Below are 56,515 nucleotides of genomic sequence, written 5' to 3'. Positions count from 1 at the left end.
GCCAGGACGGCATGGTCCTCGCGGCACGCACCGACGACGGCGAGGAGCACCCGGCGCACGACGTCCTCGCGGCGATCGGCGCGGTGCCGCGGGTCGCGCTCGCGGAGGCGGCGGGCCTGGAGATCGCCGACCGGGCGGGCGGCGGCGGGGTCGTGGTGGACGAGCGGCTGCGGACGTCCGACCCCGACATCTACGCCGCGGGGGACGTCGCCGCCTTCCCGCTGGAGCTGTTCGGCACCCGGATCCGGGTCGAGCACTGGGCCAACGCGCTCAACGGGGGACCGGCCGCGGCGCGCTCGATGCTCGGGCAGGACGCCGTGTACGACCGGGTGCCGTACTTCTTCACCGACCAGTACGACCTGGGCATGGAGTACAGCGGGTGGGCGCCGCCGGGGTCGTACGACCAGGTGGTCATCCGGGGCGACATGGGCAGGCGGGAGTTCATCGCGTTCTGGGTGCGCGAGGGGAGGGTGCTCGCGGGGATGAACGTGAATGTGTGGAACGTCACGGAGCAGGTGCAGCGGCTGATCCGGTCCCGGGCGCGCGTGGAGACGGACGCCCTGGCCGACCCCCGCGTGCCCCTCGACCGCATCGTCCCCTGAGCGTCGGGAGCCCCGGGGCTGTCCTTGCGCCACCGTAGAATTCACTCGTGGCAGGACGGATCAACGACGAGGACGTGAAGGCGGTACGGGACGCGGTCCCGATCGACGCCGTGGTCTCCGAGTACCTCCAGCTGCGGAACGCGGGCGGCGGCAACCTCAAGGGGCTCTGCCCGTTCCATGACGAGAAGTCGCCGTCCTTCCAGGTCAGCCCCGGCAAGGGGCTCTTCCACTGCTTCGGGTGCCAGGAGGGCGGCGACACCATCACCTTCGTGATGAAGGTGGACCACCTCTCCTTCTCGGAGGCGGTGGAGCGGCTCGCCGCCCAGGCCGGGATCACGCTGCGGTACGAGGAGGGCGGGTACAACCCGGCCCACCAGCGCGGCGAGCGCATCCGGCTGGTCGAGGCGCACAAGATCGCCGCGCAGTGGTACGCCGAGCAGCTGGCGAGCGGCCCCGAGGCGGAGACCGGCCGGGTCTTCCTCGCCGAGCGCGGCTTCGACCAGGCCGCCGCGGTGCACTTCGGCGTCGGCTACAGCCCCCAGGGCTGGGACCACCTCACCCGCTACCTGCGCGGCAAGGGCTTCAGCGACAAGGAACTGATCCTCTCCGGTCTCTCCCAGGAGGGGCGGCGCGGGCCCATCGACCGCTTCCGGGGCCGCCTGATGTGGCCGATCCGGGACATCGGCGGCGAGGTCGTCGGCTTCGGCGCGCGCAAGCTGTACGAGTCGGACAACGGGCCGAAGTACCTCAACACCCCCGAGACCGCGATCTACAAGAAGTCGCAGGTCCTCTACGGCATCGACCTGGCGAAGAAGGAGATCGCGAAGTCCAGCCGGGCGGTCGTGGTCGAGGGCTACACCGACGTCATGGCCTGCCATCTCGCCGGGGTCAGGACGGCCATCGCGACATGCGGTACGGCCTTCGGCGGCGAGCACATCAAGATCCTGCGCCGACTGCTGATGGACAACGGCTCGGCCCGGGTGATCTTCACCTTCGACGGCGACGCCGCGGGGCAGAAGGCCGCGCTGCGGGCGTTCGAGGACGACCAGAAGTTCGCCGCCGAGACGTACATCGCGATCGCGCCGGACGGCATGGACCCGTGCGAGCTGCGCCTCGCCAAGGGGGACGAAGCGGTGGCCGACCTGGCCGAACCCCGCACCCCGCTCTTCGAGTTCGCGCTGCGGCAGATCGTGAGCCGGTACGACCTGGACACCGCGGGCGGACGCGCGGCGGCGTTGGACGAGGCGGCACCGGTGGTGGCCAAGATCAAGGACCGCAGTGTGCGTCGTGAGGTCGCGGTTCAGCTGGCGGGCCTGGTCGGAATTCTGGACCAGGAGTTCGTCGTGGATCGCGTCGGCTATCTGGTCCGCAGGAACGGGAACGGCGGACAGGTGAGCCAAGCGCGGTCGCGCGGCCGTACGCCGGAATACGCCACCGCCCCGCAGTCCACGCATTCCGGCCCGGCCCTCACCCTGCGCAACCCGGTGTACGCCGCCGAACGCGAACTCCTCAAACTCGCCCTCCAGCGGCCCGAGTTGGTCTCCCCGGCCTTCGACGCGTACGGAGTGGACGAGTTCACGGCCCCGCCGTACGCCGCCGTACGCCAGACCATCGCGGAGGCGGGCGGCGCCGAGCCGGGCGTGTCCGACCCGCAGGAGTACCTGGTCCGCGTCCGCGAGGCCGCGCCGGACGACACGGTGCGCGCCATGGTCACCGAGCTGGCCGTCGAACCGATCCTCCGCCGCACCGTCGACGAGACCTACGCCGGCACGGTCCTGGTCCAGATCCGCCGCCGCGCCGTCGAACGACGCATCCACGACATCGAGTTCCAGATGACCCGCCTCTCCGCCGGCGGTGACCCCGCCCAACTGGCCGCCGTCCAGAACGAGATGTGGATCCTCCAGCAGTACGACCAGTCCCTGCGGGAACGGGGCGCGGCGGCGCTCTAGGCGCCCGTCGGCGGGCTCCGTCAGCAGCGGGTCACGGACCGGACGCAAAAAGTCACCGCACACCCCTCGTGGCGGCGATGTGTCTTACCCCACACTGTTTGGGGTGCCGAGTCCGGCGTACATCCTGGAGGTCGCCCTCGTGCAGACCCAGACCCTCACCCCTGCCCCCGGTGGTACCGGTGCCGTCACGGACGAGCCGGACGCGGAGCCGGACCTTCTCGTGGCCGTGCCACCACAGGGGCGTCCTTCACCGCATCCGGAGAGCGGTGGGCCGGCCGCCGATCTGTTCCGGCAGTACCTGCGCGAGATCGGCCGCATCCCGCTGCTCACCGCCGCCGAGGAGGTCGAACTCGCCCGCCGGGTCGAGGCCGGACTGTTCGCGGAGGAGAAGCTGAGCAGCACCCCTGACCTGGACAGCCGGCTGGCCCACGACCTGGACCGGCTGGTGGTCATGGGACGGGTGGCCAAGCGGCGGCTCATCGAGGCCAACCTCCGGCTCGTGGTGTCGGTGGCCAAGCGGTACGTCGGGCGCGGACTGACCATGCTCGACCTCGTGCAGGAGGGCAACCTCGGGCTCATCCGGGCCGTGGAGAAGTTCGACTACGCGCGGGGCTACAAGTTCTCCACGTACGCCACCTGGTGGATCCGCCAGGCCATGTCACGCGCCCTCGCCGACCAGGCCCGCACCATCCGCGTCCCGGTGCACGTCGTGGAGCTGATCAACCGGGTGGTGCGGGTGCAGCGCCGCATGCTCCAGGAGCGCGGGTACGAGCCGACGCCCGAGGAGGTCGCCGCCCATCTCGACCTCCCGCCCGAGCGCGTCGGCGAGGTGCTGCGGCTCGCCCAGGAACCCGTCTCGCTGCACGCCCCCGTCGGCGAGGAGGACGACGTGGCGCTCGGCGACCTCATCGAGGACGGCGACGCCGCCAGCCCCGTGGAGTCCGCCGCGTTCCTGCTGCTCAAGCAGCACCTGGAGGCCGTGCTGTCCACGCTGGGCGAGCGCGAGCGCAAGGTCGTACAGCTGCGCTACGGCCTCCTCGACGGCCGCCCGCGCACCCTGGAGGAGATCGGCCGCCTCTTCGGCGTCACCCGCGAACGGATACGCCAGATCGAGTCCAAGACCCTCAACAAGCTCAGGGACCACGCGTACGCGGATCAGCTGAGGGGCTACCTGGACTGAGGGCGGACAAGGAAGAGGGGCCGCCAGGAAACCCGGAAGCGGCCCCCCTCTCCCCGCCTAGTCCACCTCGGCCACCGCCTGCGCGAACTGCGCCTTGTACAGGCGGGCGTACGCCCCGTTTGCCGCCAACAGCTCGGCGTGCGCGCCCTGTTCCACGATGGAACCGTTCTCCATGACGAGGATCGTGTCCGCGTCCCGGATCGTCGACAGCCGGTGCGCGATCACGAACGACGTGCGCCCGGCGGCGAGTTTGGCCATGCCCTTCTGGATCAGCACCTCGGTCCGCGTGTCCACGGAACTCGTCGCCTCGTCCAGGACCAGGATCACCGGGTCGGACAGGAACGCCCGCGCGATGGTGATGAGCTGCTTCTCACCGGCGCTCACCCCCGTGCCCTCGTCGTCGATCACGGTGTCGTACCCCTCGGGCAGCGTCCGGATGAACCGGTCGGCGTGCGCGGCCCGCGCGGCCTCCTCGATCTCGCCGCGGGTGACCTCGCCCTCCCGTCGCCCGCCACCACCCTGAAGGAGTGCGCTGCGCGCACCCCCGTTCACTCCAGCGCCGTACGCGATGTTCTCCGCGATGGTGCCCCCGAACAGCCAGGTGTCCTGGAGCACCATGCCGATCCCGGACCGCAGCTCGTCCCGGGTCATCCTGCGCACGTCCACCCCGTCCAGGGTGATCCGCCCGCCGGAGACGTCGTAGAACCGCATCAGCAGGTTGACCAGCGTGGTCTTGCCCGCGCCCGTGGGTCCGACGATGGCGACCGTGTGGCCGGGCTCCACCGTGAGCGAGAGGTCCTCGATCAGCGGCTTCTCCGGGTCGTACCGGAAGGAGACGTGCTCCAGCTCGACCCGCCCGCGCAGCTTTGCCGGCCGCTCGCCCGGCACCGGGTCCGCCTCCTGCTCCTCCGCGTCCAGGAGTTCGAAGACCCGCTCGGCCGAGGCCACGCCGGACTGCACCAGGTTCGCCATGGAGGCCACCTGCGTCAGCGGCATGGAGAACTGCCGCGAGTACTGGATGAAGGCCTGTACGTCACCGATGGACAGCGCGCCGGACGCGACCCGCAGCCCGCCGACGACCGCCACCAGCACATAGTTCAGGTTCGACACGAACATCATCAGCGGCTGCATCACACCGCTGTTGAACTGCGCCCTGAACCCGGCCTCGTACAGCGCCTCGTTCTGCTCGGCGAACTGCTTCGCCGACTCCTCCTGCCGCCCGAACACCTTCACCAGCGTGTGCCCGGTGTACATCTCCTCCACATGGGCGTTGAGCTTGCCCGTGGTGCGCCACTGCTGCACGAAGTGCGGCTGCGAGCGCTTGCCGACCCGCGTGGCGACCAGGAAGGACAGCGGCACGGTCACCAGCGCGACCAGCGCCAGGATCCAGGAGACCCAGAACATCATCGCCAGCACGCCGACGATGGTCAGCACCGAGTTGATCAGCTGGCCCATCGACTGCTGGAGCGTCTGCCCGATGTTGTCGATGTCGTTGGTCGCCCGCGAAAGCACCTCGCCGCGCTGGCGCTTGTCGAAGTACGACAGCGGCAGCCGGGACAGCTTCGCCTGCACGGACTCGCGCATCCGGTACATCGTGCGGTTCACCGACCGGTTGACCAGCCGCGTCGCCACGGCCATCAGCAGCCCGGCCACCGTGAAGATGACGAGCGCGAGCAGCAGTACGTCGCCGACCGCGCCGAAGTCGATGCCCTTGCCCGGGGTGAAGTCGGTGCTCTGGAGCATGTCCGCGACGGCGCCCTTGCCGTGCGCCCGCATCTGCGCCAGCACCTGCTCCTTGGTGGCCCCGGCGGGCATCTGCCGGCCGATGATGCCGGAGAAGACCAGGTCGGTGGCGCGCCCGAGGATCTTCGGGCCGATCACGCTGAGGGTCACACTGACGACCACGCACGCCAGCAGGCCGTAGACGGTGAGCCGTTCGGGCTTGAACTGGGCGAGCAGCCGCTTGCCCGACCCCTTGAAGTCCATCGACCGCTGGTCGGGGCCGCCTCCGGCCATCATGCGTCCCATGGGCCCGGACATCAGGCGGCCTCCGCTTCCGTCAGCTGGGAGAGCACGATCTCCCGGTAGGTGTCGTTGCCCGCCATCAGCTCCTGGTGCCGGCCGGAGCCGACCACCCGGCCCTCGTCGAGGACGATGATCCGGTCGGCGTCCCGGATGGTCGCCACCCGCTGGGCGACGATGACGACCGTCGCCTCGGCGGTCTCCTCGGCCAGCGCGGCGCGCAGGGCCGCGTCGGTGGCGTAGTCGAGCGCGGAGAAGGAGTCGTCGAAGAGGTAGATCTCCGGGCCCTGCACGAGCGTGCGCGCGATGGCGAGCCGCTGGCGCTGGCCGCCCGACACATTGGTGCCGCCCTGGGCGATCGGCGCGTTCAGCCCGCCCTCCAGGTCGGTCACGAACTCCTTGGCCTGCGCCACCTCCAGCGCGTGCCACAACTCCTCGTCGGTGGCGTCCGGATTGCCGTAGCGCAGGTTCGAGGCGACGGTGCCCGCGAAGAGGTACGGCTTCTGCGGCACGAGTCCGACCGTCCGTGCCAGCAGCGCCGGGTCGACCTCGCGGACGTTCACGCCGTTCACCAGGACCTCGCCCTCGGTCGCGTCGAACAGCCGCGGGACCAGGCCGAGCAGGGTCGACTTGCCGCTGCCGGTGGACCCGATCACGGCCGTGGTCTCGCCCGGCCGCGCCTCCAGCCGGACGGCGCGCAGCACCGGCTCCTCGGCACCCGGATAGCGGAAGCCTGCCTCGCGGATCTCCAGATGCCCGTGCCGGCGCAGCTCGGTGACCGGCGCGAGCGGCGGCAGCACGCTGGAGCCGGTGTCCAGGACCTCCTGTACGCGCTCGGCGCACACCTCCGCGCGCGGCACCATCATGAACATGAAGGTGGCCATCATCACGGACATCACGATCTGCATCAGATAGGCGAGGAACGCCGTCAGGTCGCCGATCTGCATCCCGCCGCTGTCGATGCGGTGCGCGCCGAACCACACCACCGCGATGGAGGACACGTTCACCACGGTCATCACTATCGGGAACATCAGCGACAGCAGCCGCCCGGTGGCCAGCTGCATCTCGGTCAGCTCGCCGTTGACCCGGCCGAAGCGGGTCTGCTCGTACTCGTCGCGGACGAAGGCGCGGATCACCCGGTTGCCGGTGATCTGCTCGCGCAGCACCCGGTTCACCTTGTCCAGGCGGGTCTGCATGGTGCGGAACAGCGGGCGCAGCCGGCGCACGATCAGCGTCACGCAGACGGCCAGCACCGGCACGACCGCGACCAGTACCCCGGACAGCGGCACGTCCAGGCCGAGCGCGAGCACGATGCCGCCGACGCACATGATGGGCGCCGACACCATCAGCGTGAACGTCATCAGGACCAGCATCTGGATCTGCTGGACGTCGTTCGTCGTACGTGTGATGAGCGAGGGCGCGCCGAAGTGGCCCACCTCACGGGCGGAGAAGGACTGCACCCGGTCGAACACGGCACCGCGCACGTCCCGGCCGAGCGCCGAGGCGGTGCGGGCACCCAGGTAGACGGCGCCGATGTTGCACACGACCTGCACCAGCGAGATGCCGATCATCAGGGCGCCGAAGGACAGGATGTAGCCCGTGTCCCCCTTCACGACACCGTTGTCGATGATGTGCGCGTTCAGGGTGGGCAGGTACAGGGTGGCGCAGGTCTGCAGGAACTGCAGCAGGACCTGAAGGGTTATGGGTTTCTTGTAGGGCCTGAGATAGGTCCGTAGAAGTCGTATGAGCACGCTACGTCTCTCGGAGTCGGCGACAGGGGCTGGTCGGTGTGCCCTTGGCCCCTATCGTCGGACACTCCACCCGCGTTACCTCAACCGATTAACCCAACAGCGGATTTTTGTACGGCCTTATGGGTGCCCGCTGTTGTGGGATGGTTTGAGGTGTTTTGTGCGGCTAAGTCGCGCGTGACTCAGTGGAACGCCCCCGGGTGGATCTGCTCCCGCACCGCCGAGAACTGCTGCCGTACCGCCTGCCCGACGGCCAGCTCCTCGCCCGGCTCCAGGACCTGCGCCGCGGCGCCCTGCCAGGCCGGCGGAGTGCGCGGGTCCAGCGTGCCCTGCGAGACACCGAGCGCCCAGGCCGCCTGCCGGGCCGCGCCGATCGCCGTGTAGTCCGCGGGCTGCGGCACGACGACCTGCGCGCCGAACAGCGACGGCGCCGCGGCCTGCACCGCGGGCAGCTCGGCGGCGGCGCCGAGGAGGAAGATCCGCCGCACCTCCACGCCCCGCGCGCGCAGCACGTCCAGCGCGTCGGCGAGCCCGCACAGCATGCCCTCGAACGCGGCCCGCGCCAGGTGCTCCGGCTTCATCGACTCGCGCCGCAGCCCGGTGAGGGTGCCCGCGGTGTGCGGCAGGTTCGGCGTGCGCTCGCCCTCCAGATAGGGGAGGAGTACGAGGCCGTGGGCGCCCGGCGTCGACTTCGTCGCCAGCTCGGAGAGGCTGTCCAGGTCGGGCAGCCCGAGGAGTTCGGCGGTGCCGCGCAGGGTGCGGACGGCGTTCAGGGTGGTGACGACCGGCAGGTGCATGCCGGTGGCGTCGGCGAGCGAGGTGATCATCCCGGACTGGTCGGCCAGTGCCTGGGGGTGGACGGCCATCACCGAGCCGGAGGCGCCGAGGGAGACCACCGCGTCCCCGAGTCCGATGCCGAGCCCGAACGCGGCCGCCATGGTCTCCCCGGTCCCGGCCGAGATCAGCAGCCCCTCCGGGGTCGTGCCGGCCGCCTCGGAGGGGCCGATCACCTCCGGCAGCATCGCCTGGTGGCCGAGGGCCAGCTCGACCAGGTCGGAGCGGTAGACGCCGGTGGCCGCGGACCAGTACCCGGTGCCGGAGGCCCCGCCGCGGTCGGTGGTGCGGCGCGCCGGGCGCCCGAGCAGCTGCCACACCAGCCAGTCGTGGGCCTGGAGCAGGGCGGCGGTGCGCTGGGCGTTCTCGGGCTCGTTCTTGGCGAGCCAGCGCAGCTTGGTCACCGGCTGCGCGGCCCCCGGCACACAGCCGACGGCCTGCGCCCAGGCCTCCCGGGAGCCGAGCGCGTCCATGAGATCGGCCGCGGCGACCTGCGCGCGTCGGTCGCCGCCGGTGAGGGCCGGGCGCACGGTGTTGCCCTGGGCGTCCAGGGGGATCAGCGCGTGCTGCTGGGCGGAGACGCCGATGGCCTGCACGCCCTCCAGCAGGCCCCCGCCGGCGGCCTCCCCGAGGGAGAGGAGCCAGGCCTGCGGGTCGATGTCGCCGGCCCGCGCGTTGCCTTCCAGGGGATCGACCGGATGGGGCGCGTACCCCTGCCTGAGTACGGCACCGGTGTCCGTGTCGCAGACCACGATGCGGGTGAAATCAGGTGAGCTGTCCAAACCGGCGACTATCCCCATGCGGAGAATCTTGCCGCATGTGCGACGTGCTACGTGTTGCTGGTGCCCCAGTCGTCGCCCGCCGAGCCGTTCGACGCGCGGTCCCGCAGCGAGCGCACCCGCTGGGCCACGGAGGAGGGCACATGGTCGCCCACCTTGTCCGTGACCGTGTGGATGGCCTTGCCGGCGTACGTGCGGCCCTGCTGCGCGGCGGTCTCGGCGGTGTTGCGGACGGCCGGGTTCTGGGCGAACCGGCGAGCGGACTTCTTCAGCTGCTCGTAGCGCTCGCGTCCGGCCCGTGTGCCGAGTACGTAACCGAGGGCCAGTCCGGCGATGAACGTGAGCCGGTAGCGCATGGCTGCCACCCTTCCCGTGTGTAGGTCTGTGGTGCGGCGCAGGTCCCGGAGGGAACCGATTGGCGGAGCACCCCCCTGCTTGCGCTAATGTATGTGTCGCAGCGAGCGACCGCCCCCCGGCGAATACCCAGGGAGGGGCGTTCGATGCAATCGAGGCGATCCTCCGTAGCTCAATTGGCAGAGCAGCCGGCTGTTAACCGGCAGGTTACTGGTTCGAGTCCAGTCGGGGGAGCTTCGGTCCTCCGTAGCTCAATTGGCAGAGCAGCCGGCTGTTAACCGGCAGGTTACTGGTTCGAGTCCAGTCGGGGGAGCACGCTGAACGAGGGCCCCTCCGGGGTCCTTTTTCATGTCCGCGGGAACCGCCGTGCCTGCGCCGATGTCCTCAAGGTCATGAGCAGCGCGGAAGCCGACCATCCGAAGCAGGAGATCGTATGAGCGGCTATGCTGCGGCAGACGGCGCGCACACGTGTACGCGACACGCCGCTATGGGGCGGTAGCTCAGCCGGTTAGAGCAGCGGACTCATAATCCGTCGGCCGTGGGTTCGAGTCCCACCCGCCCCACCACCGCACGGCGGCGCAGGAACGATCTCACCTGCGCCGACTGTGCACCCTCCCAACCAGGGATGCGCGCACCGACACGCTGAAGATCGATAGCTCGCCCGCTGCTCGCCCGAACGGATGACGATCAAGACATGGAGCGGCCCCGGTCGGCAAGGTGCCAGCCGGGGCTGCGGTCTGAGATCAGATGCAGGCCTCGACGATCAATGTGCCGACCTTTCGCCGACCGGGCGGGGCAGGCAGCACCCTCGCGCGCACCTTGCTGTACCCGTATTCGCAGAGCAGCTGCTCCCACGTCTCGGGCTCGTGGTCCCAGCGTTTCACGACGAGGGGGTCTTCGTCGGCGTCGCCCGGGATGTAGGAGGCCTGGCAGCCGTAGCAGCCCTCGGTCGGGGGGCGTTGGGAGAACACGAGTCGGCCGCCGGGGCGTAGCCGCGCACGGATGGCTGGGAGGATTCGGGCGGGGTCCGTGAACCAGACAGCGCCGTACACGGAGTACACCGCGGCGAAGCCCTCGCGATCCTGCTCAAGGAAGTTGACGGCTTCTTCCTGCAGCAGTTCCAGCCCCGGCGTCCGCCCCCACCGTTCCCGAGCGGCGGCCAGTTGCTTGGAGGCGATGTCCACTCCGACGGTCCGCAGCCCGAGGGTGGCGAGATGCGCGGCGTTCCCGCCCTTCCCGCAGCCGAGATCCAGCACACGGGCCCCGGCTTTCACTCCGAGGAGTTCCGGGCCGGGCCCGTGGTCCTCGTACTGGGTCCAGTTGAACCAGGTCGTCTCACCGCGGGCGTTCACCGGCCGGCGCTCGGGCCGCTGCCGTGAGTAGGCGTCCCAGGCGATCGCCATTTCTGTCACGTCTTGTTCCGTTCATAGGGCCAGCCGTCCAGCTGTGAAGCCGGACGGCTGGAGTGTTGCACGGTTGGCGCTGTTACTTCTTGCCGCTGTTGGGGCTGTCGGTGCATCCGGCATGGCACTGCGAGCATTCGCCCGTGGCGCCCCACAGCTCGTCGTCGATCGTGTACCCGGCCGCGGCGATGGCGGCCAGCGTGCGCTTCCGAGTGGCCTGCGCACCACCGGGCAGCGACTCGTCCTCACCGGTGGGAACGTGGTGGACGAAGCGACCGACGACGCGCTGACAGAAGACGGCGTAGTCGACGGTGTGCAGGATGAACGCGTGCCAGCCGTAGTCGACCAGCTTGCTCGGCGCGAGGGACTGGCCGGGCTGCTGACCGGACGCGGCGATGAACGCGGCGGCCTGGCCGACGATGCGGCGCGCGGTCATCCTGGTGATGTCTGGGTGGTCGGCCGTGATACGTCGGACGAGCCGGTCGGCCACCTCGGGGGCGACCAGGGTGAGCGCGTCGGTGGCGCTCACGGGACGTTCTAAGGTGACGGTCACGTTTGCCTCCTGTTGTGGATGGTTGCCCTCGTCGATGAGGACGTGGACCCGTCTGTCTCCCCGCAACTCGCACGAGACGGACGGGAGATCGTGGGGTCGGGCGCGCAGTCGGGGCAGGCGTAGTCCTCGACGTCGAGGACGTGGGCGCCCATGTGTCCGCATGCGGTGCCGAAACTGGTTCACCGCAACGGATGGTGCGCTGTGTGGTAGGTCCGCCGCCGGGGCGGGGTAGCGCCGACGGCAGACCTTGCGACTGGCTGGGCAGAGGCCGGGTCAGGTGTGGTCGCGGCCGAGGTTTTCGAGGTGGTCGCAGAGGGCGCCGACGGAGCGGGCGAGACGCTGGGCGTGCGCGACACCGGCGGGCAGGGTGCTGCCAGGCTCCAGGTTGAGGCGCATCCGGGACTCGCCGATGCAGGCCCGCGCGCACACCTTGGGAACGTCGTCGTCCGGCCAACGGCCAGCTGCCGTGTCCACCTCCGGAATCAGCACCATGAGATGGCCGCGCAGTTGCAGCGTGAGCGTCTCCAGTTCCTCGGCGCTGGGGAGTTCGGCGTCTTCGGCGAGCAGCCGGCGGACAGTGGCGCGCATCGTACGGACGTCCGCGGGGGCGCGGTTGTGCTCTGTCAGGGCGGCCGCTCGGACTGTACGGTTCGGCACGTCGACTCCTTCGCAGTCGGCCAGCCCCGGGAGGTGACCGCCTTGCCGGGGCCTTTGCGTACCCGCCGAAGCTAGAAGCGGCATGTGCAACAAGACCAGCGATGTGCAGTTCTTTGCATGGATGGCGAACCAGCCGCACAGTTGTCGCAATCGCGCCCTTGACCGACCACTCCGACGAAGCGACCGTGACGCAAAGAACTGCACATTGCGTGAATGGAGAAGGGCGTGACACTACGGTTCATCGGCATCGACCCCGATACGAAGACAGCAGACTCTCCCACCGTGTGGGTCGACGAGGAAAAACAGGAACTCGTCTTCCAGGGCTGGAAGCCGAGCCCCGAGCTGGAAGCAGAGTGCGCAAAGTTCGAAGTACCAGGGCATGCCATCGGCATCCCGGCCGACGCGGTGGCTGCCCCGCCGGCACGCCTCGGATATCGCACTGCCTGGGAACGACTTCTGGCTGTTCGACGACCGTGTGATCCGCTGGGGCTACTTCTCCGGCAACGGCGCCATGGTCGGACATGAGATCTCCGACGATGCCGTCGCCGCGAAGCTCTGCGCGGAGGCATTCGAAAACGTCTGGTCCCGAGCCATCCCCCACGCCCAGTACGAGATTCACTGACCAGGAAGCACCAGCAGCCAGCTCATGCCCGCATCGCCGTCCTCCTCAGCCCAGGCCGCCCGTGAATCCGTGGCTCACCGGCTGCGCGACCTCCGCAAGGAAGCCGGCCTGACGGTCGTGCAGCTGGCTGCTGCGTGCGGCTGGCACTACTCCAAGACCTCCCGCATTGAGAACGCCCTCACCGGGCCCTCGGCCAATGACATCCGCAACTGGTGTGCCGCCGCCCACGCCGACGACCAGGCTCAAGATCTAGTCATCCAGTCCATCAACGCCGAGTCGATGTACCGGCAGTGGCGCGACCAGGTCCGCGCCGGGCTTCGGCACATCCAGGAAAGCCGCGTGAAGGCGTTCCGCGAGACCGAGTGCCACCGGCTGTACTCAGCAGGCCTCGTCCCCGGTCTGCTCCAGACCGAGGGCTACGCGCTCGCCGTCCTCGGGATCGCCGCGGACGTTCACGGCCTTCCGGCTGGCGACAGCGCTGAAGCCGCCCGAGCCCGCATTGCGCGTTCCCGTATCATCCACGAGCAGGGGCACCGCTTCGTCGTGGTCATCGAAGAGCCAGTCCTGCACTACCGGATCGCGGACCCGGATGTGATGGCCGCGCAACTCGGCTACCTACTCACCGCTGGCGCGCTGCCCGCGGTATCCCTCGGTATCGTCCCGACGACGGCCCGGCGGACGCACTGGCCCGAGGAGACCTTCCACATTTACGACAACCGCCTTGTGTCGGTCGAGTTGGTGTCCGCCGAGGTGAACGTGACGCAGCCCGGCGAGATTGCTCAGTATCTGGACACGTTCGAGCGGCTCCGTGCGATGGCCGTGTACGGCGCGGACGCACGGCTGCTCATCCGCCGGGCGATCGAAGCTCTGGACTGACCCTGGGCATGACGAAGGGCCCCTTTCCGCCGTGTGGCGGAAGGGGGCCGTGGTGGTTTCAGTGCAGGACGAGGGCGGCGCCGGCGGCCACGAGGGCGCCGCCCGCGACGAGGGCGTTGAGCTGGGCGAGGGGCCAACGGCTCCCCTTCAGGGCCTCGATCTCGGCCCGCAGCCCGCCGAGGTCCTTCTCAGTGTCGGTCCGCAGTTGCTTCAGGTCCTCGTCGGTGCGGTCGGTCCGGGCGACCAGCACCGCCAGCTGGCCCTTGATCTGTTCCAGGCCCGTGCGGATCTCTCCCCTCAGCTCGGTCAGTTCGACCGCGACGGTCTCGGGCGGTGTCACTCGCGGGCCCCGGTGTCGGTGCGCAGCCAGCCGGGCAGCAGGGCCTGGACGGCGGGCAGGGCCATGGCGCGGGTCGCGCCGGCAGCGATGGCGAGCGCGGCCGCCACCCAGGGGAGCGCCTTGGGGATCCCGGCGACGCCCACCACGGCGGGCAGCACCGCGGCGATGCCGAGGGCGGTCGGCACGATGGTGCGCAGGGTGTGCTTGGTCGAGTCCTTCATCAGGGGCTCCCTTCAGCTGTTGGGGACGCGGAGCTTGGCCCAGGTGGTGGGGCCGGGCGGCCAGGTGGCGGCTGTCCCGCTGTACCCGCACTTGCGCTGCCAGGCCTCGTAGGACGCGACGTCGCCGGGGCGGACATGTCCCGGGAGGACGTGGAGGGTATCCGCGACGAGTACGGCCGGGCGTACCGGCGTGCGGAGGAATCGGGGAAGCCGAACAGCTACTGGCACACCCACTTCGACGACAGTGGTCGAAGAGCGTGATTCGCCGGATGGCCGAGTACGTGCCGGTATCCGCTGAGGTGCGGATGCTCGCCGAGGCGGAGGATGCCGGCGACGAGGGGACGCCGCGGATCCTGCACGCGCCGCAGTCGGAGACGGCCGCGCTGGAGGCGGAGGCACGACAGGCCGCATGGGAGGTCGACGCCACCGCGACAGGAAGAAGGGGCGCCAGGTGGCCGCGCTGGCCGCCTGGTGGTGCCGGGCCCGCGCGCTGGTCGCGGGCGCGGCCTTCCGCCCCCGGCGCTGCCCGCCCTGGGGGCGGAAGGCGCGCCGACATAGCTGACTTCGCTGACTGTCCGCGCGCGGTGCGGCGCTCTGCGGGATACCCCCGTCGGAGGTCGCGCGGCGGATCGCCGACGCGATCCCCGCCCTCCCGCTACCGTCAGAACCCCCAGCCACCACCCCGCCCCCCCAGGAACACGGCTGCCTCGACCAGCCCAGCGGCCTGACCCTGCACGGCTGGCAGTAACGAAGGGGCCCTGGCCGCGGTGGTGGTCAGGGCCATGACGGGCCGCCGCTGTGTCAGGCCGCCATCATGGCCATGGCCGTGGGCGCGGCGGCCTGCTCCCGGCCGTGGGTTCGAGTCCCACCCGCATGGCGGCCTCTCTGCACCCGGTCGACGTAGCGGGCCCTCCCCGCATGGCCGAAACGGCGCTGTTGGCCCCCGCCTCCTGAAGTCCGGTACCGGGTCGGCCGTCGGCCTGCGGACGCCATGGCGTGGATCCGCAGCGGCCGCGGGGCTTGAAGCCCTCCTTGCGTGGGCACGGACCTCCTACCGATGTCGGCAGCAGGAGGCGTCATGGACCGTCGGATTCGGGTGCGGGTCAGCCGGCGGCCGGTTGCGCCGCGGGAGCAGGAGATCGATCGCAGGACCCCGTCGGGGCGCGTGCTGCCGTACTGAGGTGCGGTGCGCCTCAGGGAAGGTGCCGGGCGGCGGCGGTGCGCAAGGCGCTGCGCGCGGGTTCCGGCGGGGGCGGGCCGTCCGGGGCCGCGCTCGCGATGATGGCGGCGGCGATGCGGTGGACCTTGGTGTTGGAGTGCTGGGAGGCGTCGCGAAGGATCTCCCACGCCTGGTCGGGGGTGCACCCGTGGGCGGCCATCAGGACGCCGCGGGCCTGGTCGATCACGGGGCGGGAGTCCAGCGCGTGCCGCAGCTGGGCTATCTCCAGGCGCAGGACGTCCAGTTGTTCGGCGCGCTCCCGGGCGACCGCGGAGGTGGTGCGGACCGGGGGTCCGGCCGGACCCCCCGCGGCGGCCTCGCCGGTGCGCAGCGGATCGGTGGTGTCGAGGCCGATCAGTTCCAGGACCCGGCGCGGCTGGCCCCGCCAGCCGCACGCGGTGACGCGTACGCCGCGGCGGCGGCTGTACTCGGCCAGCAGGTCCAGACAGGCGAGTCCGGTCGTGTCCAGGAAGGACACCCCGGCCAGGTCCAGCTCCACCGCGGTGATGCCCGGCGGCAGGGCGGCCAGGGCGTCGCCGAGGGTGTCCGTACCGCCGTGCACCAGCTCGCCGCGGGCCGCGAGCACGGCGCGCCGGCCCTGCGTACGGGCGTCGATCACCAGGGCGTCCAGTCGTACGGTGTGGGCTGCGAGTCCCGCTGAGGTCATGTCTCCCCTCCCGCTCGGTCCATGGGCACCACGTGAGTCGCCTGCCCTGCGTGCGGACGCCTACACCCCCCGTGTCCCATAGGGCGGCCGGACCGTCCGCGGAATCCGCGCCGTGTGGTTTTCGCCGGCGCGGACAGGGGCAGGCGCGGGCGTGGCCCAGGCTGCCGGGAAGCGAGGTGTCCGATGAGCGGCGAGCCCTTCGCGCACCCCGCGCTCTTCTACGGCGGCACCCGTGCCTACCTCGCCGGCACCGTCCCCTTCGTCCGCGCCGCGCTGGCCGCCGGCGAGCCGGTCGCCGTCGCCGTGCCCGGGGAGAGGCTGGAGCTGATCCGGGACGCGTTGGGCGCGGACGGCGACGGGGTGCGGTTCCTCGACATGCGGGAGGCCGGGCGCAACCCCGGCCGGATCATCCCCGGTGTGCTGCGCGCCTTCGCCGACGCCCAGCCTCCCGGACGGCGTACCCGGATCATCGGCGAGCCGGTCTGGGCGGGGCGCGGCCCCGCCGAGTACCCCGCCTGTGTGCAGCACGAGGCGCTGATCAACGCCGCGTTCCGGGGGCGGGAGGTCACCATCCTGTGCCCGTACGACACCGCCGCGCTGGACCCGCGGGCGCTGGCCGACGCGTGGGCCACCCATCCCGTCGTCATCGAGGGCGCCGAGGAGCGGCCCAGTGCGGCCTACGACCCGGAGGGCGTCGTCGCCCGCTGCAACGCGCCGCTGCCGCCCCCGCCGGCCGACGGACCCGGGGTGCTCCGCGTCGCGTTCGACGCGGACCGGCTGCCCGCGGTGCGGCACCTGGCCACCCGGCACGGCGGCGGGCTGGGGCTCGCCGGTGTGGCGCTGGAGAACCTGACCCTCGTCGCCGCCGAGCTGACCACCAACAGCGTGGTGCACGGCGGCGGTCGGGGCACGCTCACCGTGTGGGCGCAGGACGGCCAGGTGCTGTGCGAGGTGCGCGACGGGGGCCGGCTGACCGATCCGCTGGCCGGGCGCCGGCCCGCCGACCGTGACCAACGCGGCGGTCGCGGGCTGCTGTTGGTCAACCTGGTGGCGGACCTGGTGCGGACGCACACGCGGACGGACGGTACGACGATCCGCTGTCACCTCGGCGGACCGCACTAGCGCATGAGCCCGATCCCCGTCGCCCGTTCACCGCTGAGCGAGACCAGCCGCCATGTGCTCGTGGCCGGCGGCCAGGATCTCGTCTTCGGCCTGGAGACCTCCGCCAGCCGGATCGCCCACCTCGCCGCGGTGGGCGCCCTGACCCACCTCCTGATGGGCCTGCGCCCCGAGACCGCACGGTGCCGCCTCGACCTGTCCGCGGACATCACGGCCGACCACGCCTACTGGACCTCCCCTCGGCCGAAGGGAGTTCAGGCGGCCAGCGGGTCGAGGACCAGCGGCTCGATCCGGCCCTCCAGCATCTCGCCGAGCCCCTGGGCCGCGCACACGTCCGGGCGCTCGGCGATGGCCACCGGCATCCCGGTGGCCTCGCGCACCATCTGGTCGAACCCGGGCAGCAGCGCCGAGCCGCCGACCATGATGACCCCGCGGTCGACGAGATCGGCCACCAGATCCGGCGGGCACTCGCGCAGCACCTTGCCGATGCCGTCCAGGACCGCCGTCAGCGGGGTCTGGATCGCCTTGCGCACGGCCGCCGTGTCCATCCGCACGGTGCGCGGCAGCCCGGTGGCCACGTCCCGGCCGTTGATCTCGGTCCGGGCCGGTCCCTGCGGGGTGAGTCCGGTGCCGGACAGGGCCAGTTGCAGCGGTCGTACCGAGTGGCTCGGCAGCAACAGCTGGTGCGTGTGCCGCAGGTACTGCACGATCGCGTGGTCCACGGCCTCCCCGCCCACCGGGATCCGCTCGGCCGTGACGATCGAGCCCAGCGACAGCACCGCGACCTGCGTCGCCGCCGCCCCGCACACCATGATCATGGTGGCCTCGGGCCGCTCCACCGGCAGCCCGCAGCCCACCGCCGCCGCGATCAGCGTGTCCACCAGCTCCACCCGGCGCGCGCCGAGCCCGAGCAGCGTCTCGATCGTCGCCCGCTGGGCCAGCGGATCGGCGTCGTGCGGGGTGCACGCGGCCGCGCGCAGCCGGGCCTTGCGGCGCAGCGCCCGGCGCAGCTTGTCGCCCATCAGGTGCCGCAGCATGCGCTGGGCCATGTCGATGTCGACGACCGTGCCGCCGGAGACGGGCCGTACGACCCTGATGTAGTCCGGCGTCCGGCCGGTCATCTGTTCCGCGAAGTCGCCCACCGCGATCAGCGAGCCGGAACGGACGTTCACGGCCGCGACCGAGGGCTGGTCCACGACGAGCCCCGCGCCCTTCACGTACACCCGGGTCCGGGCCGCGCCCAGGTCGACGGCGAAGTGACAGCGGCGCAACTGCTCCAGGCTGACGGACACGGCAGCTCCTTCCGGGCGCGGGGGCATTCCCTGCTCTCCGCATCCTGCGCGCCGCGCCGGTCCGCCCGCCTTTTGTGGGGGGCCGGGCGGGGCGCCGCCGAACGGGGGTAATCGCGGGGCTCCCCGGTGTGTCGCCGGGTCAGGCGGCGCGGATCGCCTCCAGGAGGGGTTCGAGCGTGGAGACGACCGCCTCCCCGCCGGCGTCGCGCAGCAGCCGCCGCCCGGAGACGGACGGGGCGAACCCGATGAAGGGCAGGCCGAGCCGCTGGGCCGCCGTCAGTTCGGCGACCGAGGAACCGAGCAGCACGGCCCGGTGGGCCGGCACGTCGAGGTGTGCCAGGGCCCGGAGCAGACAGCCGGGGTTCGGCGTCAGCAGGCCCGGATCCCCGCGGCGCGCGTGCACCCCCGCGAGAGGCAGTTTGTACGACTGCACGCCCCGCTGCACCGCCCGGGAACTCACGTCCGACACCACGCTCACCCGCCGCCCGGACCTGTGCAGCGCGCGCACCAGGGCGAGCGAGCGGTGCGTCATCGGCGCGTCGGGCACGGCGGCCAGTTCCAGCTCCTCAAGGCGCTCCTCCAGCAGTGGCCCGAGCCGGTCCCGGGCGAACGCGCGCAGCAGATCCAGCGGATGCGGGAACACCCCCCGTCCCCCTGCCACCGGCAGCGGCTGCCCCGCCAACGCGTCCTGCGGATCGCGGTGTTCGGCCACGATGCCCAGCAGGTCGAGTACGGCCGCGTGGGCGCTCTGCGCGGTGAACAACCGGGCGAGGGGCCCCTCGAAGCCGACCAGTACGCACTCGGCCCCGGTGAGCAGGGCCCCCGGCGGCGGGGTGGCGGTCCGTCCGCGCCCGTCCGCGCCCCGCGTCCCCAGCCGCACGGTGTACGACACGGTGAGTCCCGGCACCGGCCAGTCGCGCACCCCGTCGTTCACCGCGCGCTCGGCGGCGCCCGCCCGGCGCGCCGGGTGCCGGGCGGTGATCCGGGCGGCCGTTTCGCGCAGGTGCTCCAGCAGCAGGGCGGAGACGCCGGCGACACCGGCCCGGACGAAGGCGACGGGGTCGGTCACCTGCCAGGTCAGCTCCGCCACCGCCGTGAACGCCGTCTTCCCGGAACCGGGCAGGGACAGGGTGCGCCGGGCCTGCTGCACGGTGAGGTCGACCGTGTAGTACGTCTCCGGGCGGGGGGCGTACGGGCGGATGGGGTCGAGCAGGGTGAGGGTGCCGCCGGGGCGGGTGTGCACGACGGCCGTACGCCCCGGGGTGGGCACGCCCAGCTCGCGCAGGTCCTGGGTGATGAACGGGCCCTCCACCAGCTGGCGCCGGGGGCGCTCGGTGGTGAGCGGGCAGTGCCAGGCCGCGGCGGGCGCGTCCGGGGCGTCGTCGTAGTAGACCGGCTCGAAGGGCGGGGCGTCCCGCGCGGCGGAGCTGGCGGCGAACTCGTCGTAGAGCGCGGGTGGTACGAGGACGTCGATGCCGGTGGCGGCCTGCGGCAGCTGGCCGAACGACGTCCCGAACATCACCCGCAACGCCGTCGGCTCCGTCAACCCGGCCACGCTGAAAGGGAGTTCCCGCAGCACGGCGACGAGGACGGGCAGCAGGTAGGCGTCGGGACCGGTGCGCACCCGGTAGCCGTCCGGGAGGGCCTCGACCCGGAACCGGTCGACGGGCAGCGACCGGGAGAGGATCTCGTGCACGGCGGCTTCGAGCGTGATGCGGGTCTCGGGGTGGCCGGTGAGGTCGCCGGTGGTGAAGAGGACCTGGGGGCTGCCCTGAAGGGCGTCGACGATGTCCGAGAACGCCGCGACGGTCTCCAGGCGGCTCCCGTGGACGACCGGAGCGGCGTCCAGACACGTCAGGACCGGCCCGTTCGGGGAGAGGACCACGGAACGGGTGGTCAGCTCGCCGCACGGTCCCTCCCGCCTGCGCAGCGCGAGGACCGCCTCGCCGAGCTTCCGCGTCAGGGCGTCCGTCTCGGCGAGGGACAGCCACTCCGCGACGGCCATGCGCTGGAACAGCGTGGGCCCTTCGACGAACTCCCGCACCAGATAGGGAGTCCCGCCGTCGAAGCCGTGATCGAGGACCCGCGCGATCCCCGGCTCGTCCACCTCCATGAGGTCCCGGCAGACCTGGGCGAAGGGGCCGAGAAGCTCGTCCGGCGCGTACCGGCACACGACGACCAGCGCACCCCCGTCCCGCGTGTCCTCGGCGACCCACCCCCGGTCCCCCGTGTGCGACCTCCGCACCAGCCGGTACCGCCCCGCGAGCAGCCCCCCGCCGCCCGCCGGCGCCAGCCTGCGCACGCTCTCCGCGCGGAGCATGGCGACCGGCTCGTGCTCCACGGGCGTCGGCAGACCCCGCTCGGACGGCACCACCGCCCGGAATCCGCCCGGCGCCCGACCCGCCAGCTCGTCGATGAACTCGCCCATCCGGTCGAGCAGTTCGACCGTCCGATTGCGCTCGGTGCGCGGCAGCCCGAGCAGCAGCAGCTCCCGCACCCCCTCCCGGAACGCGTACGACCCGGCCGGCGCCCCCGGCAGCGCGGTGAGCATGCCGCTGAGTACGACCTCGGCCAGGTGCTGCGGCCGCGGGTCCGGTTCCACCGCGGCCTGCACCAGCCGCATCACCGGCAGGTCGGGCCGCCCGACCGCGAGATGCCCGGCCAGCCGGAACGCCTCCGGGGACGCGGTCGCCCGGAACCGCAGCACCAACTCCTCGGCGGACAGCCCGCCGATGTCCGTACGGTCCTCCGCGTCGACCGGCAACGGCCGCCCCAACCGGGCCGCGGCCGCCGGGAACCGGGTGCCGCCCGGCGTGCTGATCAGCCCGGCCCAGTTCGCCAGCCACCGCGGCTCCGGCTCCAGCACCGGGAGGGTGACGGCGGCCGCCGCCTCGTCGGACTCGCACCGTTCGTACGGCGCGAAGGTGAGCGCGGCGGACGGCGCCACCGGGTGCGGCGCCGACAGCCGGCCGGGTGCGGCGGGCAGCGCCGACTCCCGCCACAGATGCTCGGGCAGCGGTTGTACGACGGCCAGCGGCATCCGGCGCGCCCAGCGGTGCAGGGTGGCGTACCAGAGGGTGCCGGCGGGGCCCTCCCGCCACTGCGGGCCCATGCAGTCGCTGATCAGCAGGGTGACGGTACGGCCGTCCGCGGGGAGCTGCCCGTCGGGGCCGCGCACCGTGCCGTCGGCGTCGGCTCGGTACAGGGTGACCGTGCGGAACGCGCCCGACTGGGCCAGCGCCGTGTGCAGTTCGCGGACCAGCGGGCGCCAGACCGGCATCGTGGGACCGGCGTCGTACACCAGGTTCAGGCTCAGCCAGCGCTCCCGGGCGGGCCGCAGCACCGGGAGCCATCCGTCGGGTCGCGCGCCCAGGCGGGCGATGCGGTCGGCGGTGGCCCGCTCGTCCAGCTCCCGGCCGATGGGCGCGTCGACCCGGCGCCGCAGGGGGCGCAGCGCGCGCTGGAGGGCGAGCGGGTGGCGCAGCATCGGGGGCGCGGGGGCCAGCAGGGTGGTGTGCGGCGGGCGGTCCGCGGAAGGCGCGGGGGAGGGGAGGCGCAGCGGGACCCGGGAGGGGGGTTCGGGGACGGCCGGTGGGGCGGGGGGCGGCTGGTGCCGCTCGTTCTCCGGGGGCTGGGACCGGGGCTGGGGCTCAGGGGCGGGGCGGGAGGGCGATGGCCGCGGTGCGGCGCTCTTGGGGTCCTGGGCGGGGAGGGCCGGAGTGCCCTGCCCCGGGTCCTCGGCCCCCATGTGCCGGGCCAGCCACAGCAGTTCGGCCAGTTCGCGCGGGGTCGGCGGCACGCCCCGGCCCGCCTCGGCCAGTACGGCGGCGAGGCGGGCCAGGGTGTCCGGGGCGTCCGGGGCGTCCGGGGCGTCCGGGGCGTCCGCGGATTCCGGGGCGCCGGGGGTGTCAGAAGACATCGGTCTGCGCGCTCTGTCCCAGGTGCGGCATCAGCCGCTCGGCCAGCTGGTCCAGGGACCCGGTGTCCAGGTCGCTGGTACGGGCGAGGTAGATCGCGTTGAGGAGCTGGTCGGTGGCCAGGTCGCCCGCGCTGGTGCGGTCCAGGAAGCGGCCGATCAGTTCGCGGGCGTAGGCGTCGGGCTCGCCCAGGTGGGCGCGGACGATGTCGGCGAGATGCCGGTCGTCCGGCCGGCGCAGGTGCAGGGTGACGCAGCGGCGCAGGAAGGCGGGCGGGAACTCGCGCTCGCCGTTGCTGGTGAGCACGACGAACGGGAAGGCCCGGCACCGGACGTGGCCGCGCACCACCGGGACCCGCTCGTCGGTGCCGTCGGCCAGGACCCGGGCGGTGCCGTCCGGGGCGAGCCGAGCGGCGCGCACCAGCTCGGGGATCTGGTACTGGCCCTCCTCCAGCACGTTCAGCAGGTCGTTGGGCAGGTCGAGGTCGCTCTTGTCGATCTCGTCGATGAGCAGCGCGCGGGGGCGGTCGTAGGGCAGCAGGGCGGTGCCGAGGGGGCCGAGGCGCAGATGGTGCTCGATGCCGGTCTCGTCGGGCGCCTCGCCCGGCGGTTCCGGGCGGTCCTGGTGCGTCGCCTGCTGCCGTGCCGCGTACAGGCGGGACAGCGGATCGTACTGGTAGAGCCCGTCGTGCAGGGTGCTGCGGCTGGTGATGTTCCAGCGCAGCACCGGACCGAGCCGCAGCTCGCGCGCGACGGCGTACACCAGGGAGGACTTGCCGGTGCCGGGCGGGCCGGTGACCAGCAGCGGGCGGCGCAGGTACAGGGCCGCGTTGACCAGTTGCACCGTGTCCTCGGTGGCCCGGTACGTCTCGGCGCGGTGCACCCGGTCCGGGGAGACGGCCGAGCGGTCGGCGGACGCGTCCGGCGGGTCCAGCACCGGGCCGCCGTCGAAGGCGCGCCACGGGGGCGGCGGGGGCAGCTGCGCGATGCCGTCGTGCGGCGCGTTCGTACCGGTGTAGACGGGCCACAGGGGCATGGCTTCTTCTTCTCCGTGGTGGGGGTGCGGGCGGTCAGTCGACGGGGGAGTGCAGGCTGGCGGCGGGCTCGGGGAAGCAGCGGGGGTCGTCCCAGAGCAGCTGCAGGTCCCGCGCCCAGTGCCGGTCGGGCTCGTCGGCGGCGTCCGCCGTCATCCGTAACGACCGGACGTGACGGGGGAGTTCGGCGGGCGGGACCTCGGCCACGGCGACCGCGAGCTGGTCCAGGAAGGCGGCGCCGGGGCAGCGGGCTCCGGTACGGGGCGGGTCGGCGGTCACGGTCACCGCGGCTGCCGCCTCCCGGTGTCCGCTCCAGGCCTGGCGCGGGTCCTCGTGCGCCTTTGCGCACGTCCGCTCCCCGTGCACCCCGGCCGGGCAACCCGTACGGGACCACAGCAGGACCGGGACCGGGACGTTGAGGCCGATCTCGAAGTGTTCCCGGGCCGCCGTCGGCGGGACCGCGAACCCGGCGAGTCCCGCGTCGCCGTCCCACAGCCGCTTGCGCAGGCTCGGCGGCCGCTCCTGGCTGCCGCACTCCACGCGGTGCACCTCCACCGGGCGCCCGCCGTCCAGCTTCTGCCACTTCTTGCGCAGCTGGTGCCGCAACCGGTTGCTGCGGTGCCGCGCGCGGTCGGTCACCACGAGGGGGTAGGCGCAGCCCAGTGGCGTGCTGTCGTCCGCGCCGCACTCCCAGTGCGCCACCGCCTCGTTGAGCCACTCGCGCGGCAGCACGAAGGTCACCAGTTCCTCGGCGTCCGGGTCGAGATGGGCGACGGCGTCGTCGATGCGGTGCTGGACGTACGACCGTACGTCGGTACGCGGCAGCCGGCGCGTGCCCACCGGGCGGCGCTGTCCGTCGCGGTACGCCGACACCTCCACGGTCACCTGGTCGAGCCCGGCGCCGCTGTGGTCGATCTCCACGACGACCGGCGCCCAGGGCGGGGACGCCTGCGCGGCCTTCCCGTCCTCCGTAGCCCTCGCGAGCGGCGGGGCGGGCGGAGCCACCGGGCCCGCGCCCACCAGCTCCCGCAGCCGTCCCGCCAACCGCTCCACCGCCGCCGGGTCGGGCACCTCCCACTGCACATACGCGGCCGCCGCCCCCAGCGTGGGGAATCCGCCCGCGGGCAGCGGCGGCCCGAAGGCGCCCACCGCGTCCACGTACAGCCGGTTGGGATCGCACTCCCGGGCGCCCGGCACGCACCGCAGCAGCTCGTACAACTCCCGCAGCGTGTCCTCCCGATGGCCCGGCGTGGGCACCAGCTCGCCCAACTCCGGCCAGTACCGGGCCAGTACGTCCAGCGGCAGCATCCGGCCCTTGCGCACGTCCGGCGCCTCCGAGGCCGAGGTGACCATGCCGACCACCCGGCCGTCCGGCAGGGTCGCCGCCGCCCCGCTGAACCCGGCCACGATCGGCTGCCCGTGCCCCTGCCAGGCCACCAGTTCCAGCCACTCTCCCGCGATCAACTGGCCCGAGACGGCCCGGTATTCGGCGAGCGTGCCCTCGTCGTAGCCCCCGGGGAAGCCGTAGGCGACCAGCCGGGGGTACGGCTCCGTGTACGCGGCGCCCGGCGGGGCGAAGCGGGCCGGGGCGAGCGGCACCTCCCGGTCGAGTTCGAGCACGGCCACGTCGCCGGGGTCGGTGAGGCCGCCCGCCCAGCCGCCGTGCGCGACGACCGACGCGGACACCTCGCCCAGCTCCCTGGCGTGCGGGAAGACCACGGACACCGTGTCCTGGTCGCTGAAGCGGACGACATGGGCACAGGTGAGCACCCGGCGGGCGGTGACCAGGAATCCCGCGCCCACCTCGTGGCCACAGTGGATCCGGGCATGCCAGGCGGCACTGTTCATGGGCGCTCGGCGGACTCCGGGCCGACGGCGGTCTGACCGGGCACGCCGGACACCACGGGCGAAGTCCCGGGAGCCCAGCTGAGCTTGACGACCAGCTGGCCCTCCGCGGACCCCTTGGCGATGATCGCACCGGCCTCCGCGGACATCTTCACCCCGAACTCGATCTCCACCGAGTCGGGCCGCAGGCTGCCGTCCCGGAAGACCCGCAGCGCGGCCTCGGCCGCCGCCCGCACGCCGTCCAGCGCGCCCTCGAAGGTGCGCGCCGCCTGTACCACCCCGTCGCCGCGCGAGACCAGCCGGGTGCCGGGCCGGGTGCCGGCGGTGGCCCCCTCGACCACGACGCGGGCGCCGTCCTCGGTCTCGAACTCCACCAACTGGTCCATGCCGCCGCTCGCTCCCCCTCGTCGCAGACCTGTGAGCAACCCCCATGGTACGGACGGCGCTTCGCGCGGCCCACTCATTACGCTCCGGCGGGTCAACCGCCCAAACATGGCGGGAACCCGCCACTGTGACAACCCGCCACGCGCGGCCCCCTGTGCGCTCCCACCGGTCGCACCACACTCTTGCCTGCACGTGAAGCGCAGTACTCGACAGTTCCGGACGAGCCATTCCGGACCAGCCGTACCGGACGGGTCGTTCCGGGCGCGCGATCCGGACGCGGAAGAGGGCGTGGATGACCAGAGGACCAGTCAGACGCCGGGCGGCCCTGCTGTCGGCAGGGCTCGTGCTGGCCGCCGTGCCGGTACCCGGGGCGGCGGCCGCGGACGGGAAGGTCACGGCGGTGGGGCCGGCCGCCCCCGCCCCCGCCCCCCGGACCGTCACCCTCCTCACCGGCGACCAGGTGACCGTCACCGACCTCGGGCACGGCAGGAAGACCGTCACCGTGCGGCGGCCCCGGGGTGCCACCGGAGCCGTCCGCACGCAGACGAGCAACGGCGACCTGACCGTCGTACCGGACGAGGCACTGCCGTACCTGCGCGCGGGGCGGCTGGACCGGCGGCTGTTCGACGTGAGCGCGCTGATACGCCAGGGCCTCGCCGACGGCAAGGCCAAGTCCACGCCCCTGATCGTGAGTTACGGCAAGGACACCCGCGTCCCCGCGGCCGCCCCGGCCGGCACCTCCCGCGGCCGGGGCCTCCCCAGCGTGCGCGGCGCGGCCGTCGAGGCGGGCAAGGGGCGTACGTTCTGGCGGTCGTTCACGCGCGGCGACGGCGTCGCCAAGGTGTGGCTGGACGGGCGGGTCGAGGCCGACATGGCCGAGAGCAACGCCCAGATCGGCACCCCGACCGCGTGGGACGCCGGCCTGACCGGCAAGGGCGTCACCGTCGCCGTCCTCGACTCCGGCGCCGACCTCACCCACCCCGACCTGGCCGACCGTGTCAGCCAGTCCAGGAGTTTCGTCGACGGCGAGGAGGTCGCCGACCGCTACGGGCACGGCACCCACGTCACCTCCACCGTCGGCGGCAGCGGTGCCGCCTCCGACGGCAGGGAGAAGGGCGTCGCGCCGGACGCCACCCTCGCCGTCGGCAAGGTGCTCAGCGACCAGGGCTCGGGCAGCGAGTCGCAGATCATCGCCGGCATGGAGTGGGCCGCGCGGGACGTGCACGCCCGGATCGTCTCGATGAGCCTCGGGTCCGCCGAGCCGAGCGACGGCACCGACCCGATGGCCCAGGCCGTGAACAGCCTCTCCCGGGAGACCGGGGCGCTCTTCGTCGTCGCCGCCGGGAACACCGGCGCGCCCTCCTCCATCAGCTCGCCCGGCGCGGCCGACGCGGCCCTGACCGTCGGCGCGGTCGACTCCGCCGACCAGCCCGCCTACTTCACCAGCGCGGGCCCCCGGCCGGGCGACAACGCCCTCAAGCCCGACCTCTCCGCCCCCGGCGTCGACATCCTCGCCGCCCGCTCCCAACTCGTCGACGGCAGCGGCTACTACACCACGATGAGCGGTACGTCGATGGCGACGCCGCACGTCGCGGGCGTGGCCGCACTCCTCGCGCAGGAGCATCCCGACTGGACCGGCGCCCAGTTGAAGGACGCGCTGATGTCCACGTCCAGGCAACTCGACGTCTCCGCCTACACGGTGGGCGCCGGACGGGTCAGCGTGCCGGACGCCGTACAGGCCACGGTGACCGCCACCGGCAGCGCGGACCTCGGCTTCCACGGCTGGCCCTACGACGCGGACAAGCCGGTCACCAGGACCCTCACCTACACCAACTCCGCCGACCAGGACGTCCACCTGACCCTGTCGGTGCGGGGCGCCCCGGACGGCGTCGCCACCCTCGCGGACTCCTCCCTCACCGTCCCCGCGCACGGCACCGCCGCCACCACCGTCACCGGCGACGGCGCCAAGGCGCCCGTGGGTGACACCAGCGGGCAGATCGTGGCCACCGACGACTCCGGCGCGGTGCGCGCGCACACCGTGTTCGGGCTGGTCAAGGAGGACGAGCGGTACACGCTCACGGTCCACGTCAAGGACCGCGCGGGCGCTCCCACGGCCGCCGACCTCACGGTGCAGCAGCTGGCCATGAACGCGGACCCCCTACAGGAGCACGTGGGCGACTCCGGCACCCTGCGACTCCGCCTGAAGCCGGGCACGTACGCCCTCACGTCCTTCCTCGACGTGCACGGCAGCCACGGCGCCGACTCCCTCGGCCTCGGCTTCCTCTCCGCGCCCGAGGTCACCCTCGACCACGACAGCGACGTCACCCTCGACGGCACGAAGCTGCGGGAGGTGAAGGCGGCGGTGTCCCGGCGCACCGAGACCCACCAGCTCCTCATGGAGTACGACCGTGCCGCGAACGGCGCCGATCTCTTCGGCGCGGTCCAGGTGCCCCTCACCTACGACAGCGTCTTCGCCGCGCCCACGCCCGAGGTCGCCCAGGGCACCTTCGAGTACCGCACGGTGTGGCGGCTGGCGAAGCCGCAGCTGGAGGTCAGGGGCGTCGCCGAGGCCACGGTCCAGCCGGGCGGCACGCTGGTCTCCGGGCGGGAGAAGCTGCCGCTGGTGGACGTCGGCGACGGCGCGATGCCCTCCGCCGTCTCGGGCAAGGCGGTGCTGGCCCACCTCGCCGACGGCGCGGACCCGCTGGCGCTCGCGCGGGCGGCCCAGGACGCGGGCGCGAAGGCGCTGTTCGTCACGGACGACGCGCCGGGGCGGCTGATGGACTGGTGGGGCAACGACGACGACACGAACCGCCCGCTGGTGATCGCCACGGTGGACCAGGCGGACGCGGCGCGGCTGCGGGCGGACGCTTCCGTGGACATGACCGGGACACCCGACTCGCCGTACGTGTACGACCTCTCCGAGGGCCACCGGGGCGCGATCCCGGACCGCGATCTGACCTACCGGCCTTCCGCGCGCCAACTGGCCGCCCTGCACGTCTCGTTCCACGCGGCGCGGCCGACGAGTGGCGGGGAGTTCCGCTACTCCGTCACCGACACCTTCCCCGTCGGTATCGGCTTCCAGGAGAACATCGACCTGCCCGCCAGGCGCACGGACTACGTCTCCACCGGCCCCGGCCAGCTGTGGACCGAGTCCGTCACCATCGGCCCGGGCACGCTGGAGGAGCGCAGCGGGCTGGTGCGCTACGAGGGCGGCAGCCGGCCCCGGCTGCACTGGTTCCAGCCGGTGTGGCACCCGTGGCTCGGTACCGGCCTCGGCTGGGGCGAGCAGCGGACCGGGAACCAGATCCAGTTGAACACGCCCGGGTGGGGCGACTCGGGCCCCGATCACACCGGGTTCGGGGACGTGTGGGGCGACAGCGGGATGAGCCAGTCGACGTCCGTGTACCTGGACGGCACCCTGGCGGACAGCGGCAGCGGCTCGACCGCGTTCGTCTGGGACGCGCCGGCCGACGAGCACACCTACAAGGTGGTGACCGACACCTCGCTGGACCCGGAGCACTGGGAGCTCGCGACGAAGGGGCACACCGAGTGGACCTTCCGCTCGGCCCGGACGCCGGACGACCACGCGACGACGTTGCCGCTGATCAACCTGTCCTACGGGCTCGACACCGACCTCGCGGGCGCCGTGCCCTCGGGGCGGCGGTTGCCGGTGACGCTCGGGGCGCGGTACATGGCCGGCGCCTCGGGGACGGGGACCGTCGGCGGGGGCCGGCTGGAGGTCTCGTACGACGAGGGGGCGACGTGGACCGCGGTGCCCCTGGAAGAGGCCGGTGCCTCGTGGCGCGGGACGCTGACGGTGCCGTCGACCGCCGCCTCCGTTTCCCTGCGGGCGTCGGCTCGGGACGACAAGGGCGGGTCGGTGACGCAGGAGATCGTCCGGGCGGTGGGGGTGAGGTAGCCCTCGGGGGCGCCCCTCAGGGGGCGCCCTCCTGCCCGGGGCCGCGGACGATGCCCCGGATCAGGCCCAGCTCCACCAGATCCTGCGGGCGGACGCGGAGCTGGTCCGCGGTGTTCTCGACGTCCTCCGGGGGGCGTTTGAGGATGGCCGCGGCAAGCTCCGGGGCGATGACCGAGAAGTAGCTGTCCGGGGTGGCCCAGGTGTCGCCGGGGGCGGCCAGCGCCAGGGCGCCGCCCGAGCCGCCCTCGCCGATCACCAGGGTGGTCACCGGCACCCGTGCCCCGGCCACCGCCCCGAACACCTCGGCGATCGCCGCGCCGACCCCCTGCCGCTCGGCCTCCGCGTCGTTCGCGGCACCGGGGGTGTCCACCAGCGTCAGCACCGGCACCCCCAGCCGGTCCGCCATCCGGATCACCCGCGCCGCCGTCCGGTACCCGGCCGGCCGCGTCCCCGTCCCGGTCTGCGCGGCGAACGCGACGGTACGACCGTGGTGCTCGCCGAACCCGCAGAGGATGCCGCCGGGGTCCCGGCCGCCGCACCGGTCGCCGCTGATCTCGACCCGGTGGGCGAAGTAGGCGTCCAGGTAGGCGCGGGCGCGCGGGCGTTCGGGGGAGCGGGCGCGCCGGACGGCGTCCCAGCCGGTGGCGGGGAGGCCGGGGGCGTCGAGGGCGGCCGGGACCGGGGCGGGGGTCCCCCGGTCCGTCCGGGACAGCAGCCGCAGCCACGCCCCCAGGGTCTCCTTCAGGTCCTCCGCCCGCACCACCGCGTCCGCCGCCCCCGCCGCCACCTGGGCCTCGGCCGTGTAGGCGGTGGGGTCGGCGCCGGGCGGGCGGACGCGGGAACCGGCGAAGCCCACCTGGGCCCCGGGGAGGGCCAGGATCACGTCCGCGCCGGCGCCCAGAGTGGCCCACCCGCCGCCGGTGGTGGGGTCGCGCAGGACGGCGATCTGGGGGAGGCCGGCCTCCCGGGCGAGCGCCGACTGCCGTGCGACGCGCTGGAGTTGGGTCAGCGCGACCATGCCCTCCTGCATCCGGCTGCCCCCGGTGGCGATCAACGGCACGACGGGCAGCCGGTGTCCGCGGGCGTACGTGTACGCCCCCTCCAGCCGGTCGCCGGTGCGCTCGCCCAGGGAGCCGCCGAGGAAGCCGAACTCGAAGGCGATCAGCACGACACGGGTGCCCGCGACGGTCGCGGTGCCGCAGACGACGGACTCCTCCTCGCCGGTGCGTTCGGCGGCGCGGGCGCGCGAGGCGTCGTACCCCTGCCAGGCGAGTGGGCCGTCGGGCCCGGACTCCCGCGCCGGGGACGGGAGTTCGGCGAAGGTGCCGTCGTCCGTGACGAGGTCGAGCGTCCCGCGCGCGGTGAGCCGCTGGTCAGGCATCGGTCAGGGCCCGCTTCATGATCTTCCCCATGTCGTTGCGGGGGAGGACGTCCAGGTGGCGGACGACGCGGGGGCGCTTGTGCGGGGCGAGCCGCCGGGCGACGTGGTCCGCCAGCTCCTCGGTGCCGGGCGGGTTCCCGGGGTCCGCCGGGACGATCCAGGCGACGATCCGCTCGCCCAGGTCCGCGTCCGGCTCGCCGGTGACGGCGGCCTCGCGGACGCCCGGGTGTTCGAGGAGCGCGTTCTCGATCTCGCCGGCGCCGATCTTGTAACCGCCGCTCTTGATGAGGTCGGTGGCCTTGCGGCCGACGATCCGGACGTACCCGTCCGGCTCGCGCACGGCCATGTCACCGGTCCGGAACCATCCGTCGGCGGTGAAGGCGGCGGCGGTGGCGTCGGGCCGGTTCAGGTACTCGGTGAACAGGTTGGGCCCGCGCACCTGGATCTCCCCGACACTCTCCCCGTCGCGTCCGGCGATCTCCGTCCCGTCCTCCTCCACCAGCCGCAGCTCCACCCCCGGCAGCGGCACCCCGACCGTCCCGGCCCGGGGCTCCCCGTCCGCGCGCACGCTCGTGTTCATCAGGGTCTCGGTCATGCCGTACCGCTCGACGACCCGGCGCCCGGTGGCCGCCGCGATCCGCTCGTGGTCGTGGACGGGCAGCGCGGCCGAGCCGGAGACGAGCAGCCGGGCCCCGCCGAGGGCCTCGGCCAGCTCGGGGTCGCCCGGGAGGGCCTCGGCGATGCGGTGGTACATCGTCGGGACCCCGAAGAACATGGTCGCGCCGTCCGTGAGCGCGCGTGCGACGCCCTCGGTGGAGAACCGCCCCAGGTGCCGTACGGACCCGCCGCGGCGGAGCGGGCCGAGGACGCCGAGCACCAGCCCGTGCACATGGAACAGCGGCAGACCGTGCACCAGCACGTCGGCCTCCGTCCACTGCCAGGCGTCGGCGAGCGCGTCCAGCGTCGTGGTGAGCGCGCGGCGGGGGAGTACGGCACCCTTGGGCGGGCCGGTGGTGCCGGAGGTGTAGACGACGAGGGCGGGGTCCTCGCCGGACAGTTCGGGGTGCGGGACGTCCGCCCTCGCCTCGACGTCGACGTCGACGCGCTCCAGAGCGCGCAGCGCGTCGGGGAGCCGCGCACCCGGAGCCGCGAGGACGAGGGAGGGCGCGCTGTCGGAGACGATGTGGGCCAGCTCCTTCTCCCCCGACCTGGGGTTGAGCGGCACGGCGGCGGAACCGGCGAGCAGCACGCCGACGACGGCGACCACGGTCTCCATCTCGGGCGTCGCCCACACGGCCACCCGCCCGCCCCGGCCGACCCGCCGGGCCACGACCGCGGCCGCCCCCGCGAGAGCGCCGTACGTCAGCGACTTCCCGTCGAACCGCACGGCCACCCGCTCCCGCGCACCACCATCAAGCCCGCCGAACAGTGAGGACACCCGCGCACCCCTTCACCCTCAGGACCATCCAGCCCCTTCCTACACCACGATCCTTCCCGCGACGACCATGCCCATCCCGGGCGTAGGGCGCGATTCGCCCGGGGCTGTCCGCGGGGTCCGCCCCTCAGGCGGCCGCGTGGAGGTCGGCGACGACGCAGGTCACGTTGTCCGGGGCGCCCGCCGACAGCGCCGCGGCCACCAGTTCCCGCGGCCCCGAGCCCGAGGCCAGCAGTTCCCGGATGCGGGCGTCGGGGACGGCCTCCGTCAGGCCGTCGGAGCACAGCAGGTAGCGGTCGCCCGGCATCGGCTCCTGGAGGCGCAGGTCGGGGACGGGGTCCGCGCCGCCGGTCAGGACCTTGTGCAGCAGCGGGGAGTCGGGGGAGACCCGGTGGTCCTGGGTGAAGCGGTGCAGCGAGCCGCTCCGCAGGAGGTACACCCGCGAGTCCCCGATGTGCGCCAGCGCCATCCGGGACCCGGTCCACAGCAGCGCGGTCAGCGTGGTGCCGACCTCGTTCGTGCCGCTCGCCAGCTCCGCCACCGCCACCCCCGCGGCACGCACCGCGTCCTCCAGCGCCCCCAGCACCCCCTCCGCGGGCAGCGACTCCGCCTCGTCCAGGAAGCGCAGGGCCGCCACCGCCGCCCCGCTCGCCGCCAGCCCCTCGGGCCCGAACCCGTCGGCGACGGCGAGCAGCCTGCGGCCCGCGTACAGGGTGTCCTGGTTGGCCGGGCGCACGAGCCCGCGGTCGGTGTGCGCGGAGTGCCGCAGTTCCCACATCATCGTCGGTTCCCTTCCCGATTCGCCGGTCAGCTGGTCGACGAGAAACGCCGCGAGGTCCCGCCGCACCGCCGTCTCCGCCTCGACCCGCGCCCAGTACGCGCCGATCTCCCGCGCGGCCTCGGCCGGTTCCAGCGCGCACACGGCGCGAATCCCGGCGAGCGGCATCCCGAGCCGCCGCAGCCAGGCCACGAGCCGCGCCCGCCCCAACTGCCCGGTGGAGTAGTACCGGTAGCCCGTGCCGGGGTCGACCTGTGCGGGTCGCAGCAGGTCCAGCTCGTCGTACAGCCGCAGCGCCTTCGGCGACAGCCGGCTCACCCGGGCGAACGCCCCGATCGTCAGCAGTTCCATCGCGTCCCCGTCTCTCGTCGTCCGCCACCGATGCTGGGGCTTCACCGAAGGTGAAGGTCAAACCCCCTGTCCCGGTTCCGGCCCGCTTGTTAGCCTCGCGGGTGTTCGAATGCCGTACGACAGGGAGTCCCGCCGTGCCCCGCATAGCCCTCGCCACCTACGACCCCGGCACCGGGCCCAGCAAGGACGCGGACCTCCCGGTCCTCGTACGGGCGCTGAACGACGCCGGCGCGCGGGCCGACGCCCCCTACTGGGACGACCCCGGCATCGACTGGTCCGCGTACGACCTCGTCGTCGTCCGCTCCACCTGGGACTACAGCTGGCGCGCCGCGGAGTTCACGGCCTGGCTGGGGCGGGCGGCGCGGGCGACCCGGGTCGCCAACCCCGCCGACGTCATCCGGTGGAACGTCGACAAGCGCTACCTGGGCGAGCTGGCCGCGGCCGGCGTCCCCACCGTCCCGACGACCTACATCGCCCCGGGCGAGGCGGCCGGCCACGGCCTCCCCACCGACCACGAGTACGTCGTCAAGCCGACCTCCGGCGCGGGCGCCCGCTTCGCCGCCCGCTACACCCCGGCCGAGCACGACACGGCGGTACGGCACCTCGCGCGGATGCACGCCGAGGGCTTCACCGCGATGGTGCAGCCCTACCTCAAGGGCATCGACGTCACCGGCGAACGCGCCCTCCAGTTCTTCGGCGGCCGTCTGCTGCACGCGAGCCGCAAGGGAGCCGTCCTCGCGCCCGGCACGCCGTACGACGCCGACAAGGTCGCCCACCCCGACCTCACTCCCTGGCAGCCGACGGACGCCGAACTCGCCGTGGCGGAAAAGGCGTTGGCGGCCGTACCCGCCGCCTCCGCGCCCCTCCTCTACGCCCGCGTCGACCTCGCCGACGGCCCCGACGGCGCACCCCGCCTCATGGAACTCGAACTGGTGGAGCCGAACCTCTTCCTCTTCCTCCACCCGGACTCGCTGCCCCGCGCGGTGGACGCGATCCTGGCCGAGGCGGAGGCCTGAGCACGGCCTACCCGCCCACCGTCTCCCGGCACGCCCGCGCGTACGCCCGGACGAGCGGACGCTCCCCGTCCGCCCGCCGCCACGCCAGCGCGTACCGGCTCGGCCCGATACCCCGCACCGGCCGGGTGACGACCCCGCCCAGGCTGATCAACGGCGCGTTGCCCGCGGCGACGAGGCAGACCCCGAGGCCCGCGACCAGCGCCTCGTACGTCTCCTCCGCCCCCGCGATCTCCGCGCCGATCACCGGCGGCCGGCCCGCGCGGGCGTCCAGGGCCAGCCAGTGGTCGCGCAGCACCCCCGCATCGGCCGGCAGGGCGAGGAACGGTTCGGCCGGCAGCTCGGCGAAGTCGATCTCGGCACGGGCGGCGAGCGGATGCGTCTCGGGCAGGGCGAGCAGCCGGGGTTCCTCGGCGAGGACCGTCCAGTCGTAGCGCTCCTCGTCGGGCAGCGGCAGCCAGACGAAGGCGGCGTCGGCGGTGCCGTCGGCGAGCCCGGCGGTCGGGTCGTCCCAGCTCACCTGCCGAAGCCGGACCGTGACGCGGGGGTGGGCGGCGGTGAAGCGGGACCGGATCGCCGGCAGCAGTCCGCCCCGGACCGGGCTGGTGCTCATGCCCACGATGAGCGTGGCGCGCTGGACCGCCTTGGCCGCCTCCACGGCCGCCGCGCCCGCCGCCCACGCGGTCAGCACGGCCCGCGCGTGCGGCAGGAGCGCCTCGCCCGCGGCCGTCAGCGCGACCCCGTGCCGGTCCCGCCGGAACAGCTCCGTCCCCAACTGCCTTTCCAGCGACCGGATCTGCTTGCTCAGGGCGGGCTGGGAGACGTACAGCCGTTCGGCGGCGCGGGTGAAGTGCAGTTCTTCGGCTACGGCGAGGAAGTAGCGCAGATCGCGGGTGTGGGCGTCGGCCGTCATAACCGTTGGCTATCACCGGAAATCTTGGACGGGCAAGGCGGGCGGGCGGTTGGCTGGTGCGTGTCGGGAGGCAACGGGCCGTTCGAGGGGAGTCGTCGTGAACAAGGTATGGCTGGTGACCGGGGCGAGCAGCGGGTTCGGGCGGCACATCACCGAGGCCGCGATCGCGGCCGGTGACGTGGTGATCGGGGCGGCGCGCCGCCCCGAGGCCCTGGACGACCTGGTGGCCGCGCACCCCGACCAGGTGGAGGCGCTGGCCCTGGACGTGACGGACATCGCCGCGGTGGAGGCGGCCGTGGCGGACGTGCTGGCCCGGCACGGGCGGATCGACGTCCTGGTCAACAACGCGGGGCGGGCGCATGTGGGTGCCGTCGAGGAAACCGGCGACCAGGAGCTGCGGGACCTGTTCGACCTGCACTTCTTCGGGCCGGCGGCGTTGGTGCGGGCGGTGCTGCCGGGGATGCGGGAGCGACGGTCGGGGGCGATCGTGCAGATGAGCAGCATGGGCGGGCAGATGTCGTTCGCCGGGTTCGGCGGCTACAGCGCGACGAAGTTCGCGCTGGAGGGGATGTCCGAGGCGCTCGCGGACGAGGTGGCGGAGTACGGGATCAAGGTGCTGATCGTGGAGCCGGGGGCGTTCCGGACGTCGCTGTTCGACGCGCGGCGGACGGCGGTGAGCGCGGACAGCGGGGTGTACGCCAGGGTCGGCGAGACCCGCGGGAACGTGGCCGGCGGGGACGGCGCCCAGCCGGGCGATCCCGCGAAGGCGGCGGCGCTCGTGCTCGCGGCGCTGGCCGCGGAGCGGACGCCGCTGCGGCTTCCGCTCGGCGACGACGGTGTGACGGCCGTCCTCGCCCATCTCGACCAGGTCCGCGACGACGTCACGGCGTGGGAGAAGCGGACCCGGGCGACGGGGTTCGAGGACTGACGCGCGCGGTCCGCTGGAGCAGGCCCCAGGTGAACTCGGCCACGACGTCGTGACGTACGCCGTCCCGGTCGGGCGCGGTGAAGGCGAGGCCCCAGCGAGTGGGGGCGGTGCCCTCCAGGGGGCGGGCCGGGGAGAACGCGCGGGCGACCTCGTCGACGGTGCAGGACCAGGGGGCGAGGTCCTCCACGGTCCGCAGCGCCGGCCCCGCCGCGCCCGGGGCCCGCACGAGCCACTCGTTCCACACGGCGCCATGGGGCCCGACCAGCACCTCGAACCGCAGGCCGGGCCAGAGCGGCAGCGCCCAGCGCCGGGCCTCGCACGCGACGTCCCCGATCCTGCGCGGCTCGGCGCTTTCGGGTTCCCCGAGCACGGACCGGTACCGCGCGGCGGCGCCCCGCGCCCTCGGCGAGCGGACCATCGCCTGCCAGCGCTTGTTGGTCTCCCGCATCTCCGTGATCGACACACGGAGCGTCCGCCGGGCCTCGTCCACGAGAGCGGGGTTGTGATCGGCCATACGGCGCAGCAACACCAGCTGGAAATCAAGAGCCACGTCCCCCATGGTGCCCGGCTGCGGGCCCGGAAGCCGGCCGCCCCCGTCACTCACTCCGGTACGCGCACGCTCGCTGTCGGCGTCGCCCCGGCCGACGCGCGCACCGTCGCGAGGTCCTTCGGACGCCGCAGCGCCGCCGAGATGGCGGAGATGTCGCGGAGGAGACCCGTGGGGTCGAGGTCCGCCGTCCTCCCCGGACCGCCGTTCTCGACCGCGTCCAGGACGCCCACCGCCGCCGCCAGCCCCCGGGCGCGCTCCACCGGATGGCCCAGGTCGATCGCGGCGGCGTACGCGCGCCGCGTCAGGTCCGCGTCCACATGACGCGCGAGCGGCAGCAGCGCGTCCCGGATGTACGTCTCGCGGCGGGTCAGGCGCAACTCCGCCGGCGCCCGGAGGGAGAACCGCGGCCCCGGTCCGCTCGCCGAGCGCAGCAGGCGGTACAGCGGGCCCAGCCGGTGATGGGCCAGCCCGATCCGGTAGCGGTCGTGCAGGGCCTGGCCCGCGTGCGGGAGGATGAAGCCCGCTGCCAGCAGGATCGCCGACAGCGAGGCCACCGGCGGCGCCAGGTCCGTGCTGAGCCAGTCGGACTCCCCGCCGACCCACCGCGCCACGACCGCCGTCACCTTGGACGCGTCGTACAGCAGGCTCAGCGCGTACCCCGCGCCCAGCAGCCGGAGCCCCCACCGCAGCCACGCGTCCAGCCCCCGGTCCCGCGTCCAGTCCCAGATCAGCCGGGAACTCAGCGCGCACGCCACCGTGTGGGCCAGCAGGTAGAGGAGGATCTCCTCACGCATGAAGGGCGTACGGGCGTAGTACGTGTCCAGGTCCCGCACCCGCTCCACCGGCACGTCGGCGAGCGCGAACAGCACCCACAGCGCGACGACCACCGCCGCGTACCCCGAGACGATCCACCACGTCGCCCGCCGGGTGACCGCGGACCGCTCGGGCAGACCGTTGCGCCAGGTGACGATGAACAGCAGCCCCGCCCCGCAGTTCGCGGTGATCAGCGAATAGCACCAGGGCGCGGCGAAGTTGGGCACCCCGGTGAGCGCGTTCACCCGGTGGATCATCGACGGCATGCAGAACACGAACACCGTGCAGGCGAACAGGAGCACCCCGCCGACCGCGCGCAGCAGGGGGTCCCGCCACAGCCGGATGATCGTGGGCAGCTTCAGCAGCAGTGCGGCGGTCAGCAGTGCCGTAGGGACCCAGAAGGAGATGTACAACCGGCTGAGCGGCACCGACGGGTCCAGCGCCAGCGTGCTCACCGCGCCGCTCCGCCCCGCCCGCGGTAGCCGAGCGCACGCTGCAACGGGTCGGGCGGCGTGTCCCCGGACCCGCCGATCCTGGCCCGGAACAGGGTGGCGAGGCGGTGGCCGAAGTCGTCCGCCTCGGCCTCGTCCGCCTCGCGGGACCCGTTGCGCGCGGCCACGGTGAGCGCCCGGTCCGGCCAGCCGGGCGTGTCGGCGAAGGCCCGCGCCGCCGCGTCACCGGCGAGGTGATGGTGCCGGTGCCCGGCATGCAGATGCCACAACTCATGGCCGAGAATGACCAGTTGCTGCACATCCTCGGCCCGGTCCTCCACGATGACCAGGTCGAAGTCGGCGAACTCGACCCACAGCCCGGTCACTTCGATCTCGTCCGGGAAGCGCTCGAACCGCAGCTCCAGCGGCCGGCCGCCGCGCAGCGCGCTCATCTCCTCGCACAGCGCCCGGCACAACCCCCGCACGTCACCCGGGGCTTCGGGCCGGGACCGGACCGCGGCCGTCAGCTCGTTCGCCAGGGCGCGCATGGCCGTGCCGGAGCCGCCGGGGCGCCGCAGCCGTGCGGTCAGCCGTGCCGCCCGCGCCCGCGCGCCCGAGATGCCCATCCGTTCCCCTTCTCGCCGCCGAAGCCCTACCGAGCGTACGCGCCGGGATATGCCCGCGTCACCCGGTCCCGGAGGGGTGGTTCAAGACACAACCACCCCTCCGGCCGCCCTCCCCAGCAACGTCAGCCGGACCTCCCCCGGACCCGACAACGTCGTGAACTCCGACAGCACCGCGAGCGCCAGCGTGTTCTCGCCCCGCGTCCGCAGCACCCCGTTCGGCAGCACGAACGTGTGCTGCGGGCCCACGTTGTTGATGTACTGGCCCATGTTCCAGCCGTTGAGGAAGATCTGCGCCCGGTACGCCCGGTACGGGTCGTCGTCGAGCGTCAGCCCGACCGACGCGTCCACGTCCCCGGGCACGGCGAGCCGGAAGGTCGTCCGGTACCAGGTCACCCCCTGATACCGCTCGGAACGCGGGAAGCCCACGGACTCCCAGTCGCCGTCCCCGAACCCCGGCAGATGCCAGCCCGCCCGCTCCCCGTGCAGCCCGCCGTTGTTCAGCGGCCCCCGCACCGGGTCGGTCCGGCCCTCGCCCTGGATGCGCCAACGCACCGTCGGGGAAGCGCCCTTGAAGACCGCCGCCGTCAGCCCGCGCGCCGCCTTGTGGGTGTCGTTCGCCTTGCCGTCCTGGTCGTGCTGCATCCGCCGTACGAGGACGGACAGCACATGCCGTCCGGGCGAGCGCAGCGCCTCGCGCACGGGGAACGCGGCCGTGTCCGTCCAGGTCCCCTTGCGGATCGTGGCGGAGTCCGGCACCGGCATCCGGTGCGTGCCCAGCGGCTCCCCGTCCAGCCACGCCATCAACAGCCCCTGCGTACCGGTGCTGTAGCCGAGCGCGACCTCCGAGATGTCGGACGAGTCCTCGAACGTTCCTCTGTACCAGACATCGCCGTAGTGGAACCCGTAGTCGTCGGCGAACAGCACCGGCTGCCCCTTCGGGACGGCCGTCGTGCTGAACGACGTCCTCCTGTCCGCGGCCCGCCACCCCGAGTCGTCGTAACCCGGCCCCGCCTCCGGGTTCTCCCGGCGCATCCGCCAGCCGCCCAGCTCCGGCAGCCGCACCTCAGGCACTGCGGGCAGCATCCCCGTGGTCATCAGGCTGCCGGACATCGTCACCCGGGTGGGCACCCTGCGCCCGTTCCAGACCAGGCCGGCGATGCCGCGCGGCCCCCACACCTCGATGCTCGTCGTGTCGGTGACGTCACCGGTCAAGTGGACCTCGGAACCGCGCAGTTCGACGTGGCGCAGCAGCTGCGGGCCGTACACCAGCAGGGTCCCGGACGGGGTGTCGTACGGGAAGAGCCGTACGGAGGTGGCGTCGTCGGCGAAGAGGAGCAGCAGCGGGGTGTCGGTGTCGCCCTTCTCCACCAGCACCCGGATCAGACCGCTCTGCCCGAGAGGGGCGTTGACGTGCAGGCCCGAGTCGTCCACGCCCCAGGCCGCCTCCGGGTCGAGCCGCATGACGTCCGGGTCGGTGTCGCACGTGAGCACCAGCTCGGCCATCTCGCCCTTGCGGCCGGTGAACACGGCGACGTCCTGCCGCCCGGCCGTCAGGCACATGGTCGGCTGCACGGTGGCGTACTTCAGCGTCCGCCTGCCCAGCGACAGACCCGTGGTCAGCAGCTTGGCGTCCTTGCCCGGCACCGTGATCCTCACGTCGCCCTCGGCGGTGGGCAGATCGGAGGTCACCGGGTCGGCGCCGTCGTTGCGCGCGACGTACACGTGCGCGCCGGTGTCCGGGTTCTTCAGGTGGTAGACCTTCAGCCCCTTCGCCGTCACGTCCGCCGCGCGGTCCAGCTTGGCGAAGTCCGGCACGCGTTGGAGCAGGTGCCCGAGCTGGTGCATCGGCGCGATCTTCGCGGTGACGTTGCGCGCCTCGTCGATCGCGGCGCCGTAGTCGTACGACGTGTAGACGACCGGCGCGGGCAGCCAGCCCCACGAGGTCCCGCCGAAGGTCATGTAGACGTTGTGCAGGGTGAGGCCGTTGGCGAGGTTGGTCAGGTAGAAGCGGCGCTCGTAGGCGGCGTCGCGGGTGCGCCGGGCCTCGGCGTACCCCTTGCCGTCGTAGAAGGAGCCGCCCCACGGGTCGAACCAGCCGCCGCCGAACTCGGGCACGAACCCGGGCGTGGCGGGCGAGGCGCTCGCCCCGCCCTTGGCCCCGCCGGGCCCGAAGGTGCCCCAGTCGGCGGGGGTCTGGGCCGGCGAGGGATAGCCGTCGAAGCCGTACAGCCAACCGCCGCGCTCGCCACCGGTGTCGAAGGAGCCGGGCGTCCAGTACCCGTTGCGGCTCTTGTCGTTGTGGAACAGCGGTACGTCGATGCCGTCGGCGCGCACCTTCTTGTACAGGTGGGACATGTAGGCGCGGCTGCCGGCCGAGTCCACCCGGGCGTCGAACTCGTTCTCGATCTGGTAGAGCAGCACGGTGCCCTTGCCCTGCGTGAACAGGTGCTCGCGGGCGATGCGGTCGACGTGCGTCAGCCACTCGTCCACGTGCGCCAGATAGGCCGGGTCGGCGGACCGGGCCCGGCCCTTCGTCGCCGTCAGCCAGCCGGGGAAGCCGCCGCCGTCGATCTCGGCGTTGATGTACGGGCCGGGGCGCAGGATGACGTACAGCCCGGTCTCGGCGGCCGTGCGCAGGAACAGGTCCAGGTCGCGGACGCCGGAGAAGTCGTACGTGCCCGGTGCGGGCGAGTGGTAGTTCCAGGCGACGTAGACGCTGACCGCGTTGTAGCCGTGCGCGCGCATCTTCTGGAGCACGTCCCGCCACAGCGACGGGCTCGGCAGCCGGAAGGGGTGCAGTTCGCCGGACCAGACGACCAGCCGTCTGCCGTCCACCAGCAGGGAGTAGCGGTCGTACCCGATGGTGTGGTGCTCGCCGTCCGCGCGCGGCGGCGCGGGTGTCGGGCCGGTCGGCACGCTGCGGGCCGCGTACGCCGAGGGGGCCCCGGTCCCGCCGCTGCCACCGAGGGCGAGACCGAGCGCGGCCGAGCCGGCCAGGGCACTGAAGGTACGTCTGCTGAGCGCCAAGGTGGATCCTCCCGGCGGTCTTACGGGGCGCGGGTGCGGCCATTCTCCACGCGAGGACGTCCCACAATGGATTCATGAGGATCTCGGCACGGGCGGACTACGCGGTACGGGCGGTACTGGAGCTGGCCGTACGGCAGGGTAACGGGCCGGTGAAAGCAGAGGAAATCGCGGCCGCGCAAGGGATCCCGCACAAGTTCCTGGAGGGGATCCTCGGCGATCTGCGACGCGCCGGGATCGTGGACAGCCGGCGTGGCGGGGGCGGCGGTTACCGGCTCGCCCGCGAGAGTACGACGATCACCGTGGCCGATGTCATACGGGGCGTGGACGGCCCGATCGTCTCGGTCCGGGGGGAACGCCCCACGGCCCTGTCGTACACCGGCACGGCCGAGCCCCTGCTGCCGCTCTGGATCGCGCTGCGGGCCAACGTCCGCCGCGTCCTGGAGGGGGTCACGGTCGCGGACCTGGCGACGGGCACCCTGCCGGGGCCGGTGCGGGCCCTGGCCGCGGAACCGGCGGCCTGGGAGAACCCCTAGAGACCACGGACGGGCCGGTGCGTCGCACCGGCCCGTCGTTCGCGCGGGGTCGAGCGTCAGCGCCGCCTGGCGAGACGCCTACGGCTCACGAGGACGATCGCCGAGCCCGCGCCGAGCAGCAGGGCCACGAGGGACAGGATTCTCCCCACGTCGGCCATGCCGGTGCTGGCGAGGGGGCCGCCGCCGCCCTGGTTCGAGCCACCCGGGGCCGGGCCGGGCGTCCCGGCGGTCGGCGACGCCGAGGGAGCGGACGTCGGGGAGGCGGACGTGGACGCCGACGGAGTGGGCGTCGGCGAGGCCGCCTTGGGGATGTAGACACCGGCGTCGATGGTGTGGTCGACCCCTCCCGGCTTCGCCGGTGCCGTGACCGGCGCCGAGCCCTTGCACAGCCGCCCGGACGTCGGCGGGGTCACGTTGGAGTCGTGTGCCCGGTCCGTGCCGGCCCGCGGCAGGGTGAACCGCAGGTCGGTGGCCGCGGGCTTCCCCGGCACCTCGCCGGTGTCCGCGGTGCACACGTCGAACTCCACGGTGTACTTGGCGCCCGGCGTCAGCTGGTAGGCCGCGCCGACGCCGCCGAAGTAGTACTCGCCGTGGGCGTCGGTCCTGGTCGTGGCGACCTGTTTGCCGTCGGCGTCCAGCAGGTTGACGGTCGCGCCCGGCAGCAGCACCTGCCCGGCGTCCTGGATGCCGTTGTGGTCGCCGTCGTACCAGACCACGTTGCCGATCTGGATCGGCGCGTTCGCCGCGGCGTACGCGATGTCGCCGAGGCCGCCGGCCTTGCCGAACCCGTTCTGGTTCGGGCCGATGAACTGGTAGGCGTTGGCGGACGGGTTGTTGCCGGGGCCGGCGCCGGTGGTGATGTCGTAGTAGCCGGTCCCGTCGGTGATGATGTTGGCGGTCGGGTCCATCTGCGTGCTGACGACCCACTGCTGCTGCGGGATGTAGGCGACGGAACCCAGGGAGGACTCCTGGTGGGGTCCGGGCTGGGTCGGTGCGGCGGAGTTCGGGAAGAAGTCGCCCGGGAAGTACTCCACGACGCCGTCGGCCTCGGCGCCGTCGACGGCGGCACCGGTCGCGTGGTTCGGGCAGTCCCCGGTGCCTTCCCACGCGTAGCCGCCGGTGGGCGTGGCGCAGGCCATGGTGATGTCGCCGCCGGACATGCCGTTCTCCGGCTCGTCGTGCGACGGCCGCGGGTCCAGCCCGCCCCAGCTGACCACGTCCATGAACCGGTCGCGGAAGCCGAGGATCATCGAGCCGTCACGGGCGAAGGCCATGCTGGCCAGCTCCGGCTGCGGGTCGATCATCGTGCCGTTCACCTTGAGGCTGTCCCAGGTCTCCAGGCTGGTGTTCCACGGGTTCCAGAAGTGGGCCTGCGGGAAGGCGGCGTCGCCGCTGAGCACGTTCCCGCGCTCGGCGGTCAGCGGGTGGGTCAGCACGGGGGTGAACCGCTTGCCGTCGTAGGCGTAGACGACGGCCTTCAGGTCCTCGCGCTTCTGTGTGCTTTCCGCACTGCACACACCGCCGACGTACAGGGCGTTGTCGTGCGTGGTCAGCCCGAGGGGCCGCCAGTCGGTGGCCGCCGCGCAGCCCGGGTCGGGGATCGGCACGGTCGCCTTCGGCGCCGAGGCGGACGTCCCGGTCGCGTCGAAGCTCACCAGCGCGCGCGTGCGCAGGTTCACCGCGTACAGCGTCGAGCCGTCCTCGGACAGGGCCAGCCCGCCGATGCTCTCCTTTCCGGGCGCGTCGGTGAACCCGGCGTCCTTGATCAGCCGGGCGGTGTCGTGCGGCGTGACCGAGGCGCCCGGCACCTTGGCGAACAGCTTCGGGGCGCCCTTGCCGTCGGCCGGCACGGCGTAGATCGCGTCGCCGCCGTCCGGGCCGTACGCGGTGTACCGGCGCGCGAACTCCGCCTGGAAGAGCCGCTTGCGGTCCTTGTCGTAGGCGAGCCCGAACGTCGTGCCCACCTGGGCCTGGGTGTCGAGCACGTCCGGGCAGGCCGCCTTGTCGGGGCAGGTGCCGCGGGCGTTCGTCCCGAAGGCCACCAGCGAGCGGGTGTCCGTGCCGCTGCCGCCGTTCTGGATCGGTACGAAGTACCGCGAGTCCGGCAGTGCGTAGTCGGCCGGGTTCCAGACGCCGGTGATCACCGAGGCGTCCTTGCCGTCCGAGACGTCCACGAACGTGGTGAAGCTGTCGAAGTGGTTCGCCGCCGTCGAGGCCGGCGCCGCCCGCAGATAGCCGCTGTACGGCGCCGGGACGGTGACGTCGACGCGGTAGCGGCCGCCGGTCAGCTCCTTCGACGGCGCGACCACGACCTTTCCGGTGGCGTCGGTGACGCCGGTGAGGTGATGTCCCGCGGGGTCGGTCACGCTGACCTTCATCCCCCGCTGCGGCACGTCCATGGTCGTGTTGATCACACCGGTGCCGAAGAAGTCCCGCAGTGTCTCGACGGTCAGTGTGCCGTCGGAGGTCGAGGCGCCAGCCTGCTCGGCGCTCGTCACGATCGTACCTGTGGCGCCGCCCGTCAGTAACAGACAGGACAGCCCCACCCGCACCAGCCTACGTAATGGCATCGCATTCCTTTGCGTCGTCTACGTCGTCGCCCGACTCGGCAATTCGGCAGCAAACCCCCGCGGGAACGGTACAAGTTGACGGCGCGTCATATACGTGAAACCGGAAAAATCGAGGACACATCGGAAGGGCCTGTTAGCGTTGCGCCGCGTGCGGACCATGAAGAGCGGGTCAGGGCGCGCGGCAGGCGGGCGCCGCCGATCACCGGGGTTGCGCTGGGCGGCGGTCGCGCTCGCCCTCGCGGCGGTCGCGGCGGCCGCGTTCGTCCTCGTCGGGAACAGCGGTGGCCGGACCGGTCGGCGCGCCGTGACGCCGGACGAGGCGAACCGGCTGGCGATCACGCGGTTCCGCAACTACCAGGCGGGCGGCCGCGCGGTGACGATCACCGTGCCGAGCGCTGCGGGCGGTCTGGTGGTCACCGGCTCCGTCGACTACCGCGCCGGGATCGGGTACGGGGTGGTGCGCGGCACCGGCCGGGACGCGTCCGGCGACGGGCTGATCCAGTGGACGGCCGGCGCCGTGCTCGTCCACCCCCTGGCGGACGTCCCGGCGGCGGCGCCGCCCGCGCCGCCCGCGTCCGGCTGGTACCGCCGCCCGCTCCAGGCGTCCGGCAGCTCCCTGGACAGTTCCCTGGCCATCGCGCTGAGCCTCGGCAGCGACCGGCCGGACAACGCCGAACTGCTGCCGCAGAACGGCGCCGCCCGGATCGGGCGGGACACGGTGGACGGCCATCCGGTGGACGTCATGACCGGGCCGGACGCCCGTGCCAGGGCCGGTACGTCGAGCACCGTGCGCTACTGGATCGGCTCGGACGGCACCATGTACCGGGTGCGGGCCGCCGTGGCCTCCGAGCGCCAACCACTCGTCATCGACTTCGACACCCGGAAATACGTGCCCGTGCGGCCCGCGCCCGGCATCACACCGGCGCGTTAGCCGCCGCTCACGAGGTCCGCACCCGTGCGCCGGCGGCGAGCAGGGACGGCGGCGGCAGGGGGATGCCCGCGGTGTCCGGCAGCTCCGGAACGGCCGGCACCACGGTGGCGCCGGTGGTCGTGGCGTCCGGGAACTGCGGCTGGGGTCCGGGCGCGGCCACGTCGGTGAACGGGATGCCCCGGGGTGCCGGGGGCCGCGCCCAGGTGCCGGACGGGCTGGGCGAACCGGTGTCCTGCGGGCAGGACGCGGCCACCGTGAGCCGTGCGGGCACGGTCCTGCGCAGCGTGTTGCCGTGCAGGCAGTTGCCCCGGCCATGGGTGGCGGTGGGGAACGTCCAGCCGATGTCGACGCCGTTGGCGGTGAAGTCGTTGTCCGTGATCCGGTTGCCGTCGGACGGCACGTCGGCGGTCGCGGTGATCACGAACCCGGCGTCGGCGTTGCCGGTGATCCGGTTGCGCAGGAACCGGTTGGCGCTGCCGCCGTCGACGCCGACGCCGATGCCCCAGCCCCCGTCGGCCTGTTCGGGGGTCTTCGGCTGCTGGTTGTCCGCGATCAGGTTGCCGGCGATGACCGCGCCGCGCTGCGGGAGCAGTTTCTCCTGGTGGTCGGAGTCGGTGGTCAGGCCGACGCGGTTGCCGACGAGGCGGTTGCCGACCACGTACATGTCGCCGCTGGCGTTGGTGCCTTCGTAGCCGACCGCGTTGAGTTCGGCGATGTTGTCCCGCACCACGACGCGGCACGGTTTGCACTGTCCGACATAGATCCCCGAGTCGGCGCCGCCCGAGGCGTAGGAGTGCTCGATGACACCGTTCTGCGCGGAGAACGCGTAGATGCCGTACAGGCCGTTGCGCGTCGCGGTCACGTACGAGACCAGGAACGACTTCAGGAAGGTGACGGGTTCGTCGCCGGTGTCGTAGCCGCCGCTGTGCCCCGGCAGTCCGGCGACCGCCGCTGCCGAGCCGGTCACCAATACCCCGTTCTGCGTGTTGTTCTCGACGGTCAGGTTCTCCACGGCCACCCCGGGCGCCGCGACGACGACACCGTTCGGCTGCCGCAGCCGCCCGTCGATGACGACCTTGTCCCGGGAGGCGCCGCGCAGGGTGACGCGCGGCGTGCGGATCCTCACCGACTCGTGGTACACGCCCGGCGCCACCAGCACCAGGTCACCGGGCCGGGCCAGGGACACCGCCGCCGAGATCGTCGGGGCGTCGGCGGGCACGCGGATCGTCACGTGCGCGCCGTCCGGCCGGCGGCCCTTGTCCTGTCCGCCGCCACCGCCGCAGCCGGCCACCAGGGTCAGCGTGCCGAGCACCGCCGCCATCACGCGAAGAGCTAATCGAGGCATGGCCCCAGAATGGCATGATCGGCGAATTCCGCACGGTATTCGAGAAGTTGGGCGGCATGCGCGGTTCGGTTGTGGCACTCTGCACCCCATGCGCCGAGTCGATCACCGCCCGTCACGCCGCGCGTTCCTGGATGTCACCGGCGCCCTGGCGGCCGCCGGGCTGACCGCCGGGTGCACCCCGGACCCCGCCCGGCCCCGCCCTTCCGCGACGGCGGCACCCGCGACGGCGATCCCCGCGGCCGTCCCGGCGACGGGCCGGCACCAGGCGGGCGTCACGGTTCCCCGGCCGGCCCAGCACAACCTGCTGGCCGTGGTGGCCGACCTCGCGGCCGGAGCGGCCGTCGGCCCGCTGCTGGCCGAACTCGGCGACACGATCCGGGCCCTGACCGCGGGGACCGACCGCCGGCTGCTGGGCCTTGTGCCGGGGGACCTCACCGTGACCGTCGGCGTGGGCCCGCGACTGGTGCGCGCGGCCGGCGCCTCGCTGCCCGGCGCGGCCGACCTCCCGCGGTTCTCCCGCGAACGGATCGCCCCCCGGGCACGCGGCGGCGACCTGCTGCTGCAGATCTGCGCGAGCGACGCGCTGCTCGTCCCGGTCGCCGCCGCCGCGCTCCTGGACCAGGCCGGGGACCGCGTCCGCGAACGCTGGCGGCAGTCGGCGCGCCGCGGTGCGGACGTGCCCGTGGGCGAGGGTCTCGCCGCGCCCCGGAACCTGCTCGGCTTCATCGACGGCATCGTGGGCCCGCACACGGCCGCCGAACAGCGGCGCGACCTGTGGCTGTCCGGGCCGCCGGAGGTCGCCGACGGCACCCTCGCCGTCGTACGGCGCATGGAGCTGGACCTGCCGCGGTTCGCCGCGCTGTCCGTGGCCGAACAGGAGGCGGTCTTCGGGCGGCGCCGGGCCAGTGGCGTGCCCCTCTCCGGCGGCACCGCCGCATCCGGCCCGGAACTCGGCGCGAAGACGCCCGACGGGCGCTACCTCGTCCCTGCGGACGCCCATGTGCGCCGGGCGCACGCCACCGTGGTGGGGGTCGGCCTCATGCTCCGCCGCTCCTACAGCATCGACGAGCCCGCCCCCGGCCTGCTCTTCATCAGCTTCCAGAACGACCTGCGGACCTTCACCGCCACCCTCACCCGCATGGACACCTCCGACGCGCTGCTGCCCTTCACCACGACGACCGCCAGCGCGTCGTTCCTGGTCCTCCCGGGCTTCGACCGCCGACACCCGCTCGGCTCCCGGCTGTTCGGCTGAGTCCGGTGCGGCGTTCGCAGGGCGGCTTACCGGTGCCGGACCGCGTGGGCAGGGAGTACCGGGCATCGAGGGTTCGGCAGGCGATCCGGCCAAGGCGGACGTGCAGGCGTACTCGCCCGTGCCGGGCCAGTGCGCGTCGTGGCCTGCCGCCCGCGACCCGTACGACGGCGAGTGCGAGCGGCGCGAGACGCGTGTGCATGGCTTCCCGCACCGGCGTCTTTCGAGAACATTTGCGGTCTCGCACCAAACCTTCACAGCGGTGCCTAGGAACGTGACGCGCGTCGACCCTAGTCTTCCGGGCGTCATGGACTACTGCCTCCCGTGCCGACGGCACCTCAACGGCGCCCTGGTCTGCCCGGGGTGCGGAACACCGGCCGACCGAATACCCGGTTCGGCACGCGTGGAGCCGGAACACGCGCAGCCGGAGCCCGGGTCGGGCCCGGCGGGCGAGGACCCGCGGGGGGAGCCCGCGAGGGGCCGCGCGGACCGGCGCAGCCGCAGGGCCGCCGCCCACCGCCGCCGTCGCCGCCGCATCGTCCTCCTCGCCGCCGGCTTCGTGCTGGCGGCGGGCGGGCTCGGCTTCGCCGAACTGGGCACGGACGCGCCGCTGCCGTTCACCGGTGGCGATACGGCCACGTCCACCGACACCTCGGCCGGCGGTGGCACCTCCGCCCCGCCGGGTGGTACGACCGCGCCCGCGCGGGCCGGCGGCGCGTCCGCGACCCCCGGCGCCCCGGCGCCCGCCGGCACCGCATCCCCCTCGGACGGGGCGTCCGCCTCCGCCTCCGCCTCCGCCTCCGCCTCCGCCTCGCCCTCCGCCTCCTCCGCCCCGCCGTCCGCGACGACCGGCGGCGGCGCGCCCGTCACACCCCCCACCGCCCCGCCCGCGACGCCGCCGACCGCCGCACCCCCCAGCACCGCCCCGGCGACCTCGGCACCACCCCCGGCACCGTCCCCGACCCACACCTGCGACCGCTTCCTGTGGTGGTGCACCTGATCAGGGCCGCCGAAGACGTGCGCCTCTCCCATGCCATCGGCCATCCGGGGCATCGATGACACCGAAGGGCCGCCGCGGCGGTTGAGTCGTTACAGGGACAGGTTCTGAAGGAGAACGGATGACGCAGAACATCGCCGTGCACGGCACCGTCGCCGACGGATTCGAGGCGGTGCGAGAGGAGTTCGCCGCGTTAGTCGCGGCCGAACGGGACGACTACGAGGGCCAGTTGTGCGCTTATGTGCACGGGCGCCGTGTCGTGGACCTGTGGGCGGGCGAGGACGTGGCGGGCGATGCGCTGTACGGCGTGTTCTCGGCCACGAAGGGCGCGGCCCATCTGGTCACGGCGCTGCTGGTGCAGGACGGCACGCTGGAACTGCACCGCAAAGTCACCTACTACTGGCCCGAGTTCGGCGCCGAGGGCAAGGGCGAACTGACCCTGCGGGACCTGCTGGCGCACCGGGCCGGACTGGTCGGCACGGACGCCGGTTTCACGCGCGCGGAGCTGGCGGACGACCGGGTGGTCGCCGAACACCTTGCCGACCAGCGGCCGTTCTGGCGCCCCGGAGCGGCGTTCGGCTACCACGCCCTGGTCATCGGCGCGTTGACGGGCGAGGTGGTGCGGCGGGCGACGGGCCGTACGATCCAGGACCTGTACGAGGACCGGGTCCGCGCCCCGTACGGCCTGGACTTCCATCTGGGCCTCCCGGCCTGCGCGGCGCCCCGCTTCCGGTCCGTCCAGCCGCTCGACCCCACGCCCGAGCAGCGGGCGCTCATCGCCGCGCTGCCGACCGGGCCGCACACCCTCGCGGCGATCGCCTTCAACCGGCACGCGGCCGAACCGACCGACCTGGAGCGGCTGTACGAGGACCCGCTGATCCGCGCCAGGGGCCCCGCCTCCATCGGCGGGATCGCCTCGGCGCGGGGGCTCGCGCGGATGTACGCGGCGATGATCGGCGAGGTCGACGGCAAGGCGCCGCTGCTGAAGCCGGACACGGTCGCGGAGTTCGGCCGGGTCCACTCCGTCGGCTACGACCTGGTGACCCGCGACCACAGGTCCTTCGCCCTCGGCTTCCAGGCCACCGCGGACCTCTGGCACCCCTTCCTGGGCGCCGGCTCCCTCGGCCACAGCGGCGCCAACGGCACCCAGGCCTTCGCCGACCCCCGCGCCGGTCTGGCCTACGGGTACACGCGGCGCCGCTTCGGTCACCCCGCCGGGGCGGCTCCGGAGAACAACGGGCTGGCGCGGGCGGTGCACCGGGCGGCGCTGGCCGCCGGGTGACCCGGCGGCCGGCCCGGAACGCCGGGGGCTACGGCTTGACGACCATCTTTCCGGTGTTGTCGCCCCGCAGCAGCCCCAGGAACGCCTCAAGGGTGTTCTCGATGCCGTTCACGACGGTCTCGCGGTACTTCAGCCGCCCCGAGGACACCCACGGCCCGACCTCCTCGACGAACTGCGGCTGGAGATCGCGGTGGTCGTTCACGAGGAAGCCCTCGATGCGGCCCCGCGTCTGGATCAGCCGGGCGAGGTTGCGCGGGCCGGGCGCGGGCTCGGTGTCGTTGTAGACCGAGATCATGCCGCAGATCGCGATCCGGCCGCCCTGCCGCAGCGACCCGATCGCCGCCTCCAGGTGGTCCCCGCCGACGTTGTCGAAGTACACGTCGATCCCGTCGGGCGCGGCGTCGCGCAGCTGCTTCGCCACCGGCCCGCTCTTGTAGTTGAAGGCCGCGTCGAAGCCGTACTCCTCCACCAGCAGCCGCACCTTCTCGTCCGACCCGGCCGAGCCGATCACCCGCGAGGCCCCCTTGAGCTTCGCGATCTGCCCCACGTGGCTGCCGACGGCCCCCGCCGCGCCGGACACGAACACGATGTCGCCCTCCTTGAAGGAGGCGGTGCGCAGCAGGCCCGCGTACGCGGTCAGGCCGGTCATGCCGAGGACTCCGAGGTACGCCGACAGCGGCGCCGCGTCCGGGTCGACCTTGACGGCGTGCCGCGCGTCCATCACGGCGTACTCGCGCCAGCCGAAGAAGTGCAGCACGTGGTCGCCGGGAGAGATCCCCTCCGCGCGGGACTCGATCACCTCGCCGACCGCGCCGCCCTGCATGACCTTGCCGAGCTCGAACGGCTCGACGTACGACTTCGCGGCACTCATCCGGCCCCGCATGTACGGGTCCACCGAGAGGTACGTGTTCCGTACCAGGATCTCGCCCTCGCCCGGGGTCGGGACGGGCGTCTCCACGAGCGCGAAGTCCTCCGGCTTCGGCCAGCCGACGGGGCGGCTGAGCAGGTGCCATTCGCGGTTGGTGTGCGTCGTCATCGCGGCGGTGCCTTCCATTTACTTCAGGGTCTGAAACAATAGTTAGGCTGAATATTTCAGGTTGTCAAGTAAGACGGTAGGCTGGGGGGCATGGCACCACCGCATCCCCGCCGTCCGGACCAGCTGACCCTGGACGTCGTCGAACTGATCGCCGAGGTCGTGGCGCGCTACCACGCGGACTACGACGACGCGGCGGCCACGCACGCCCTGACCGGCGCGCAGGCCAAGCTGCTCAGCCTGCTGTCCCTCGGGCCGCTGCCCATGCGCAAGCTCGCGCAGAAGCTGAAGTGCGAGCCGTCGAACGTGACCGGGATCGTGGACCGCCTGGAGGCCCGGGGCCTCGCCGAGCGCCGCCCGGACCCCGCCGACCGCCGCGTCAAGATGGCCGCCGCCACGGAGGAGGGGCTGCGGGTGGCCCGCGATCTGCGCGAGGGTCTGCGCTTCGCGCGCGAGCCGCTGGCCGGGCTGTCGTCGCAGGAGCGGGGGACCCTGCGGGATCTGCTGCGGCGCATGCTCGACGCGTAGGGTTTCCGCCATGCGTGATCTAGGGGCGGGATTCGGATATGTGCTCGACGGTCAGCGGTGGGTGGCACGGCACGGGCGACAGTACGGCGTCGCGCTGCTGCCGGGCCTCATAGCCCTGGTCCTGTACGCGGCCGCGCTGGTCGCGCTCGCAGTGTGGGGCGGGGACGCGGTGAGCTGGGCGACGCCGTTCGCGGACGACTGGTCGAGCCCCTGGGGGACCCTGTTCCGGGGCTTCCTCACGGCGGTGCTGTTCGCGCTGGGGCTGCTGCTGGCGGTGCTGACCTTCACGGCGGTGACGTTGCTGATCGGCCAGCCGTTCTACGAGGGCCTCTCCGAGCGGGTCGACGCCGACGTCTCACCCGATGGCACGGCCCCCCGCTCGGACCTGCCCCTTTCGCGCGAGCTGTGGATCTCGGCCCGCGACAGCGTACGGATCCTGGTCCGGGCCGCGGTGTGGGGCGTCCTGCTCTTCGTCCTGGGCCTGCTGCCCTTTGTCGGCCAGACCGTCGTCCCCGTCCTCGGCTTCTTCGTCACGGGCTTCTTCCTCACCGAGGAACTGGCCTCGGTCGCCCTCCAGCGCCGGGGCGTCGACCTCCGCGCCCGCCTGACCCTGCTGCGCTCCCGCCGCATGCTGGTGTGGGGCTTCGGCACACCGCTGGGCCTGGCCTTCCTGGTCCCCTTCGTGGCGATCTTCCTGATGCCGGGGGCGGTGGCCGGCGCGACCCTCCTCGCCCGGGACCTGCTGGGCGAGGAGAACGCGTCCGCGGCGCCCGAGCCCGCCTCCCGGGCACACACCGTGGAGCGCTGAGCGCCTTCGGCCTCGCGCGGCGGACTCCCGGGCCGCGAGCACCGGGCGCGGGGGAGGGGCGACATGCGTCCAGGGCAGGCCCCCCGCCGACGGCAGCCGTCCGCCCCGCCGGGCGCCTCGCCCCCGGCCGCGCCGCCAGGCGGATGCGCGGCGGACTCCCGCGCCCCCGGCACCGGAGCGGCGCCCCCGTCAGCGGACCGAGAAGCCGTACACCGTCTCCGAGCGGTACACCTCGCCGGGGCGCAGCACCGTGGACGGGAAGTCGGGGTGGTTCGGGGAGTCGGGGAAGTGCTGGGTCTCCAGGGCGATGCCGTCGCAGGGGGAGAAGGGGGCGGGGAGGTGGTCGCCGGTGTAGAGCTGGAGGCCCGGTTCGGTCGTGGAGACCGTGAGGGTGCGCCCGGAGGCGGGGTCGTGCAGCTCGGCGACCTCCTCCGGAGCCTGGGTGACGCCCTTGTCCAGCGCGAAGTTGTGGTCGTAGCCCGAATCGACCTTGCGGGCGGCGCGGAAGTCGAAGCGCGAGCCGGCCACGTCCCGCAGCTCGCCCGTCGGGATCAGGTCCTCCGCGACCGGCGTCAACCGGGAAGCGGCCAGCCGCAGTTCGTGCCCGGACGCCGGACCCGACCCGGCACCGGCCAGGTTGAAGTAGCCATGGCTGGTGAGCGCGACCACCGTCGGCGCGTCCGTCGTCGCCTCGTACGCGATCCGCAGCGCGCCGGACGCGTCCAGGGTGTACGTCACCGCCACGTCGAGACGGCCCGGGAAGCCCTCCTCGCCGTGCGGGCTCACCCGGCTCAGCCGCACCCCGTGCGCGACGCCCGCCGCCTCCCACACCCGCTTGTCGAACCCCCGCGCCCCGCCGTGCAGCACATTGGGCCCCTCGTTCGGCTCCAGGGCGTACACCGCGTCGTCCAGCGGGAACCGCGCCCCGCCGAGCCGGTTGGCGTACCGGCCGATCAGCGCGCCCAGGTACGGCTCCGGATGCGCGAGATAGTCGTCGAGGGCGGCGAAGCCGAGCACCACGTCCGCCGTCCGGCCCTCCCGGTCCGGTACCTCCACCGACCGCACGATGCCGCCGTACGTCAGGATGTCCACCCGGGTCCCACCCCGCTCCAGCGTCCAGCGGTGGACCTCGGTGCCGTCGGGAAGTGTGCCGAAGAGTTCGCTCATGTCGAAACCCTAGGTGACCGGCGCGGTCGTCTGTACCGTGCGGTTCATGCGACCCGTCACCGTGTCGACCGACGTTCCGTACACACCCGCACAGGTCCACGACTTCCTCGACGTGATGGCCCACCACGAGCGTTTCACGGACCACTACCTGACCGACTGGCGCTACAGCGGCCCGAGCCGGGGCCTGGGCGCCCGCGCCACCGTCACCGCCGCCCTGGGCGGCGCGAGGACCGACGTCAGCATGGAGGTCATCAACTCCGAACCGCCCCACCGCATCGTCGAACACAACGTCAGCGCCGCCGGCCGCCGCCAGGCCCACGGCATATACACCATCGCCCCCCTCCCGGACGGCGGCAGCCGGGTCTCCTTCACCTACACCTGGCTCCGGGCGCCCCTGGCCGAACGCCTCCTGGCCCCCGTCGTCCGCGCCACGATGCGACGCGCCAACGACACGGTCATGCGGCGCCTGGCCGCCGAACTGGCCCGGCACGAGGGCGACGGCGCTACGCCGGCGGACCCGTCGCCGTGACCGTCCGGTAGGCGATGGCCGCCAGGCGCGCCTGGCCGTCCTTGCTGGGGTGGAACCAGTCCCAGTGGCTGAGCTGGTCGGTGTCGAAGCGGTAGTCGTACACCGCGTTGCCGTCGAAGCGGCAGCGGCTGTCGGCGGCGCAGACGTCCTTGAGGACCTCGTTGTAGGCGACGACCCGCTCCTCGACACGGTCGCGCCTGCGCTCGGCCGCCTCGCCGAGGTCGTCCGCGTCGCTGAGCATCGAGGGGCAGATGCCGAGCTTCCAGACCTCCTTGCCCAGCGGATTGCCCCGGCCCTGCTCCCAGAGCCGCTTCAGGTTCGGCACGCTCGCGACGTACACCTGCGTCTTCGGGGCGGCCGAGCGCAGCGTGCGCAGGGCCTCCTCGAAGTCCGCGCGGAAGCCGGCGACCGAGGTCATCGCCCGGGTGGAGGACCGGCAGGCGTCGTTCGCCCCGACCATCACCGTGACCAGCTCCGGGTCGCGACTCGCCGCGTCCGCCATCTGCTGCGACAGATCAGCCATTCGGGCGCCCGTCATCGCGTAGTTCCAGCTGTGCGCGGCCGCGCCCGACGCGCCGAGGAGCCGTACCGCCAGACTCTCCACCGTGGCGTCGCTGCCCGTCGCCCAGGACACCTCGGGGCAGTCGGACAGCACCGTGCACGCGTCGAAACCGCGGGTGATGGAGTCGCCGACCGCGGCGATCGAGGCCGGACTGCGGTTCCACACCGGCGCCTTGGCGGCGCGCGCCCCGGTGCCCCGGGCCGCGGGCGAGCCCCCGGCGTCGCACCCGGCGACGCCCAGCACGGTGGCCGCCGCCACGGCCAGGGCGGCCCGCGCCCGGTGGTTTCGCTTCCGCATCCCTGGAGTTCTCCTCGCTCGGCGTCGGGTGCTCCCCCCCCATAACAACGTGCGAGGGTTCCCGGCGCCCGGCCCGCTGGAACGAACGGGGCCCGTACAGGCGTCCCCCTGGGTGAATGGTGAAGGATTCCTGGCACCGGGACCGACGGTACGTCACACTCCTTGCCCCGCCGCACGGTAGCCTCGCCATCAGCGCGGCCGTCGTGCCACAGCCGCCAGCAAGCCAGCAAGATGTCCCGCTCTGCCCGGAGGTTCCGGTGACGACACGTGGAGTTCTGTACGTGCACTCCGCGCCGCGCGCGCTGTGCCCGCACGTCGAGTGGGCCGTCGCCGGGGTGCTCGGCACGCGCGTCAACCTCGACTGGATCCGGCAGCCCGCGGCCCCCGGCACCTGGCGCTCCGAGTTCTCCTGGCAGGGCCGGCCCGGCACCGCCTCCAAGCTCGCCTCGGCGCTGCGCGGCTGGCACCTGCTGCGCTTCGAGGTGACCGCCGAGCCCTGCGCCACCGCCGAGGGCGAGCGCTACAGCTGCACCCCCGACCTCGGCATCTTCCACGCCGTCACCGGCATCCACGGCGACATCCTCATCCCCGAGGACCGCCTGCGCGCCGCCCTGACCCGCTCCCAGCGCGAGGAGACCGATCTGGCGGCCGAGATCGCCAAGCTGCTCGGCAAGCCGTGGGACGACGAGCTGGAGCCCTTCAGGTACGCGGGCGAGGGCGCGCCGGTGCGCTGGCTCCACCAGGTGGTCTGAGGGCGACCGAGTGGTCCACGGACACGCGGAAGGGCCCCCACCGGCCGGTGGGGGCAAACGACTTCTCCAGCGCGTTCACCACCTCCGTGGCGAACTCCTTGAACGAGGGGAACTGGTCGATGATCTTCAGGGCCACCTCGGTGCCCAT

The 56,515-nt window shown here is 73.2% G+C and carries 48 protein-coding genes and 3 tRNA genes (1 of these 51 cut by a window edge); 23 read left to right on the top strand and 28 right to left on the bottom strand.

Annotation, left to right across the window (positions count from 1 at the left end; translation table 11 throughout):
• The 3 genes from ACWDD7_RS30570 to ACWDD7_RS30560 all read left to right on the top strand — a co-directional run.
• Positions 1-602: the 3' end of an NAD(P)/FAD-dependent oxidoreductase gene (locus tag ACWDD7_RS30570; RefSeq protein ID WP_450459782.1), read on the top strand. The gene continues 664 nt to the left of window position 1, outside the view; the window shows 602 of its 1,266 coding nt (coding positions 665-1,266); its start codon lies off the left edge, out of view; its stop codon occupies positions 600-602.
• Between the two features lie 47 nt (positions 603-649).
• Positions 650-2,551: a DNA primase gene (dnaG, locus tag ACWDD7_RS30565; RefSeq protein ID WP_450459781.1), complete on the top strand. Its 1,902-nt coding sequence runs from the start codon at positions 650-652 to the stop codon at positions 2,549-2,551.
• Between the two features lie 103 nt (positions 2,552-2,654).
• Positions 2,655-3,731 carry an RNA polymerase sigma factor gene (locus ACWDD7_RS30560; RefSeq protein WP_450459780.1) on the top strand — a complete coding sequence of 359 codons (1,077 nt, stop codon included), beginning with the start codon at positions 2,655-2,657 and terminating at the stop codon, positions 3,729-3,731.
• Positions 3,732-3,788: 57 nt separating this feature from the next.
• Here ACWDD7_RS30560 and ACWDD7_RS30555 read toward each other — a convergent pair whose 3' ends face one another.
• The 4 genes from ACWDD7_RS30555 to ACWDD7_RS30540 all read right to left on the bottom strand — a co-directional run bounded on the left by ACWDD7_RS30555 (position 3,789) and on the right by ACWDD7_RS30540 (position 9,470).
• On the bottom strand, positions 3,789-5,771 hold the full coding sequence (locus ACWDD7_RS30555; RefSeq protein ID WP_450459779.1) for an ABC transporter ATP-binding protein: 1,983 nt from the start codon (positions 5,769-5,771) through the stop codon (positions 3,789-3,791).
• Positions 5,771-7,504: an ABC transporter ATP-binding protein gene (locus ACWDD7_RS30550; protein ID WP_351870056.1), complete on the bottom strand. Its 1,734-nt coding sequence runs from the start codon at positions 7,502-7,504 to the stop codon at positions 5,771-5,773. Before ACWDD7_RS30550 ends, ACWDD7_RS30555 begins: the two co-directional genes overlap by 1 nt.
• A 179-nt stretch (positions 7,505-7,683) precedes the next feature.
• Entirely contained in the window at positions 7,684-9,135 is a 1,452-nt protein-coding gene (locus ACWDD7_RS30545) for an FGGY family carbohydrate kinase (protein WP_351870054.1), read from the bottom strand.
• 29 nt (positions 9,136-9,164) lie between these two features.
• Positions 9,165-9,470 (bottom strand): YtxH domain-containing protein, encoded by a 306-nt coding sequence (locus ACWDD7_RS30540; RefSeq protein WP_351870052.1) that lies wholly within the window; start codon positions 9,468-9,470, stop codon positions 9,165-9,167.
• 159 nt (positions 9,471-9,629) lie between these two features.
• On the opposite strand from ACWDD7_RS30540, the gene ACWDD7_RS30535 reads away from it, so the two are divergent.
• The 3 genes from ACWDD7_RS30535 to ACWDD7_RS30525 all read left to right on the top strand — a co-directional run bounded on the left by ACWDD7_RS30535 (position 9,630) and on the right by ACWDD7_RS30525 (position 10,034).
• Positions 9,630-9,702, top strand: a tRNA-Asn gene (locus ACWDD7_RS30535).
• 6 nt (positions 9,703-9,708) lie between these two features.
• A tRNA-Asn gene (locus tag ACWDD7_RS30530) sits at positions 9,709-9,781 on the top strand.
• A 176-nt stretch (positions 9,782-9,957) separates the two neighbouring features.
• Positions 9,958-10,034: transfer RNA gene (locus tag ACWDD7_RS30525), tRNA-Ile, on the top strand.
• Positions 10,035-10,211: 177 nt separating this feature from the next.
• Here the strand turns inward: ACWDD7_RS30525 and ACWDD7_RS30520 are convergent.
• The 3 genes from ACWDD7_RS30520 to ACWDD7_RS30510 form a co-directional block, all read right to left on the bottom strand.
• Complete coding sequence (locus tag ACWDD7_RS30520; protein WP_351867400.1) at positions 10,212-10,871, bottom strand: class I SAM-dependent methyltransferase; 660 nt, start codon at positions 10,869-10,871, stop codon at positions 10,212-10,214.
• Between the two features lie 82 nt (positions 10,872-10,953).
• Positions 10,954-11,424 (bottom strand): glycine-rich domain-containing protein, encoded by a 471-nt coding sequence (locus tag ACWDD7_RS30515; RefSeq protein WP_351867374.1) that lies wholly within the window; start codon positions 11,422-11,424, stop codon positions 10,954-10,956.
• 273 nt (positions 11,425-11,697) lie between these two features.
• Complete coding sequence (locus tag ACWDD7_RS30510; protein ID WP_351867376.1) at positions 11,698-12,081, bottom strand: DUF6415 family natural product biosynthesis protein; 384 nt, start codon at positions 12,079-12,081, stop codon at positions 11,698-11,700.
• Positions 12,082-12,306: 225 nt separating this feature from the next.
• Between ACWDD7_RS30510 and ACWDD7_RS30505 the strand changes: the two genes are divergently transcribed.
• The 3 genes from ACWDD7_RS30505 to ACWDD7_RS30495 are packed head-to-tail and all read left to right on the top strand — an operon-like array spanning position 12,307 to position 13,579.
• Positions 12,307-12,606: a hypothetical protein gene (locus tag ACWDD7_RS30505; protein WP_450459797.1), complete on the top strand. Its 300-nt coding sequence runs from the start codon at positions 12,307-12,309 to the stop codon at positions 12,604-12,606.
• Positions 12,515-12,703, top strand: coding sequence for a DUF6879 family protein (locus ACWDD7_RS30500; RefSeq protein ID WP_450459796.1), 189 nt, complete (start codon positions 12,515-12,517; stop codon positions 12,701-12,703). The genes ACWDD7_RS30505 and ACWDD7_RS30500 overlap by 92 nt, the downstream gene beginning before the upstream one ends.
• A 24-nt stretch (positions 12,704-12,727) precedes the next feature.
• Entirely contained in the window at positions 12,728-13,579 is an 852-nt protein-coding gene (locus ACWDD7_RS30495; protein WP_351867382.1) for a helix-turn-helix domain-containing protein, read from the top strand.
• A gap of 58 nt (positions 13,580-13,637) precedes the next feature.
• On the opposite strand, the gene ACWDD7_RS30490 is transcribed toward ACWDD7_RS30495, so the two are convergent.
• Together ACWDD7_RS30490 and ACWDD7_RS30485 are read right to left on the bottom strand one after the other, a co-directional pair.
• Positions 13,638-13,919 (bottom strand): hypothetical protein, encoded by a 282-nt coding sequence (locus ACWDD7_RS30490; RefSeq protein WP_351867385.1) that lies wholly within the window; start codon positions 13,917-13,919, stop codon positions 13,638-13,640.
• Positions 13,916-14,140: a hypothetical protein gene (locus ACWDD7_RS30485; RefSeq protein ID WP_450459778.1), complete on the bottom strand. Its 225-nt coding sequence runs from the start codon at positions 14,138-14,140 to the stop codon at positions 13,916-13,918. Before ACWDD7_RS30485 ends, ACWDD7_RS30490 begins: the two co-directional genes overlap by 4 nt.
• Positions 14,141-14,275: 135 nt before the next feature.
• Here ACWDD7_RS30485 and ACWDD7_RS30480 point away from each other — a divergent pair, with 135 nt between their 5' ends.
• Positions 14,276-14,401 carry a hypothetical protein gene (locus ACWDD7_RS30480; protein ID WP_392212756.1) on the top strand — a complete coding sequence of 42 codons (126 nt, stop codon included), beginning with the start codon at positions 14,276-14,278 and terminating at the stop codon, positions 14,399-14,401.
• 932 nt (positions 14,402-15,333) lie between these two features.
• Here ACWDD7_RS30480 and ACWDD7_RS30475 read toward each other — a convergent pair.
• The gene (locus ACWDD7_RS30475) at positions 15,334-16,026 is read right to left on the bottom strand and encodes an ANTAR domain-containing protein (protein WP_450459777.1); all 693 of its coding nucleotides are present in this window, start codon (positions 16,024-16,026) and stop codon (positions 15,334-15,336) included.
• Positions 16,027-16,209: 183 nt separating this feature from the next.
• Here ACWDD7_RS30475 and ACWDD7_RS30470 point away from each other — a divergent pair, with 183 nt between their 5' ends.
• The gene (locus tag ACWDD7_RS30470) at positions 16,210-17,148 is read left to right on the top strand and encodes an anti-sigma factor RsbA family regulatory protein (RefSeq protein WP_450459776.1); all 939 of its coding nucleotides are present in this window, start codon (positions 16,210-16,212) and stop codon (positions 17,146-17,148) included.
• Between the two features lie 251 nt (positions 17,149-17,399).
• Here ACWDD7_RS30470 and ACWDD7_RS30465 read toward each other — a convergent pair whose 3' ends face one another.
• The 5 genes from ACWDD7_RS30465 to ACWDD7_RS30445 form a co-directional block, all read right to left on the bottom strand.
• The gene (locus tag ACWDD7_RS30465; protein ID WP_450459775.1) at positions 17,400-18,437 is read right to left on the bottom strand and encodes a rod shape-determining protein; all 1,038 of its coding nucleotides are present in this window, start codon (positions 18,435-18,437) and stop codon (positions 17,400-17,402) included.
• A gap of 139 nt (positions 18,438-18,576) precedes the next feature.
• Complete coding sequence (locus ACWDD7_RS30460) at positions 18,577-22,356, bottom strand: SAV_2336 N-terminal domain-related protein (protein WP_450459774.1); 3,780 nt, start codon at positions 22,354-22,356, stop codon at positions 18,577-18,579.
• The gene (locus ACWDD7_RS30455) at positions 22,346-23,389 is read right to left on the bottom strand and encodes an AAA family ATPase (protein ID WP_351874677.1); all 1,044 of its coding nucleotides are present in this window, start codon (positions 23,387-23,389) and stop codon (positions 22,346-22,348) included. The genes ACWDD7_RS30460 and ACWDD7_RS30455 overlap by 11 nt, the downstream gene beginning before the upstream one ends.
• Positions 23,390-23,423: 34 nt before the next feature.
• Positions 23,424-25,235: a VMAP-C domain-containing protein gene (locus ACWDD7_RS30450; RefSeq protein ID WP_450459773.1), complete on the bottom strand. Its 1,812-nt coding sequence runs from the start codon at positions 25,233-25,235 to the stop codon at positions 23,424-23,426.
• Positions 25,232-25,618 carry a CU044_2847 family protein gene (locus ACWDD7_RS30445; protein ID WP_351874683.1) on the bottom strand — a complete coding sequence of 129 codons (387 nt, stop codon included), beginning with the start codon at positions 25,616-25,618 and terminating at the stop codon, positions 25,232-25,234. Before ACWDD7_RS30445 ends, ACWDD7_RS30450 begins: the two co-directional genes overlap by 4 nt.
• Before the next feature lie 290 nt (positions 25,619-25,908).
• On the opposite strand from ACWDD7_RS30445, the gene ACWDD7_RS30440 reads away from it, so the two are divergent.
• Positions 25,909-29,538, top strand: coding sequence for a S8 family serine peptidase (locus ACWDD7_RS30440; protein ID WP_450459772.1), 3,630 nt, complete (start codon positions 25,909-25,911; stop codon positions 29,536-29,538).
• Between the two features lie 16 nt (positions 29,539-29,554).
• Here ACWDD7_RS30440 and ACWDD7_RS30435 read toward each other — a convergent pair whose 3' ends face one another.
• From ACWDD7_RS30435 to ACWDD7_RS30425, 3 genes are all read right to left on the bottom strand, one after another.
• Complete coding sequence (locus tag ACWDD7_RS30435; RefSeq protein WP_450459771.1) at positions 29,555-30,919, bottom strand: carboxyl transferase domain-containing protein; 1,365 nt, start codon at positions 30,917-30,919, stop codon at positions 29,555-29,557.
• Entirely contained in the window at positions 30,912-32,357 is a 1,446-nt protein-coding gene (locus tag ACWDD7_RS30430) for an acyl-CoA synthetase (RefSeq protein ID WP_450459770.1), read from the bottom strand. Before ACWDD7_RS30430 ends, ACWDD7_RS30435 begins: the two co-directional genes overlap by 8 nt.
• Before the next feature lie 124 nt (positions 32,358-32,481).
• Positions 32,482-33,483 carry a MerR family transcriptional regulator gene (locus ACWDD7_RS30425; RefSeq protein WP_450459769.1) on the bottom strand — a complete coding sequence of 334 codons (1,002 nt, stop codon included), beginning with the start codon at positions 33,481-33,483 and terminating at the stop codon, positions 32,482-32,484.
• A gap of 134 nt (positions 33,484-33,617) precedes the next feature.
• Here ACWDD7_RS30425 and ACWDD7_RS30420 point away from each other — a divergent pair, with 134 nt between their 5' ends.
• The gene (locus ACWDD7_RS30420) at positions 33,618-34,499 is read left to right on the top strand and encodes an ATP-grasp domain-containing protein (protein ID WP_351874695.1); all 882 of its coding nucleotides are present in this window, start codon (positions 33,618-33,620) and stop codon (positions 34,497-34,499) included.
• A gap of 7 nt (positions 34,500-34,506) precedes the next feature.
• Here the strand turns inward: ACWDD7_RS30420 and ACWDD7_RS30415 are convergent, their stop codons facing one another.
• The gene (locus ACWDD7_RS30415) at positions 34,507-35,409 is read right to left on the bottom strand and encodes a LysR family transcriptional regulator (protein ID WP_450459768.1); all 903 of its coding nucleotides are present in this window, start codon (positions 35,407-35,409) and stop codon (positions 34,507-34,509) included.
• Between the two features lie 97 nt (positions 35,410-35,506).
• Between ACWDD7_RS30415 and ACWDD7_RS30410 the strand changes: the two genes are divergently transcribed.
• Positions 35,507-36,337 (top strand): oxidoreductase, encoded by an 831-nt coding sequence (locus ACWDD7_RS30410; protein WP_450459767.1) that lies wholly within the window; start codon positions 35,507-35,509, stop codon positions 36,335-36,337.
• Here the strand turns inward: ACWDD7_RS30410 and ACWDD7_RS30405 are convergent.
• The 4 genes from ACWDD7_RS30405 to ACWDD7_RS30390 all read right to left on the bottom strand — a co-directional run bounded on the left by ACWDD7_RS30405 (position 36,291) and on the right by ACWDD7_RS30390 (position 41,784).
• On the bottom strand, positions 36,291-36,896 hold the full coding sequence (locus tag ACWDD7_RS30405; RefSeq protein ID WP_450459766.1) for a hypothetical protein: 606 nt from the start codon (positions 36,894-36,896) through the stop codon (positions 36,291-36,293). The genes ACWDD7_RS30410 and ACWDD7_RS30405 overlap by 47 nt on opposite strands.
• A 41-nt stretch (positions 36,897-36,937) precedes the next feature.
• The gene (locus ACWDD7_RS30400; protein ID WP_450459765.1) at positions 36,938-38,155 is read right to left on the bottom strand and encodes an MAB_1171c family putative transporter; all 1,218 of its coding nucleotides are present in this window, start codon (positions 38,153-38,155) and stop codon (positions 36,938-36,940) included.
• Entirely contained in the window at positions 38,152-38,757 is a 606-nt protein-coding gene (locus tag ACWDD7_RS30395; RefSeq protein WP_351874709.1) for a toxin-antitoxin system, toxin component family protein, read from the bottom strand. The genes ACWDD7_RS30400 and ACWDD7_RS30395 overlap by 4 nt, the downstream gene beginning before the upstream one ends.
• Before the next feature lie 81 nt (positions 38,758-38,838).
• Entirely contained in the window at positions 38,839-41,784 is a 2,946-nt protein-coding gene (locus tag ACWDD7_RS30390; RefSeq protein ID WP_450459764.1) for a glycoside hydrolase family 35 protein, read from the bottom strand.
• A 74-nt stretch (positions 41,785-41,858) separates the two neighbouring features.
• Here ACWDD7_RS30390 and ACWDD7_RS30385 point away from each other — a divergent pair, with 74 nt between their 5' ends.
• Entirely contained in the window at positions 41,859-42,317 is a 459-nt protein-coding gene (locus ACWDD7_RS30385) for an RrF2 family transcriptional regulator (RefSeq protein WP_450459763.1), read from the top strand.
• Positions 42,318-42,373: 56 nt separating this feature from the next.
• Here the strand turns inward: ACWDD7_RS30385 and ACWDD7_RS30380 are convergent, their stop codons facing one another.
• On the bottom strand, positions 42,374-44,887 hold the full coding sequence (locus tag ACWDD7_RS30380) for an SdrD B-like domain-containing protein (RefSeq protein WP_450459762.1): 2,514 nt from the start codon (positions 44,885-44,887) through the stop codon (positions 42,374-42,376).
• Positions 44,888-45,044: 157 nt separating this feature from the next.
• Between ACWDD7_RS30380 and ACWDD7_RS30375 the strand changes: the two genes are divergently transcribed.
• Positions 45,045-45,818, top strand: coding sequence for a hypothetical protein (locus ACWDD7_RS30375; protein WP_450459795.1), 774 nt, complete (start codon positions 45,045-45,047; stop codon positions 45,816-45,818).
• Positions 45,819-45,825: 7 nt separating this feature from the next.
• Here the strand turns inward: ACWDD7_RS30375 and ACWDD7_RS30370 are convergent, their stop codons facing one another.
• Positions 45,826-47,163 carry a right-handed parallel beta-helix repeat-containing protein gene (locus ACWDD7_RS30370; protein ID WP_450459761.1) on the bottom strand — a complete coding sequence of 446 codons (1,338 nt, stop codon included), beginning with the start codon at positions 47,161-47,163 and terminating at the stop codon, positions 45,826-45,828.
• Positions 47,164-47,251: 88 nt separating this feature from the next.
• On the opposite strand from ACWDD7_RS30370, the gene ACWDD7_RS30365 reads away from it, so the two are divergent.
• From ACWDD7_RS30365 to ACWDD7_RS30355, 3 genes are all read left to right on the top strand, one after another.
• On the top strand, positions 47,252-48,415 hold the full coding sequence (locus tag ACWDD7_RS30365) for a Dyp-type peroxidase (protein WP_450459760.1): 1,164 nt from the start codon (positions 47,252-47,254) through the stop codon (positions 48,413-48,415).
• Between the two features lie 304 nt (positions 48,416-48,719).
• A complete protein-coding gene (locus ACWDD7_RS30360) occupies positions 48,720-49,412 on the top strand; it encodes an SCO2400 family protein (RefSeq protein ID WP_450459759.1) in 693 nt (230 codons plus the stop codon).
• 118 nt (positions 49,413-49,530) lie between these two features.
• On the top strand, positions 49,531-50,691 hold the full coding sequence (locus ACWDD7_RS30355) for a serine hydrolase domain-containing protein (RefSeq protein ID WP_450459758.1): 1,161 nt from the start codon (positions 49,531-49,533) through the stop codon (positions 50,689-50,691).
• A 28-nt stretch (positions 50,692-50,719) separates the two neighbouring features.
• Here the strand turns inward: ACWDD7_RS30355 and ACWDD7_RS30350 are convergent, their stop codons facing one another.
• Complete coding sequence (locus ACWDD7_RS30350) at positions 50,720-51,745, bottom strand: NADP-dependent oxidoreductase (protein WP_450459757.1); 1,026 nt, start codon at positions 51,743-51,745, stop codon at positions 50,720-50,722.
• 72 nt (positions 51,746-51,817) lie between these two features.
• Here ACWDD7_RS30350 and ACWDD7_RS30345 point away from each other — a divergent pair, with 72 nt between their 5' ends.
• Both ACWDD7_RS30345 and ACWDD7_RS30340 read left to right on the top strand, forming a co-directional pair.
• The gene (locus ACWDD7_RS30345) at positions 51,818-52,252 is read left to right on the top strand and encodes a MarR family winged helix-turn-helix transcriptional regulator (protein WP_351874734.1); all 435 of its coding nucleotides are present in this window, start codon (positions 51,818-51,820) and stop codon (positions 52,250-52,252) included.
• A 10-nt stretch (positions 52,253-52,262) separates the two neighbouring features.
• Positions 52,263-53,060, top strand: a complete 798-nt coding sequence (locus ACWDD7_RS30340; protein ID WP_450459756.1) for an EI24 domain-containing protein — start codon at positions 52,263-52,265, stop codon at positions 53,058-53,060.
• A 189-nt stretch (positions 53,061-53,249) separates the two neighbouring features.
• Here the strand turns inward: ACWDD7_RS30340 and ACWDD7_RS30335 are convergent, their stop codons facing one another.
• Positions 53,250-54,227: an aldose epimerase family protein gene (locus ACWDD7_RS30335; protein WP_450459755.1), complete on the bottom strand. Its 978-nt coding sequence runs from the start codon at positions 54,225-54,227 to the stop codon at positions 53,250-53,252.
• 46 nt (positions 54,228-54,273) lie between these two features.
• Here ACWDD7_RS30335 and ACWDD7_RS30330 point away from each other — a divergent pair, with 46 nt between their 5' ends.
• The gene (locus ACWDD7_RS30330) at positions 54,274-54,756 is read left to right on the top strand and encodes an SRPBCC family protein (protein WP_450459754.1); all 483 of its coding nucleotides are present in this window, start codon (positions 54,274-54,276) and stop codon (positions 54,754-54,756) included.
• On the opposite strand, the gene ACWDD7_RS30325 is transcribed toward ACWDD7_RS30330, so the two are convergent.
• Positions 54,731-55,615: an SGNH/GDSL hydrolase family protein gene (locus ACWDD7_RS30325; protein WP_450459753.1), complete on the bottom strand. Its 885-nt coding sequence runs from the start codon at positions 55,613-55,615 to the stop codon at positions 54,731-54,733. The two genes, ACWDD7_RS30330 and ACWDD7_RS30325, sit on opposite strands and share 26 nt — an antisense overlap.
• Positions 55,616-55,872: 257 nt before the next feature.
• On the opposite strand from ACWDD7_RS30325, the gene ACWDD7_RS30320 reads away from it, so the two are divergent.
• Entirely contained in the window at positions 55,873-56,367 is a 495-nt protein-coding gene (locus ACWDD7_RS30320; RefSeq protein ID WP_351874749.1) for a DUF3145 domain-containing protein, read from the top strand.
• The last annotated feature ends 148 nt before the right edge of the window (positions 56,368-56,515 follow it).

Source organism: Streptomyces sp. NPDC001056 (assembly GCF_053598955.1).
The sequence above is the reverse complement of the archived record's forward strand: the minus strand, read 5'-3'. Positions and strand labels throughout refer to the sequence as shown.

Bases quoted from the DNA above. Each gene is read 5' to 3' on its own strand.
- ACWDD7_RS30555 (WP_450459779.1), bottom strand. From the start codon at position 5,771: ATGTCCGGGCCCATGGGACGCATGATGGCCGGAGGCGGCCCCGACCAG.
- ACWDD7_RS30545 (WP_351870054.1), bottom strand. From the start codon at position 9,135: ATGGGGATAGTCGCCGGTTTGGACAGCTCACCTGATTTCACCCGCATC.
- ACWDD7_RS30540 (WP_351870052.1), bottom strand. From the start codon at position 9,470: ATGCGCTACCGGCTCACGTTCATCGCCGGACTGGCCCTCGGTTACGTA.
- ACWDD7_RS30520 (WP_351867400.1), bottom strand. From the start codon at position 10,871: ATGGCGATCGCCTGGGACGCCTACTCACGGCAGCGGCCCGAGCGCCGG.
- ACWDD7_RS30495 (WP_351867382.1), top strand. From the start codon at position 12,728: ATGCCCGCATCGCCGTCCTCCTCAGCCCAGGCCGCCCGTGAATCCGTG.
- ACWDD7_RS30485 (WP_450459778.1), bottom strand. From the start codon at position 14,140: ATGAAGGACTCGACCAAGCACACCCTGCGCACCATCGTGCCGACCGCC.
- ACWDD7_RS30480 (WP_392212756.1), top strand. From the start codon at position 14,276: ATGTCCCGGGAGGACGTGGAGGGTATCCGCGACGAGTACGGCCGGGCG.
- ACWDD7_RS30475 (WP_450459777.1), bottom strand. From the start codon at position 16,026: ATGACCTCAGCGGGACTCGCAGCCCACACCGTACGACTGGACGCCCTG.
- ACWDD7_RS30470 (WP_450459776.1), top strand. From the start codon at position 16,210: ATGAGCGGCGAGCCCTTCGCGCACCCCGCGCTCTTCTACGGCGGCACC.
- ACWDD7_RS30460 (WP_450459774.1), bottom strand. From the start codon at position 22,356: ATGTCTTCTGACACCCCCGGCGCCCCGGAATCCGCGGACGCCCCGGAC.
- ACWDD7_RS30455 (WP_351874677.1), bottom strand. From the start codon at position 23,389: ATGCCCCTGTGGCCCGTCTACACCGGTACGAACGCGCCGCACGACGGC.
- ACWDD7_RS30450 (WP_450459773.1), bottom strand. From the start codon at position 25,235: ATGAACAGTGCCGCCTGGCATGCCCGGATCCACTGTGGCCACGAGGTG.
- ACWDD7_RS30445 (WP_351874683.1), bottom strand. From the start codon at position 25,618: ATGGACCAGTTGGTGGAGTTCGAGACCGAGGACGGCGCCCGCGTCGTG.
- ACWDD7_RS30440 (WP_450459772.1), top strand. From the start codon at position 25,909: ATGACCAGAGGACCAGTCAGACGCCGGGCGGCCCTGCTGTCGGCAGGG.
- ACWDD7_RS30435 (WP_450459771.1), bottom strand. From the start codon at position 30,919: ATGCCTGACCAGCGGCTCACCGCGCGCGGGACGCTCGACCTCGTCACG.
- ACWDD7_RS30425 (WP_450459769.1), bottom strand. From the start codon at position 33,483: ATGGAACTGCTGACGATCGGGGCGTTCGCCCGGGTGAGCCGGCTGTCG.
- ACWDD7_RS30415 (WP_450459768.1), bottom strand. From the start codon at position 35,409: ATGACGGCCGACGCCCACACCCGCGATCTGCGCTACTTCCTCGCCGTA.
- ACWDD7_RS30405 (WP_450459766.1), bottom strand. From the start codon at position 36,896: ATGGGGGACGTGGCTCTTGATTTCCAGCTGGTGTTGCTGCGCCGTATG.
- ACWDD7_RS30395 (WP_351874709.1), bottom strand. From the start codon at position 38,757: ATGGGCATCTCGGGCGCGCGGGCGCGGGCGGCACGGCTGACCGCACGG.
- ACWDD7_RS30385 (WP_450459763.1), top strand. From the start codon at position 41,859: ATGAGGATCTCGGCACGGGCGGACTACGCGGTACGGGCGGTACTGGAG.
- ACWDD7_RS30380 (WP_450459762.1), bottom strand. From the start codon at position 44,887: ATGCCATTACGTAGGCTGGTGCGGGTGGGGCTGTCCTGTCTGTTACTG.
- ACWDD7_RS30375 (WP_450459795.1), top strand. From the start codon at position 45,045: ATGAAGAGCGGGTCAGGGCGCGCGGCAGGCGGGCGCCGCCGATCACCG.
- ACWDD7_RS30370 (WP_450459761.1), bottom strand. From the start codon at position 47,163: ATGCCTCGATTAGCTCTTCGCGTGATGGCGGCGGTGCTCGGCACGCTG.
- ACWDD7_RS30365 (WP_450459760.1), top strand. From the start codon at position 47,252: ATGCGCCGAGTCGATCACCGCCCGTCACGCCGCGCGTTCCTGGATGTC.
- ACWDD7_RS30360 (WP_450459759.1), top strand. From the start codon at position 48,720: ATGGACTACTGCCTCCCGTGCCGACGGCACCTCAACGGCGCCCTGGTC.
- ACWDD7_RS30355 (WP_450459758.1), top strand. From the start codon at position 49,531: ATGACGCAGAACATCGCCGTGCACGGCACCGTCGCCGACGGATTCGAG.
- ACWDD7_RS30350 (WP_450459757.1), bottom strand. From the start codon at position 51,745: ATGGAAGGCACCGCCGCGATGACGACGCACACCAACCGCGAATGGCAC.
- ACWDD7_RS30345 (WP_351874734.1), top strand. From the start codon at position 51,818: ATGGCACCACCGCATCCCCGCCGTCCGGACCAGCTGACCCTGGACGTC.
- ACWDD7_RS30340 (WP_450459756.1), top strand. From the start codon at position 52,263: ATGCGTGATCTAGGGGCGGGATTCGGATATGTGCTCGACGGTCAGCGG.
- ACWDD7_RS30335 (WP_450459755.1), bottom strand. From the start codon at position 54,227: ATGAGCGAACTCTTCGGCACACTTCCCGACGGCACCGAGGTCCACCGC.
- ACWDD7_RS30330 (WP_450459754.1), top strand. From the start codon at position 54,274: ATGCGACCCGTCACCGTGTCGACCGACGTTCCGTACACACCCGCACAG.
- ACWDD7_RS30325 (WP_450459753.1), bottom strand. From the start codon at position 55,615: ATGCGGAAGCGAAACCACCGGGCGCGGGCCGCCCTGGCCGTGGCGGCG.